Here is a 50242-nt window from a genome sequence, read left to right on the forward strand (position 1 = left end):
TAGTTATAAAATCATGTATTGATGCTTTTTTACAAGCCTCTATTACTTCTTCTTCAGTAGCATCTATTTTACCTATTTTTATATTATTTTCTATACTATCATTAAATAAGAATGTCTCTTGTGTAACCAAAGTTTGAGTTTTTCTTAAAGTCTTAGTTGGCACATTTTTTATATTCTTATTATCTATGTTTATTGATCCATTGTTTACATCCCAGAATCTCATCATAAGCTTAAGTAATGTACTCTTACCGCATCCACTTTCTCCAAGTATAGCTATTTTTTCACCTTTTCTTATATCTAGGTTTATATTATTTAATAATTTTTCATTTCTATCACCGTAGTTAAAGTCCATATTTTCTATAGACATTTCTGAAGTTTTAAGAGTTATTTCACCTTCTACTTCATCAACTGCTGGTACTTCATCTAATATATCAAATAATCTTTGAGCACAAGCAAAAGTATGTATTAAGTTATTTGATAAGTTACTTAAAGCTACAACTGGACCAAATGAACTAGATAATAGTACTATTGCTACTATTAACTCTCCTAAATTTAATACATTATTTTGCATTAAGTGTATACCAACAAATAAGAAAGTTAATATAGCTATCATTATAGTTACATCTGTACAAGCTCTTATTATACCTTCATGTTTTTTGATATCATCTAATTTAGCATTTAGTCTATCACTATTTTCATTTATTTTAGCTAATCTTTTTTCACCTTGATTAAATAATAATACTTCTTTTATACCTTTTAATGATTCTAATAAGAAACTATTTGTTTTAGCAAATTCTTCTCTATATTCTACTCCAGCCTTATTTCCATATTTAGAAGAGAAAACTGGTATTACATAACCTACTATTATATAGAATCCTGCTGATATTAATCCAAAGTATATATTAATACTTCCTAAAACTAACGCTATTATTATAGAAGTAATTATTGCTATAGCTATTGGAGCTACTGTATGAGCATAAAATACTTCTAATAATTCTATATCACTTGTTATTACTGAAATTAAATTTCCTTTTTCCTTAGATTCTAGCTTTGATGGTGCTAATTTTCTAAGTGCTTTATATACCTTATCTCTAAGTATTGCAAGTATCTTAAAGGCTATATAATGACCTGAATATTGTTCTATATATCTAAGTAATCCTCTAAGTACTGCACATACTATTATTACAGTTATACTTGTTTTAAATGTTACTGACATATCTATTCCAAGCTTTGTAGCAATAGCAACGCCTCCAAAAGTTGTTATTGCTATTGCAGCTAAAAATCCTAGTACTCCAAAGCTTATTGTTATCATCATAACTGGTGCTAGTGGCTTAAGTATTTTTATAAGCCTTGCCATAATTTTCATACCTGATTGTCTATTATTCACTTATAGCCACCTCCTTTTGTGTTAAGTTCTCATTGTATATACTTTCTAAGTTATTTTGATGATTTACTAACTGTGCATATTTTCCGTTATACATCATAAGGTCTTTATGACTTCCACTTTCTACTATATTACCTTTATCTAATACATAGATGTTATCTGCATTTTTAACATTGGCTAATCTATGAGATATTACTATAACAGTTTTATTTTTTGCTATTTCATATATAGCTTTCCATATTTTTTCTTCACTTTCAACATCTATATTTGAAGTTGCTTCATCGAATATATATATTTCAGGATTTGTTATTATAGTTCTAGCTAAAGCTAATCTTTGCTTTTGACCACCTGATAATAATGATCCACCTTCTCCAACATTTGTTTGTAATTTTTCTGGTAAGCTTTGTACAAAATCATATAAATTAGCTTTTTTAAGTGCTTCATTTATTTCTCTTTCATTTGCATCAAATTTACCCATTCTTAAGTTGTCTTCTATTGTTCCATTAAATATGTATGCACTATGGTTTATAAATCCAACCTTTTTAGTTAATACTTCAAATGGTATATAATTTAAATTTATTCCATTTAGTGTTATTTCACCACTATCTACTTTTTCTTGTTTTAATAGTAAGTTAGTTATAGTACTCTTACCACATCCACTTTCCCCAACTAAGGCAATCATTTTTCCTTTTGGTATAGTTACATTTACATTTTTAAGTACTTTTCTTTCTTTGTCATAACTAAAGTCTACATTTTTTATTTCTATATTTATATCTTTTAATAAATTCATTTCTTCTTTAGTTAAGTTTTCGATCTTTTCTATTTCTGCATCTAATAAATTAAATATTTTATCACTTGCAGCCATACCATTCATAGCTACGTGGAAATATGATCCTAATAGTCTAAGTGGTATAAAGAATTCTGATGAAAGTAATATTATTATAAGTACTTGACCTATAGTTATATTTCCTTGACTATATTGATTTATAGCTATTATTATACCTAGAGCTGACCCTCCAAAAGCAATAAGATCCATAATATTTATAGAGTTTAATTGCATTGATAATACTTTCATAGTTATATTTCTGAAGTTTTCAGCTTCTTTGTTCATTTCTTCATTTTTTTCTTCATCTAAGTCATATATTTTTAATGTTGTAAGTCCATGTAAGTTTTCTAAGAAAGAATCTCCTAGATTAGTATATATACCCCAGTACTTTCCTAATAACTTTTTAGCAAATTTCATTACAGCTACTATTGATAATGGTATTAAAGGTACACATATTAATAGTACTATAGCAGCTTTAAAGCTTATTGGTGCTACCACTACAAATAGTGTAAGTGGTGCTAATAAACTATAAAATAATTGAGGTAAATATCTACCAAAATATATTTCTAAGGCTTCTACTCCATCTACTGATATTTGTACAGTTGATGATGTTGATATTGTATCTTTATAGTTAACACCTAAATCTAATAACTTTTGGTATATTTTTGATCTTAAGCCCTTTCTAACTTCTGTTGAAGATTTAGAAGAAAACTTTGTTGATAAGAAATTACATACAAATCTAATTCCTAACATTGCTACTATAAATACTGCTGAACCTAAAATATTTATATTAAAATCATTATTATATAGTTTATCTATTACATTACCTATATAAACTACTATTGCAATATTACATATTATAGATATCCAGTTCATTAAAACTGTCATACCTATCCATTTTTTTGACTCATCACAAAGTGATAATAATCTTTTATTGACCATCATATGCCTCCCTATTTGTCTCAACTTTTATTGTCTTCATCCTTGTAAATACTATTACTTTTGCTAACCACATTATTATGATTATCATTCTCATCATTGTATTTTCTATAGTTATAAACATAAACAGTAGTAATAGTGATACTGGAACTGTTAAGCAAAGTTTTGCTTTTAAAGTCATTCCACCTTTTTCTACAAATGATTTTACATATTTTTCGTACATCTTAGTTTGCATAAACTTTTCATTTAATTTTTCACTACTTTTTAATAAACAAAATGATGTTAATAAAAATAATGGTGTTGTTGGTAGCAGTGGTAAAAATATTCCTATAAAACCTAGTACAAAGGCTATTAATCCAACTAATAAGTACATTGCCTTTTTTAATTTACTCATTCTACTCTCCTCCTAGCAAACTTTTCGTGGAATAAAATAAATTTCATCCTCATCTTTTCCTATAAATCCTTCTACCTGATAAACATCTTTTATAATATTTTCATTTATTATTTTAGATGGACTTCCTTCATTTACAATTGCTCCATTTTTCATAATTACTATATTATGACTATATTTTATAGCTTGATTTATATCATGAAGTACCATAACTATAGTTATGTTATGCTCTTCATTAAGCTTTTTAACAGCTTCTAGTATTTCTATTTGATGGTATATATCTAAATAAGTTGTTGGTTCATCAAGTAGTAAAACTTCCGTATTTTGTGCTAAAGACATAGCTATAAAAGCTCTTTGCCTTTGACCTCCTGATAAATCCATTACCTTTTTATGTCTTATTTCAGATAGATTTGTAGCCTTTATTGCAAAATCAATTAATCTTTTATCTTCCTTTGAATTTTTTTTATAAGGACTTCTACCATAACTTACTAAAGTTTCTACATCTATATCCTCTGGTGCACTATTATGCTGATGTACACAAGCTATATGTTTTGCTATTTCTTTATACTTTAATTTATTTAATTTTATATCATCTAAATATATATCACCTTTTTGTGGCTTATTAAAACAAGATAGAATACTAAGTAATGTTGACTTACCACTTCCATTTGGGCCAAGTATTGTAGTTACTTTTCCTTTTGGTATATCTATATTTAAATTTTTTATAAAAGTCTTATCTTTGCTATATGAAAAATCTATATTTTTTCCTTTTAACATTATCTTTTTCTCCTTTTAAGCAGATATATAAAGAATGGAGCACCTATAACTGACATTACAAGACCAACTGGTATTTCATAAGGTTTAAACATAGTTCTACCTAACGTATCTGCAAGTACTAGTAAAATACTTCCTAATGCAGCACTAAATGGTATTAGATAGTTGTGATTTGATCCTATTATAAATCTTGCTATATGAGGTACTATAAGACCTACAAAAGATATTACTCCACCTACACCAGTTGATGTACTTGCTAAAAATACTGCTATAGCTGATATAATTATAGTTTGCTTTGTAGTATCTACTCCTAAACTTTTAGAAGTTTTATCCCCTAAAGATAGTAAATTACAAGTTTTACCTGTCATTAACGCTAAGCTTATACCTAATATAGTACATATTGCTAATATATTTACATCACTTTTAGTTACTGTTGCTAGACTTCCACTTAACCACATATCTATACTATTTTGTACTCCACCATTAAACATAGTAACTATGGATGCCATAGATGTAAGTAATGCATTTATAGCAACCCCTGCTAAAACGATTCTTATAGGTGAAAATCCTTTATCATACGCTATTAGATATACCATTATACCAGCAACACTTCCACCTATAAATGAAACCACTGACTTAAATTCATTTAATTCTGGGAAAAATACCATAATTATTATAGCTACTAAGCTAGCTCCAGATGATATTCCCGTAATCCCTGGATCTGCTAGTGGATTTTTCATAACTGCTTGTAAAAGTGTTCCTGCTACACCTAAACTTGCACCAATTAATACTGCACATAATACTCTAGGTAGTCTTACATCTTTAATTATTCCAATATTACCATTATTATCATTTTTTAATAATCCTGTTATTAATTCATTAAAGCTTATTTCTATACTTCCTGTTTTCATTGAATAAAGAACTATAGTAGCCAAGGCTACTATAGATACTAATATATATATTATTTTTTTATTATTTTCTAAGTTAAGTACTTTACTGCTCATATAATATATCTCCTAACAAATCTAGTGCTTCTATCACCTTTAGATTTGCACTCATTCCAAAATATTCACTATCTAAATAAATTACCTTATTATTTTTTACTGCATTTATACTTTTCCAAGAATCCTTTGCAAGTTCCTCAGCTACCGTTTTTTTAGTTTCTTCTGGTAAAGCATGCATCGTTACAAGTATCTTATCTGGATTTGCCTTTATTATTTCTTCCATATTAACTTGTATATATGAAGAGTTTCCTTCACTAAATACGTTATTCCCTCCACAGATTTGAACTAAATTACCTGTATAAGATTTATCTGTTCCTATCATTACTGATCCTGGAGCTCCAAAAAGTATCATTACTTTTTCATCATTTTTTTCTTTATTATCTAAAGATGCTTCTTTATCTTCTAATTCTTTTAATATTTCATTTGCTTTATCATTTTTATCAAATCTTTCACCTAATGTTTTTATTGTTTCTTTTAAACCATCTACATTAGTCAAATTTACAAACTCACTTGGTATATTATTTTGTGTAAAAGTCTTTTTATAGTCTTCACCTAAAGTATCTACTGATACTACAACTGTTGGATTTAGTGATTTTATTATTTCCATATCTGGATTCATTGGACTTCCTACTTCTGTTGCATTCTTTACACTTTCTGGTAACTCATAAGAAGTAGTTGGAACACCACTTACTTTTACACCTAATTTATCTAATATTTCTGTAACCGCTACTGAAGTTGCAACTACAACTTCTTCACCTTGTTTTACTTCACTAGTTTGTATATCATTATTTTCACTGCTTGAACATCCTACAGTTAAAGCTAGTGATAATGTCATCATAACTATAGAAGTTATATATTTTTTAAGTTTCATAATGTCTCTCCTATTTATTATTTTTATCTTCAACTATTTCAGCTTTAACTATTAATCTGTCTTTACCTTTATTAGTACAAGTAACTATTGTCAGTTCTTTTATTTCATTGTCTTGGTCTAATACAAAGGTATCCTCAGGATTAACCTCAAAAATATCTTTTACTACATATGTAAATTCATTGTTTAAAGTTTTTATTATTATTTCATCATCTAAATTAATTTTATGAAGTTCATTAAATACTTCATTATATCTGTAACTACTATGACCTGCTAAAGAAAAGTTCCCATATTCTCCTGGCATAGCAGTATTTTCAAAGTGGCAAACATAATGATTTAAGTATTGCTTTTCAATACTTTCAACTACTACTGTGTTTAGTTTTATAGATGGTATATTTATAATTGCTATCTCATCTCCAGCTTTTACATTTGTAAAATCATCTTCTTTAGATTCTTTAGCATTTTTATCTATTTTTTCTTCAAAACTTTTAGTTGATTTATTTTCTAGATACTTTGAATAGCCCTTTATAGATAGTGAGCCTACACAAATTAATAGCCCCACTGTTATTAATATTTTAGAAATTTTAGATTTCATATATTATTTTTTAACCTTCATTATAAAAAATGCTGCTACTAAAACAACTACTACTCCTATACCTACATATAAGATAGTGTTATTATTATTTGTATCAGTTACTGCTTCAACTGTTGAATCTACTTCTTCCTCAACCACTTCTTCTTTAGGCTCTTCTATCTTTTCTATTAAATTCAAAGTATCTGTTTTAGTTATTATTCCAAACTCAACATCTCTACCCATAGCATCTACATACATACTAGCTTTCATATCTGGTTCTATTGTATCTGTTTCAAAACCTAATTCTATTGTATGGTTTTCATTATCTTCATTGATTATATCAAGATTTACATTTTCACCATTTATTGAAATTTTGTGGTCTTTCATATAATTTGCACCACTAAATTTAATGGTATAATATACTTTACCACCTTTAATCTCTAATTTCATAGTTGGATCTAAGTAACTTCTTGCCATACTCATTCCTATTTCACTTTCATGATTTACATCATTTTGTACTTCATAAATTCCACTTTCAACTTCACTTAATTCTAATGCACTCGAATTTATTCCAGATGTAATAATAAATACTGTAACTAGCATTACTGATAATATTGATTTTATATATTTCATATCTATCTCCCTCTTAATTATCTTAGTTATATTTGTATATTATCATCATTGATAATCATTGTCAATTAACATTTATTATTAATAATATTGACTTTTTTTATTTTTATGTTAATAATATATTGATAGTGATTTTCATTTATATTCAATATTTTATTTAATATACATTATTATTTCTTAAATATATTTGTTTTTTTATAAATATATTTGTATTAATTGAAATGGGGGTAAACTTTTTGAATACTATTTCTAATATATTAGAAGATTTTTTTCATTGCCTTAAATTACCAATAAAGGCTATTGATTCTAACTATAATTTAATTTATAAAATAGGAGTAAGTGACGAATTGGATGGTTTCATTTCTAGTTCTCTATTTATAGAAAAAATAAAAAGTAATAAAGAAAACTTTTCATTTTCTATAATTGATTTTGAAGATAATATAAACTTTCTACTAGTTCCTATATCTAAATTTGATAAAAATAAAGGTTTTTTTATTATTGGACCATTTAAATCTGTTGATAATACATATAACAATATACCTTACTTACCTAATACATGCATAAATTATGTATATAATTTATTAATAACAATAAGCGATGACAAATTCAGTAAGGGTAGAATCAATCTTCAGTTTAGCCCTTATGTAAAAAAAGCTGTTGAGTACTGTATAAAAAACTTTGATTCACATATATCTATTGATTTGATTTGTGATGAACTGAATATAAATAAAAGTTATTTTTGTAAAATTTTCAAATCTGAAACAGGATATACATTCACTAATTATTTAAATATATTTAGAGTTGAAAAAAGTAAAAATTTATTAAAAAATCCTAATATGAGTCTTTTAGATGTGGCTGTTAGTGTTGGTTTTAATAGTCAAAATTATTACTCTTCAGTTTTCAAGAAAATAACTAATAAAACTCCTCTTGAGTATAAGCAAGAAATTAAATTATAATTTTATTATCTGAAAATCCTTATATTATTTAATTAATAATGAAATAATATATATAATTAAATTAATATATAAGGAGATTTTAATATGCCTAATGATGATACTATAAAACTATTAAATGAATGTAATTCAGGAATAAAAATGGGAGTTCAAGGAATAAATGAAGTTATGGATAATGCAGAAGATAAACAACTTATAGATATTTTAAACAAATATTTAAAAGAACATGAAAGGCTAGGAAATAAAACACATGAATATCTAAATAAATTTCATGATACTGGTAAAGAACCAAGTACTATAGCTACTGCAATGAGTTGGGTAAAAATAAACTTCAAAATGATGCAAGGTAATCAAGATGAACAAATAGCTGATGTAATGACTGATGGTTGTAATATGGGTATTAAATCTATTGCCAAGTATTTAAATAAATATCCTACAGCTTTACCTGAAGTTAAAGAGTTAGCATCTGATGTTATAAAATTAGAAGAAAACTTTGCACTAGATTTAAGAAAATTCTTATAATAATAAAGGAGTTGATTATATCAACTCCTTTATTATTTCTTAATTATTTACTTTTTATCTTTATCATATTTATTCTTTTCTTCTTCAACATGTTCAAGGTAGTTTTGAACTTCATCATGTAATTCATTATTACAATTTTCAGACTTTACCTCTTCTACTTTAGCTTGTTCTATATTATCAGTAAAACCATCATATGTTTCATATTCCATAGTGTAAACTCTATCACAATATGGACAAGCTTCAAGTTCATAATCTTCCATTCCCCATATTTCTTCTTCTAGGTCATCTACTCTACTTTTTAAATTTTGGTATAATATATATCCTCCAATTCCTAAAAATCCAGCGGTAATAAACATAGCTCTTTTTTTAAAGCAATTCATAGTTATGTCTCTCCTTTCTAGCTAAAGTACTTTCTTATAAATAGTATTTGTATTATTTGTTTAAATAAACTATATATTATATTTTCTTAAAAACAAAATTCGCTTTGCTCAAAAACATTATTTTTATATTTATAAAATTATTGATATTACTTATATTCATAGGTTATGTACAAATATATTTATGATATAACTTCCTTACACGTAAAAAAACTGGATAAGGAATTAACCTTATCCAGTTTATATTAAACTATTTTAATGCATCTTTAACGTTATTTATCATAGTTTGAGTAGAATCTAATCCACCTGCAACTACATACCACGCTGCTGAATCTAAGTATACTATTTTATCATTTTTATATGCATCTGTTGATTTTATTAAATCATTATCAAATAAAGCTTTAGCTGTACCTTCTCCACCAATAGCACTTCCTTTATCTACAACGAATATGTACTCTGGGTTTTGTTCTGCTAAGTATTCAAAAGTAACTTGTTGACCATGATTAGATTCTTCTATTGTTTCATCTTTATTTGTAATTCCTAATTGATTATATATTAAACCAAATCTAGATTTATCAGAGAATACACTTAAGTTTCCTTCACTAACCATAGTAGTTAAAGCATTAACATTCTTTTCTTGTGCCATAGCCTTAACTTCATCCATTTGCTTTGTTAAGTTATCTAAGTTTTCTTTCACAAAGTCTTCTTTACCGAATATTTTACCTAATACATCTAAATTACGGCTAAAATCATTTAAATAATCACTTCCATCTACTGATAAGTATACAGTTGTAGCTATTTCAGCAAATTTGTCGTACATATCTGCTTGTCTTCCACTTATTATTATTAAATCTGGATTTAATTCATTAATTGCTTCAAAATCAGGCTCTTTTAATCCACCTAAGTCAGAATATTTATCTTCTTTATATTTTGATAAATATTGTGGTAAAGATCCCTTTGGAAGCCCAACAACATCAACTCCCATATTATCTAATATATCTAATATTCCATAGTCAAATGTAACTACTCTTTCAGGATTTTTTGTAACTTCAATAGTTCCATTTTCATCTTGAACTGCAACTATTTCAGTTCCTTTCACTTCTGTTTCTTGTGCTTTATCTTTACCACCTAATGTAAATGCACCTAATAATCCTACTATTGCAACCCCTGCAATAATTGCTGCTTTTTTATTCATAATAACTCCCTCCAAGTTTTTTATTTTTTTATATTAATTATCTTTATCGATGTAAAAAGATAATCATTATCATTAATAATATATACTTATTTTATTTCCATCAATTTCTTGAACATTAAAATCCATTTCATATATTTCTCTTAATATATCTTCATTTATAATCTCATCTACTGTCCCTTGTCTTGCTATTTTCCCATCTTTAAGTGCTACTATATAGTCTGAGTAACAAGCTGTAAAGTTTATATCATGCATTACAAGTATTATAGTTTTTCCTAGGTCATCACAAAGATTTCTAAGTACCTTCATCATAGATGAAGCATTTTTCATATCTAGGTTATTAAGAGGTTCATCTAAGAATATATATTCTGTTCCTTGAGCTATTACCATTGCTATAAAAGCTCTTTGTCTTTGTCCTCCACTTAATTCATCTAAGTATTTATTTTGTATATCAACTAAGTTCATATACTCTATAGCATCATCTACAAACTTTTCGTCTTCTTCAGTTAATCTTCCTTCACAATATGGGAATCTTCCAAAGCTAACTAATTCTCTTATAGTAAGCCTCATATTTAAGTTGTTTGATTGTTTAAGAATGGCTATCTTTTTTGACAACTCTTTTTTATCCCACTGGCTAATTTCTTTTCCTTCTATATAAACTTCTCCTAAGTCTCTTTTCATAAGTCTTGTTATTATAGATAAAAGAGTACTTTTACCAGCACCATTCGGTCCTATAAAAGAAGTTATCTTTCCTTTTTCTATATTTACAGATACATCATTGACTACTTTTTTATTATCGTATTTTTTTAATATATTTTTTACTGCAATCATATTCTACTCTCCTTTAATAATAAGTACATAAAGTATATTCCACCTATTAAGTTTATAATTACACTTACTGGTGTGCTAAAGTTAAATATTCTTTCTGCTAATAACTGTCCAGTTACTAATATAAATACACTTAATAATACAGACATTGATATTAAGTACTTATGTTTATAAGTTGTTATCATTTGTCTTGAAAGATTTACTACTAATAATCCTAAAAATGTGATTGGACCTACTAGTGCTGTTGATATTGATATGAATATTGATACTGTTACAAATAGTTTTCTAACTAATTTGTCATAATCTATACCTAAGTTTATAGCTTGGTCTCTGCCTAAATTTATAACATCTAAATATTTTAAATCATCACATACAAATGGAATTACTAGTATTATTAATATGATTGATATTAATAATATATCTACATTAACATTATTAAAACTTGCAAATAGTTTATTTTGTAGTACTAAATATTCATTTGGATCTATAACCATTTGCATGAAAGATGATAAACTACTAAATAATGTACCACCTATCATACCTACTAGTAATAGAAATAATATATTTGAATTTTCTTTTTTAAACATCATTTTATAAAGTAATGAAGATAATAATATCATACCTCCTACACATATTATAAAATTATATTTTTTGTTTACTATAAATACACTTGAACTCCCTAAGACAAATACTATTACTGTTTGTATTAATACATATAATGAATCAAGTCCCATAACATTAGGAGTTAATATTTTGTTTCCTGTTATAGTTTGGAATATTGTAGTTGAAATTGATATACATACTCCTGTTAATATTATAGATAATAGTTTTGGTATACGTTGAGATAAAGCATAATCCATATTGTTTGCATTTAACCCTATACTTAAAAACAAACCACTTACTATTAATATAAGTATACCTAAAATTAAAATTTTATTTTTAGCGTCACTTTCTTTATTATTTTTCTTATTTATATTTTTATTTTCTTCTTTTTCTCTATTTAATTTAGCATTTAGCTCCATATCCAGACCTCCTAAATATCATACCAAGGAATATTACACTTCCTAATACTCCAACTGTAAGACCAACTGATAACTCATATGGATATATAATTATTCTACTTAATATATCACATACTAAAACAAACAATGCTCCAAACAGTGCAGTATGACCTATATTTTCTCCAACATTATCTCCTTTATATAAAGAAACTATATTAGGAACGATAAGCCCTATATATGGTATATTACCAGCTGTTATTACAACTGATACTGTTACTAATGCTATTATAACTAATCCTAAATTAACAACTTTTTCATAATCCATTCCTAAATTCTTAGCAAAATCTTCCCCCATACCAGCTACAGTAAACTTATTAGCATATAAAATTGCTATTATTATAAGTGGTATGCTTATATAAATTAGCTCATAATTTCCTCTAAGTATCATTGAGAATTTCCCCTGCATCCAAGAACCTATATTTTGCATAAGTTCAAATCTATATCCTAAGAAACTAGTAATAGATCCTATTATATTTCCACACATTATCCCAACTAATGGAATAAAAATTGCATCTTTAAATTTTAATGTCCTTATAAATTTCATAAATATGTATGTTCCAGCCAATGCAAATGCAAATGATATTAAAGCTTTTTGTATTGGTGATGCATTTGGCATTAGTATCATTGCTACAACTATTCCAAGTTGTGCTGAATCTATTGTAGCTCCTGTAGTTGGAGATACAAATTTATTTTTACTAATCTGTTGCATTATAAGCCCACATATACTCATTCCCATTCCTGCAAGTATTATAGCTATAAGTCTTGGCAATCTACTTATTAACATTACATTTATGCTATCATTATTAAAGCTAATAAGATCTGAAATAGTAATATTCTTAGCCCCTATAAGTAAAGAAACCAAAGATAATATAATTAACATTATTGATAAATATCTTTTTTTCATTTTCTTCTCCCACCTTTTATAATTGCTTTTTATTTATTATTGATAATCTTTATTATAATATATTGATATTCATTTTCAGTTCATGTTAATTTTATACCACGATTTCTTTATTGTAAACATATTTTTCTATTTTTTGTAAAATATATTTATTTTTTATAAAATATTTTAATACTAATTAAATTGAATCAATTATTATAAATTTTATTTTTGATTTATTTTACATAATTTACAATCACCTATACAATACTTAACTTCTTTTATACAATTTTCAAATGCTACTTTTCCACTACTATGACTTCTAAGTATAGGTATATTTTGTCTTCTAGCCTCTTCTTCAGCTTTCATAGTCATTTTGTGCGAAACAGTTGATGTAAATATAATTATTGCATCTGGTTTTCCTATTGACTTACTCATCTTTCTAGACATTTTAGTGTAAATTTTAGTTTTATATCCAAAAGATTTTGCTATTGATTTATAGCAACTTTCCATTCTTTCGTTTCCCCCGATTACTACTATACTCATCTCTATTCTACTCCTTTATAACTTTATAAATAAATCTTTGTTAGTATAATTTTTACTTATTTAGAAAATAATTATTATATTAGTTATAATAATATTATTGAAAATAATTGTCAATTACTATTTTTTATCATTGATATCAATTATCATATATGCTATTATATAACTAACTGATAATAATTATCAATTTGGGAGGTAAATATGAGTATTTGTAATAGAAATTGTTGTGAAAATAAAATAAATTCATCTTATATAAAATGGTTAATTGAAGTTTTAGGTCCAGTAATTCTTGGTTCTAAGCCTGCTGAAATATTAAACTTATCATCTAAAGATATGAATAAAGAGTCTAAATTAAATGATATAAAATCATTTTTTAGTAATTGTAGTAAATTATCTTATAAAATAATAAACATACCTGATGGTGGTATACGTCTAGTATTTATAAATAAGGATGCCTTATCTATAACTTTAAATAATAAAAAGTGTTTAAATTTTTTAAAGTTTATAGGATATCCATCTAACTATGATTTAGATGAATACTTAAATATACTAATAGATAAACTTAATAGTGATAATTTCCCTCATGAAATAGGAATATTCTTAGGCTATCCACTAAAGGATGTTGTTGGATTTATGGGATATGGAAAATATAAATTCTGTAAAACTAGATATTGGAAAGTTTATGGAGATGAGTCAGTTTCTGATGAAGTGTACAATAAATTTATAAGTGATAGAGCTAAAATAAAAGTATTATTAGAAAATAATTCTCTGAGTGAACTTAGAAAAGTAATATAGGGTTATAAAAATAAAAGGAGCATATGCTCCTTTTTCTTTTTAGCAAATTATGAATGGTAGTTTTCTCATTTCTTTTACTGCTTCTAGATTTTCAGGTCTTTTACAGTGTGGTTGACCATGTTCTTTATGATGGTCTATGCATTCTTTACAGTTTCCGTGTATTTTGCATTTTAAATTTTTACAACTACACATAGTGTTTATTTTTTGTGACATAATATTCCTCCCAAATTAGTTATATTTGTATAAATGATACTATCATAATTCAATTATACAATATTAAGTATTTATATCTAAGTCCATTTTTTAGTCATTAAATAGGTATAAGTAATCCTCGTATCCATCATCTTTCATCCTATCCTTAGGTATAAACTTAAGTGATGCTGAATTTATACAATATCTAAGACCTCCAAATTCTTTAGGTCCATCATCAAATACATGACCTAAGTGAGAATTTGCCTTACTACTTCTTACCTCAGTTCTAAACATACCATGTGTAAAATCACTTTTTTCCATTATACTAGTTTCTTTTACTGGCTTTGTAAAACTTGGCCATCCACAACCAGAGTCAAATTTATCCTTAGATGAAAACAATACATCACCACTTACTATGTCAACATATATTCCTTCTTCTTTATTATCATAGTATTCATTTTTAAATGGTGGTTCTGTTTTATCATTTTGTGTTACTTCAAATTGTATTGGAGTAAGTTTTTCTTTTAATAACTCTCTATCCACGTTATTTCTATCCCAACTTTCTTTTGTAAAGAAGTACCTACCAGAACCAACATAATATCTATAATAGTGATTAGGATTTTTCTTATAATAGTCTTGATGGTAATCCTCTGCTTCATAAAATACTGTAGCTGGTAATATTTCTGTTACTATTGGTAGATTAAAAATTTTACTTTCTTCTAGTTCTCTTTTAGATTTGTAAGCTAGTTCTTTTTGTTCTTCATCATGATAAAATATCACAGTCTTATATTTATGACCTCTGTCATTAAATTGACCTCCACTATCAGTTGGATCTATTTGCTTCCAATATATATTTAAAAGTTCCTCATAGCTTATTACTTCATCATCAAATGTTATTTGTATAGCTTCTATATGACCAGTTGTATCACTGCAAACTTCTTCATATGTAGGATTTTCTGTATGTCCTCCAGTATATCCTGATACTACCTTTCTAACCCCTTCATATTGGTCAAAAGGTTTTACCATACACCAAAAACACCCTCCTGCAAATGTTGCTAATTTATTCATATTATCAACTCCTTAATATTTTTAGATTTAATAAACCTTCTATAGACTAAATAATTTATAGCCAATGTAAAATACTATATTTATATTTTGTATTAACAAAAATATAAATATATTTAAATAAAATATTTCCCAAATAATAGGTTAAAATAATTATAATTTTATATTTTATTTATTCCCTATTTTTATATACTTAACCTATTATATAGTTAATTTATGGTATAATATATTCGTAAATTATAACAAAGGATGGTAATAATATGTCTAAAAAAAATAAAAAAAGATTTTTAGCAAGCTTGCTTATAGGTACACTAGCTTTAGTTGGATGTTCATCTAAATCTACAGTTAATGATGAAGTTAGAACTCCTCCTAAGGAACTTCCTATCGCTACTATAGTCGTTAAAGATTTCGGAACTATTGAAGCTGAATTATATCCTCATATAGCACCAAATACAGTTAATAACTTTATATCTTTAGCTAATAGTGGTTTTTATGATGGATTAACTTTCCATAGAGTTATAAAAGATTTTATGATACAAGGTGGAGATCCTGAAGGTAACGGTACAGGTGGTCCTGGATATAGTATTGCTGGTGAGTTTACTAAGAATGGATTTAAAAATGATTTAGCTCATACAGAAGGTGTATTATCTATGGCTAGAAGTCAAAATAAAGATAGTGCTGGTAGTCAATTCTTTATAGTTACTAAAGATGCTCCTGATTTAGATGGACAGTATGCTTCTTTTGGTAAGGTTATAAAAGGTATGGATGTTGTTCATAAAATAGAAAACGTTGAAACAGATTCTAATGATAAACCTGTTAAAAGTGTTGTAATTGATTCTATAAAAGTAGATACTAAAGGTGAAGATTATAAGGATCCTGATAAAATGTAGCTAATATAAATAGGGTGTCGGTTTTTCCGACACCTTTATTCTTATATTATTTAAATATATCATATATTAACGTGTTAAAAAATGATGTTTCACTATATCCTAATTGAGGATTAATTGTATTCATTCTAAAGTTAATATATAACTCTTTATAGCTAAACTCTTTAGTTCTTGTTTTATCAGAAAAGATAACAGATTCATCATAAAACGTAGCATGTATTATATGATTGGTATGTCGTACATATGACTTACTAGATATTGATTTAAAGCCATGTCTTCCTAATGTAAATTCTAGTTTCATTCTAAACTTATTCATGTCTGCCTCACTTATATTATCAGTTAAATAATACTTATCATCCACAACACCACTCTCCTATTATTTCTAATAAAATATAACTCTTATCTAGATTATTAACAGTTATTAATACATATACATTCAGTTAATTAACTTACATGAGAATAACATCTATCATCTAATTCTAATTAAGTTATTCTTTTGTCCTGTAATGTACTATATATTTTATTATTATTCATAATACATATTATTATATAAATTTAATTAAATCATTGTGTTAATTAATTTTTAATAAAAAATAAAAAGATTAATATTTGGTTAAAATTTGCAAACACTAATATTTATAAATAGTTATTTTTTATAAAACAACTTACTTTATTTTATTAATCTAATCATCTATTGAAAGTACTCTGTCTAAGTAATACAACTTATATTAACTTCTTAAAAGGTTTTCATATTCATTTTTAATTTAACAATTATTATTTTTCACTTTCTTCATATATAAATCTAGATATTTTTCTTATAATATCTTCAAATTCTTGAATATTAGTTTCATTAGATGCAAACCCTATTATAAATGGATTTTTTGAATAAACAATACCTATATCATGAGTAATTCCATCAGCTTCACCTGTTTTATGAAGTATAGTTACATCTTCTGGTATATAATATGGTATTTTATGATTTATTTGTTGTTCTTTCATAATAGTTTTAATTTCTTTACTTACACTTTGCGATATAAGTGTTTCATTATGTATAGATTCTAGTATTATAGCCATATCAGATAAAGAAAAGTAATTTTCATTCCCCAACTTTTTACTTTCCATATCATACATTTTTCTACTTAATATAGTATTTTTTAATCCTAAATTTTTTATAGTTTTGTTAATTTCATCAATGCCTAATCTATCTATTAATACGTTGGTTGCTGTATTGTCACTTAATATAATCATTAAATTACACAAATCCCTTATAGTAACTTCGATTCCATCATGCATATATGTAAGTGCTCCACAACTTGGTACTTTCATATACTTAGTTATAGCTATTTTTTCTAAATCACTTATGTCTTTAGACTCTAATCTTCTTAGAGCTTCAATTAAAATAGGTAATTTTACTATGCTTGCTGCCATAAACTTAACATCTTCATTATATTTTATTTCATTTTGAGTATTTAAGTCTTTATAGTAAAAACCTATTTTTCCACTACACCCTTCTAGTAGCTTTATTATTTTCTCTTGCAAAATTTACACCCTCTTTTTATATTATATTTAATATAATAGCAAATAATTAAACATAATACGTATAACTTAATAATAAAAAAAATTACATCCGTTGTTTAAATATGTAATTTTTTATTATTAAATTATATAATTATACCCAAAATTTATATTAAAATCTTATTTTTCTAATTATTCTATTAAACTCTATATTAATCTTCTTAACCATTCCTTTGTACACTCATCAGCAAATGTAGCATTTACAGTATTTAAGTATATATCTATATACTCATCTTTATCTATATTAAATTTATCAGATATAAGTTTTATTTCATTGCTTAAATCTATATTTGAAACAGTTCTATTATCAGTGTTTATACTTACATTTATTCCATTTTTATAAAAATCATATAATGGATATTTTCTAAAATCTTCAACTGCCTTAGTTTGAATATTACTAGTTGGGCACATTTCTAAAACAACTTTAGTTTCTTTCACTAATTCATAAGCCTCTTTCATATCTTTTATTCGAACACCATGACCTATTCTTTGTGCTTTAGCTATATTTATAGCATCTATAACATTTTGACTACTTGCAGCTTCTCCTGCATGTATTGTTATATTATATCCATAGCTTCTTGCAAGTTCTATTGCTTTTTTATATTTTTTAACAAATCCTTCTTCTTCAGGCCCTGCTAAATCTATTGCTACTACACCTTTATTTAAAAATTTTTTCCCCTCTTCAACAACTAGTATAGCATCATCTTCACTCATAGTTCTCATACAGCATAGTATTATATTCCCTTTTATATCATATATTTTTTCTGCTTCATTGATTCCATCTATTGCACTTTGTATAACTTCTTCTATACTTAATCCTCCATTTAAATGTAATAACGGAGCAAATCTAACTTCTATATATTTTATATTTTCTTTTTGTGCATCTTCTAAAAGTTCAAATGTAACTCTTTTTATATTTTCTCTACTTTGTATAACCTTATTGGCTAAATCAAATCTTTTTAAATATTCATTTAAAGATGTACAATCATTAGGTACTTGAACCAATTTTTCAACATCACATTTTTCATATGACTCTAATTTTATATTTTCTTTTTTAGCTATATCTATAATAGTATCCACTCTAACACTTCCATCTAAATGACAATGTAATTCTATTTTTGGTAACTTATTTATCATGTTTATCCCCCTAATCTTATTTATATATATTATTATTATTTCATTTTTTTGTATAAAAAAATTCTTAATTACAAAGAAAAGCTATATTATAAATACAACTTTTCTTCGTAATCAAGAATTATAGGTTCTTGGTAGAAACTCCCAAACCTTATTATTGGGATTATACGAAATATTTATTTCTATATATTCTATTAGCATTTATAATTATTGTCAATTATTTTTATAAAAATTAACTTCACTCAAAGGATGTGGGAGCAAAATATTTCCTTAATATATAAAAGTAAATCCCCCGTCGTATTTTCCGACAGGGTATATTTTATTAGTTTTAACTATATTTTTACATTCTATCATAAGTTACATAAAATATAACCTAATAATATATATAAATTTTTTCTAAAGACCTTTATAATTATTCGTCTATTTTTTTATTATATCCATAATAGAGTGTGACACCATATAAGTATATGCTTCAAACATGTCTATTCCACTATATTCACAGCCTTTATCTACCCACAATTCGATAAATGATATCAATCCATTAGTATAATACCTTGCCATATTTTCTTTAGTTAAAACATTAGAATAATATAGTTCATTTAATTCATGCTTATCTATAATTCTTATAAATATGTTATATATTTTATAACCTAATATTTCTTTAAAAGAATTTTGTCCTTCTACTTTAAATGCTTTTTTTATAAACTCCCTATTTTTTTCTAATCTTATAAATATTATTTTTAAGGATTCATATTCCATATCACTATCTACCATCTCATATATATTTTTCATTATATCTTCGTCTACTATATATTCTAGTACTTCATACTTATCTTTAAAGTGATGATAAAATGTTGGTCTAATAACTTTACTCTTATCAGTAATCATCTTAATGGTTATATTTTTAAAAGGTATATCTAATATAAGTTCTTTAAAGCTATTAGCTAGCAGATTTTTGGTTATTTCTTTTTTACTTTCCATACATCTACTCACTTTCTAAAAGTATTCTAGAATAAATATATGAATAGGTTTTGTCTATATTGATATCTAATTTTTTCTATATATAAAAATTAGATTAAATGCTTTTTTGTAAAAATATTTATCTAAGTACAAATAATCTATAATTCTTTATTTTTATAAAAAATAGATCTTTTAACTTTCCTTAGAATTACATATAATCCTCCTACTAAAAAAGGTACTATAAAGCTTGAAAATCTGTATATAAGCATACTAGATACAGATTTTATACTGTTTGCTATAACTGAAAATAATAATGTATAAACAAACTCAACAGATGCAATTCCTGCTGGTGCTGGTATACTTCCTGCTAAAATCATTGCTAGTGAAGTTACAGTCAGTGCATCTATTATGCCTATATTTATATTCATTTCTCTTAATGCTATATATGAGCTTAAATATATAAGTAAAAATTTAACTAGGTTCATTAAAATTTCTATTACTATTATCATCTTATTTTTTAATAATACTATTGAGCTTTTTTTTATTCTCAATATTTCTGCTTCAATATAATTTATTTTCTCTTTGTATTTACTATTTATTTTTAGCTTATTACTAATGTATCTAATTATTAGTAGTAAAAATTTATGAAATTTATTTGATAAACATATAGATACTAAAAAAAATAATATTAATGTAGTGATTATATAAACAAACTTAATTATTCCTAAGTAATCGTAGAAATTTATTTTTATAAAATTATAATTTATAATTATACATATAATACTAAATAGTGCTATTGATAACCTATGAAATACATAATTAAGTGTACTAACACCAACTCCTTGTGATGGTAATATCCCTTTTTGTTGTAAATAATAAACAGAAGCGACGTAAGAGCCGCTTCCAAATGTTGCAGTTTTATAAAAACTAGTATAAAAAGAGCATCCTATCCCGTTTAAAATAGTAAATTTTCTACTAAATTGTTTTGCTAAAAGTGAAATGTTAAAACCTTCTACAAAACTATATCCTATAGATAAAATTAAAATACTTATGCATCCTTTTAAACTTAATTTCTTTAATTGTATATATATATCTACCATATAATTTTGAAATATATAAACTATAGCTGATACAATTATTATTAGAAATATAAATTTAAGTCTGTTATTCTGTTTATTTTTCAAGGATACCCTCCTTTATACTTATTTATCTTTTTTATTTTCCTCCCATAATTTATCTGCTACATCAGCCCAATTATGAGCATATAATGTACATTTATCACATAAATGATCAACTTCTTCAAGAGACTGTAAATCAGTTGATTTTGCATTACATTTTTTTACCATATTTCTTAAATATTCTGGATTTTCAAGCATTGGGCAAGGTCTTAAATGATTATTATTAAATGGTTGGTTATCTCTATATGCCATAAATAATGGTTGTTTTAAGGCTTCTAGTAATGTTACTTCTTTTATATTTGCACTAGAATAATGTATAAACACACAAGGTTCTACATCTCCATTTGGGTTTATGTGTAAGTAGTTTCTTCCACCAGCTATACATCCACCTACATATTCACCATCATTTTGGAAGTCTATTGCAAATATAGGCTTTCCACCTTCAAGCCCACGTATTTCTCTTACTCTATGATACATATATTCTCTTTGTTCTGGAGTTGGAAGTAAATCTATGGCTGCATCATTTCCAACTGGCATATAGTGGAAATACCATATGAATCGGCTTCCTTTTTCTATTAACATATCTAAAAAATCGTCACTAGTAACACTGTATACATTTTGACTTGTATAACATACTGATGTTCCAAATAATATACCATACTCTTTTAATTTTTCCATGCCTGTCATAATCTTATCATATACGCCTTCTCCACGTCTTTCATCGTTAACTTCTTTGCTACCATCTATACTAACAGACATAGTAAAGTTTCCTACATCAACAACTCGTTTACAAAATTCATCATCAATTAAAGTCCCATTAGTAAATGCATGAAATTCACAATCATTATGTTTTTCACATAACTTTAGTAAATCATCTTTTCTAGTTAGTGGCTCTCCTCCTGTGTATAAGTAAAAATAAATTCCAAGCTCTTTTCCTTGTGTAATAATATTGTCTAACTCATCGTAACTTAAGCTTAATTTATGTCCATACTCAGCTGCCCAACAACCTTTACATCTTAAATTACATGCACTAGTTGGGTCAATAAGTATTGCCCATGGTATATTACACTCATGTACTTCTCTCATTTTACGTATTTTTTTAGTACTATAAAGACCTGCTTCAAATCCAAGATTAAGTGCTGCTGTTTTAATTATATTAGGATGAATCTCATCTAATGCCTTATTTAAGTATTTCATCCATTTTCCATCAGGATCTTGTATTAAACTTCTAGCACCTTCATATGATTCTTTTGGATAATTATCTCCCATAAAACGTTCTGATAAATCTACTAATTTCATTAAGCTTTTCTCTCTATCTTTGTTTACATATTTTATAGTAGAATTTATTAAAGCGCTAAATGCAACTCTTGAAGCTTCATGTGTTAAACCCATAAAAAGTCCCCCCTATCTAAAATCTAAAAATTGTATATATTCCACTCAGAATTAATATAGTACCTCCAACTAGATAAGATTTTACTTTATGTTCATAACCTATAAATTATCCTAAGTAAACTCCTAGTATTACAGATAATGTACTTATTGAAATTAAAATTGATGATATCATTAATATATTAGCTTTAAGTATTAAAAACCCAATACTAATAAAAAATACCTTTAAACTAAATAATAATGATGTTGATACTATGTCTTTATACATTGTACCTATACCTGAAAGTCTTTCTTCTATAAATTCGTTATTAAAACCTTTTTTTAGTAAATTAATACCAATTACAATAAATATAATCCCTGCGAAACCTTTCCCTAATTCATTAAGTTCATGTTTTAATATAGGAATATTTATAGCTAAGTTCCCAAGTATAATTGCTATAGATTGAAATATTACAAATATAATACCCATCTTCATTAGTTTATTTATATTTACTTTATTTATTATTGAGCCCTTACAAAGCATTACACTAAATATATCTAATGAAATAGCTATTGAAATTAGTATTACTTCTATTACTCTCACACTTATGACCTCATTTCATAAAATCTCTGAGTAATGGCTTTTTAGTTGTATAATCTAATCTATGAATAAATAAAAAAAACTTACATATTCAATGCTTTTATTTTGTAAAAGCTATATATACAAATTTATAAATTTGTAATGTTTATAATACAAATTAACAAATTTGTATAGCTCTAATTTTTTCATAGATATTAAATCTTTAGGCTATGTTAGCCCTCTTCGTGATAAATATGGCATAAAAACAACCACACCTTAGACTTTTCAATACATTGAATTCTAAGATGTGGTTACTTCTATAACTTACTATAAATTGTTCGTAATATATTAATAATACGGACTAAAAATAACAATATACGCATTTTAAATAGACGTTGTATATTGCCATTTTTATTAATAAAATTACCTTTACACCTCAAAAGTAAACCGTTATTTTTAGAATCCATTTATTTAATTTTAAGCTATTTAAAAGAAGATTCTAAAAGGCAAACTAATTATATAACCAATATAGAAAAATAACTCTCGAAAGAAAAGGGAACTTGTCTGTTCAATGTTTTATATACAGAGTTTTGCGTAGGAGAGGCATATGATTCCATTCCAATAGTTTTTGCTTCTTTTACTTAAAGTATGTAATATATTAATAAAATGTAGTTATGATATATTTTCTATTTCAATATATTAAGTGTATCATTATTAAAACTCTGTACTTCTCTTGGTGTATTTATATGATAAATAGAAGTTCTAAAAGTAATTTCTGTTACATATGGATTAAACTCAAAACTATAAGTTAGTCTAGTTGTATCTTGCTCAATAGTTAGGTTATCTACTATTATGCATTGGACTACGTTATTATAGTCAATAAATATACTAATAGTAGAGTCATTATAATCAAAAGTGTAAAGCTTTGTATCTACATTGTTAACTTCTCTTTCTTCTGAATATACAGATTCTTTATTTAAAATATTTTCTATATCATTTAAAGATAGTTTAGGATTATCTGTAAGTGATTTTACTAATTTTTTATATTCTGAAAGTGAATAACTATTAATTTCATTATCAACTAGATTTATGAATTCTTCTTGCTTTTTAAAATAAATCGACGTATCCCTAACTCTTAAAGAGTTCGAATCTTTATAAGTTGATACGATTTCTTCAATATTTTTATTTGTTATGTATTGAATATATACATTAGAATTATCAGTTTTATTTTCATTTTCAACTGCTATTATGTTTTCCTTTTCAAAAAATATAGTTATGGCCCCTTCTTTATCTGAAAAACTATACGCAGAATAATTTTCTATATTTTCAACATTAAGTTGTGGTATTTTACTTAAAGTTATGTCTTTATATTGTAAATTTTCAAATTTATTTTTTAATATATCAATGTTTAAATTATTAATTTTATTAACATCTTCTGTTAAGTAATTGTATGCATCAGTCGTATTATAAATATTAGTTTTTGTGCATCCAGATAATAAAAATGTTGCTATTAGTAAAGATATTATTGTTATATTTTTCATTACTTACCTTCTTTCTATAAAAATATATATAATACCTGAATTGTATAATTAAATCAGACAAATATATAAACAAAAAAAGACACTTATGATATACTTAGTTAACCTACTAAAATCAACAAAAGGAGTACCAAAAATGTCTTTTAATCATATTAACATAAATCAGCTAACAAATCTAGAAGCAAATTACTATTTAGGCGTGAAAGCAAGAGCTTGCGCTCAAAGAATGAAAATTGGAAAAGATAAAGTTTACAGATATTACAAGCTATTTATGCAAGGACTTACTGTTCAAGAAATATATAATCAATACCTAATAAATAAATCTAGATGTGGAAGAAAGCCCATTGTATTAAGCAAAGAAAAATTAGATGATATCAATAATAAGCTAGAAAATGATTGGTCTTTAGATGCTATCGCAGGAAGAGATAAAATAGATGGAAAAGATGAAAAAATATCAACAAAAACATTATACAAATTAGCAAAACAAGGTGTAATAGATATAAATAAGTTGAGACGTAAGGGTAAAAATAACCCGAAGGGTCATAACGAAACAAGAGGTAAAATTAATACATGTAAAACAATTCATGAAAGAGATGAAAAGTATCCTAATGCTAAAACTAGTATAGAATATGGCCATTTTGAGGGAGATACTATTGTAGGAAAAGCTAGAAAATCAGCTATAGTTACTTTAGTAGAAAAGTATTCAAAATATATTGTATTACTTAAAGCAAGTAGAAAGAGTGAGGATGTTAAAGAAGCAATTTGCAAATGGCTATCATCTTTACATAAGTCGTGTATATCTACTATTACATTTGATAGAGGTAAAGAGTTTTCAAAATGGTCAGACATAGAAAAAGATAGTTCAGTTAATATTGAAATCTACTTTGGAGACCCTGGATCACCAGGTCAAAGAGGGCTAAATGAGAATTCAAATGGAATAGTTAGAAAAGATTTACCTAAGTCTACAGATTTATCTGCATATTCTCAAGAAGAATTAAATATGATTGCGTATAAATGGAATTCTATACCTAGAAAATCACTAGACTATAAAACACCAAATGAGGTTATAAAAGAAGCAACTGGATTTGAAAGCTTACTTACATTTGCTTAGTGATTCATAAGTAATTTGTCTGATTTAAATTGACAATTCAGGATTTATAAAAATATAAGTGTATATTAACATAAAAAAGTTGCCATAAATATTAGATATAAAATGGCAACTTTTTGCTATAATATGTACTATTTTTATATTTCTATTAATTCATATTCTTTATTTCCTAACCCTAACTTAACAGCATGGTCTATACATACTTCCCAATTAGTTTCTGGATGAGTATTTATAAAGTGATCACTTGTATGTTGTTCTTTTTCTCCTAAATAACTATCTCTTATAACAACTTGTTTATTAGCTGCATCAACACAGGCCATATCAAGTGCAACTGGGTCAAATGATGCAAACATTCCCACATCTGGAATAATTGCCGCATCATTTTCTGCATGACAATCACAGTTTGGTGATACATTAACTACAAAACTTATATGAAAATGTTCTTTGCCACTAAGTACTGCTTTTGAGTACTCTGCTATTTTTTTATTTAATATATCATTTGCAGAATATTCAAGGTTTTCTATTGCATCAAAATTACAAGTTCCTATACAACGTCCACATCCTACACATTTATCATGATTTATATTTGCTTTTTTATTTTCGTTAAAACTAATGGCACCATGAGCACACATTTTCCTACAAGCTCCACAAGATACACATTTATTTTGATTTACAACTGGTTTTCCACTACAATGCATTTCCATTTTACCTGCACGAGAACCACATCCCATACCTATATTTTTTAATGCCCCACCAAATCCAGTTGATTCATGACCTTTAAAGTGATTCATACTTATAAATATATCTGCATCTGCTATAGATTGACCAATTTTAGCTTCTTTAACATATTCTCCACCTTCAACTGGTATGATTGCTTCATCAGTTCCCTTAAGACCATCAGCTATTATAACATGACATCCTGTAGCAAATGGATTATATCCATTTTCATAAGCTGCATCCATATGCTCTATTGCGTTTTTTCTTCTTCCTACATAAAGAGTGTTACAATCTGTTAAAAATGGCTTTCCATTTTTAGACTTTATTAAATCTACTATTACTTTAGAATAATTTGGTCTTAAATATGCTAAGTTTCCTGGTTCTCCAAAATGAATTTTAATTGCTACAAATTTTTCATTAAAATCAATATTTTCTATCCCTGCTTTTTTAACTAATCTGTCTAACTTTTGTAGTAATGTCATATTAGAATTAGTTCTTAAATTAGTAAAGTACACCTTAGATTTATTCATCTCTATTTCCTCCTATTGTATCACTTCTATATTATTATAGTATAAAAAATTATATATAACTATTTTATATAACGCTTATTTTGTAAATAATATATATTTATATAGTAGTTTATAATTTTATATACATAAATAAACCTTTGTACTAAAATATATTATATATTTATATCTAGGAGGGATATTATGGACAAAGTAGGGTTGATTTTAGAAGGCGGTGGTATGAGAGGAATTTATACTGCTGGTGTTTTAGATTTCTTTATCGATAAAAATATAGAAGTTGATTTAGTTGTCGGTGTTTCTGCAGGAGGATGCCATGCAGCTTCATATTTATCAAAACAATATAATAGAGCCTTTAGAACTAATATTGACTATTTGCATGATAAAGAATATCTTAGTTTTAGAAATTTAATAAAAACTGGTTCTATATTTGGTATGGATTTAATGTTTAATAAAATTCCTAATGAATTATACCCTTATGATTATGAAACATTTAATAAATCTAAAAGTAAATTTACCGTAGTTGCTACAAACTGTGAGACAGGAGAAGCTGAGTATTTTCAGCTAAAAGATATGAAAAAAGATATAATGTATCTACAAGCATCTTGTTCTATACCTATGTTTGCAAATATCGTTGAAGTTGATGGCTATAAACTAGTAGATGGAGGGGTATCTGATTCTATTCCCATAGAGTATGCCTTAAAACAAGGATGTAATAAAAATATAGTAGTGCTTACTAGAGATAGAACTTACAGAAAAAGTAAAGTAAAGTTCATGTCTGCTATAAAAAGAAAGTATAAAAAATATCCCAAATTAGTGAAATCTATTGAAAATAGACATCTAAACTATAATAAAAGTTTAGATTTAATAAAATCTTTAGAAGAAAAAGAGGAAGTTTTTGTTATACGACCTAAATCTCCAGTTAAAGTTAGCCAGGTTGAAAAAAATAAAGATAAATTAATAGCATTATATAATGATGGTTATAATGATGCTAAAGACTCATATGAAAAAATTATAGAATTTATAAATAAGTAAATAAAAAATTCGCTACGCTCATGTCGCCAACGATATGACACTCGCTACCGCTTTGAGCAACGTGTTGGCGAAGCATTTCGGTCACATCCGTTGCTCAAAATGTCATTTTTACGTTTCTGAAGTTATTTATATTATTTATATTTATAAGTTATCCACAAAAAATTTTATATCATAATTTCATTGTACGTAAAAAATGCTTAACTTGATAAATTTGAAATATTTAAATTATATTTATCAAGTTAAGCATTTTTATTAATATTAAGCTACTATACTAATAATATCAATGTCCCAATTACAATCATAATAAGTCCTATAAATGACTTCTTGTTTAACTTTTCCTTTAAAAATACATATGAAAACGCAACTGTAACCAATATACTTAATTTATCTATAGGAACTACAACACTAGCCTCTCCATCTTGAAGTGCTTTATAATAACATAACCAAGAAAGTCCTGTTGTTATACCAGATAAACCTATAAATACCCAGCTCTTTTTATCTATATTCTTTATATCTCCTTGTTTTTTAGTTACAAACACAACTATCCAAGCCATAATAAGAACTACTATTGTACGAATTGCTGTTCCAAGATTTGATTCAATACCTGATATACCTATTTTTCCAAGAATGGAAGTTAAGCTAGCAAATACTGCTGATAGTATTGCATAAAACATCCATTTGTTACTTTCTATAGATTTTTCATCTTCCTCTTTTCTTATAATCATCATATATGTACCTATACCAATAGCTATCATTCCAAGTATTTTTGTAAATTTAAGACTTTCTCCTAGTATTATAAATGCAAGTATCATCGTTAGTACTGTACTTGATTTATCTATAGGTGTTACTTTATTTACATCTCCAAGTTGAAGTGCTTTAAAATAACATAACCATGATCCTCCTGTTGCCAATCCAGATAAGATTAAAAATATCAATGTTTTATTACTTATATCTGATATAGTGTTAAAAGATCCAACTATAAAAACCATCAACCATGAAAAAATTAATATAATAATAGTTCGTATTGCTGTTGCCACATTTGAATCAACATTTTTAATTCCTATTTTAGCTAAAATTGCTGTTAATCCCGCAAATAATGCAGCACCAAATGCAAATAATATCCACATTAAATCTTCCTCCTTCTTACCTAATTTATACAATATAATATTAAATAATTATACTGCGTCTAGTTATTTGTATATTTAATACTATTCTACTTTAAATGATAATTATTTTCAAATACTTTTTGCAATTATATGATAAATAAAAAAATATGCATTAATTTAATTAATGCATCAGAGCGTAGACAAAGTCTACGCTCTTTTATTTTTGTCAATACTCTTTATGAGGTGATAAATATGTTAACTATAAGAAAAGAAAATTTTAGAGATGATGAAATAAATGTTATATTAGATGGATTGGTTCCTGAAAACCATTTAGTAAGAAAAATAGAAAATGCAATAGATTTTAGTTTTATTTATGATAAAGTAAAAGATTTATACTCTCCGTTAGGAGCTCCAAGTATAGATCCTGTTGTTTTAATAAAAATAGTTTTAATTCAATATTTATTTGGCATACCTTCAATGAGGCAAACAATTAGAGAAATAGAAGTAAATGTAGCGTATAGATGGTTTTTAGGTTACTCATTAACTGAAAAAATTCCTCATTTCTCAACTTTTAATAAAAACTATGAAAGACGATTTAAAAATACAGATTTATTTGAATCAATATTTAAAGAAATTTTAGCGAGAGCTACAAAATGTGGATTTGTAGATTCTTCTAATATCTATATAGATTCAACACATATAAAAGCTAGTGCTAATAAGAAAAAATATACTAAAGTAGAGGTAGATATTCAAGCTAAGCATTATCAAGAAAAACTAGAAAAAGAGATAAATGAAGATAGATTAAAACATGGAAAAAGTCCATTATGTGAAGTGAAAAATGAAGAGGTAAAAAAAAAGGAAAAAATAGAGAGTAATACAGATAAGGATAGTGGCATGTTCTTCAAAAATGAAAAAGAAAAATGCTTCGCATATCTAGCGCATACAGCTTGTGATAACAATAATTTCATATTAGATTTTCATATTACATCTGGTAACATACATGATAGCGTAGCTTTTTCCGATTTATATCAAAAGATAAAAAATAATAGTAAACAACATACAACAGCGATAGCTATAGATGCTGGATATATAACTCCTTATATTTGTAAAACTATTTTAGATGATGGTATAATTCCTGCTATTCCATATAAAAGACCTATGACTAAAAAAGGATTTTTTAAGAAATATGAATATGTATATGATGAGTATTATGACTGTTATATTTGTCCTAATAATAAAATTTTAAAATATTCAACTACCAATAGAGATGGGTATAGAGAGTATAAATCTAATCCAAGTGATTGCAAATCTTGTGAACACTTAAATATTTGCACTAATAGTAAAAATAAACAAAAGTTAGTTACAAGGCATATATGGCAAAATTATTTAGAAGAAGCTGATCATCTTAGACATAAGCCATATGTAAAAAAAGTTTACAGTAAACGTAAAGAAACAATTGAACGAGTTTTTGCAGATGCAAAAGAGAAACATGGTATGAGATATACAAAATTAAGAGGCTTGTCGAAAATTGAGATGGAGGTGAGTCTTATTTTCTCATGCATGAATCTAAAAAAATTAGCTAATTGGATGTGGAAAGATACATCCAATAATCTAAGGCTCACGCCTATTTTTAGTATATTATCACTAAAAATCTTTATAAAAAAGAAAATAGCCATTTTATATAAGTTAAAAATGGCTATTTTGTCTACAATCTGATGCATTAATTTAATTAATGCATATTTTTTATTTATTTTATGAAAGTGTTTTAAATTCATATCCATTGTCTTTAAAATATTTTATTATACTTGGTAAAGCCTTAGCTGTTTCTTCTTTACCATAAGTATCATGCATCAAAAGAACTACCATTTCTTTACCTTTTGATGTTTTTATTGCATAATCTACAAGTTGTTGAGCACTTTTTTTCCCACCTTCAGCATCTGCATTTAATGCATTCCAATCTATAGATGCTTTATTATTTTCATCTAAATAAGCATCTAACTCATCCATACCTTTCCAAGACATATATCCCCCAGGACATCTTAATACCCTTGTTGAAAAGTATTTTCCTAAAATGTCTGTTAACATTTTATCTGTTTTTTCAAAATCAGCTTTAAATGCTTCTAAATCTAATGTTCTACCTGGATATAGTAATTTATAATTATGGCTATAGGAATGATTAGCTATAGCATGCCCTTCATTAAACTCTTGCTTTATAAGTTCCTTTGCCTTCTCTCCGCCTCTTTCTATATTTTGCCCAGTTAAAAAGAAAGTTGCTTTTACATTTTCATCCTTTAAGGTCTTTAATATTTTAGGAGTAACTGTTGTAGACGTTCCATCATCAAAAGTTAAAAATACTACTTTTTCTCCATTATTTGAATAGTCATATTTACTAAGTTTCTCAGAAACAATTTTTGCATCATAAGAGTACTTTTTAGCTTCATGACTTACTCCAACCATATATTTTTTCTTTTCTTCTTCTGCTTTTCTTTTTTCTTCTGCTAGCCTTTCTTGCTCTGCTTTTATTTTTATTTGCTCATCTACATAAGCCCAAGTTCTATTTATTACTCCTAAAATAGTTATACCTAGCAGTATCATAATTAATGCCTTTTTTTTATTTACTCTTCTATTTTTAACTTTTATATCATTCATATTACTCACCTATCAATTGTTGTCTATTATCTTCATCTTCTGCTTTTATGAGTTATATATTTAGAATCAAACTTTTTATACTCAGATTTATTTTATCTTTAGTTCATTAATTCATCATTTTCCATAATTATTGGCTTTGCAGCTCCATTACCAGATGTATCTACATCCAATCTATCCATTAAATATTCTTTTAATTCTGCTTTGTCTTTAAATTTTGATACTTGATATGGTAAAGAGAATCCATATTTCTCAATAAATAATAAACCATCTTTAGTTTTTACTGATATACCACTGTGTCCAACAAATAAAATTTCATCTTCCGGATCATGTAAAAATACATTTATCATAGATACATTTTTATTTTTTATAAATGATATTTTTCTATTTTTCCACTCTTTTTTTATTTCATCTACATGCTTTTGTATATCTTGTGTATTTTCTGCTTTAATAGCTCCATATAAATTTATAAATTTATCTTTATCTTCCTTTGTAAATTCACTAAGAGGATTATTTTCTATTGCATCTATATCAAATATTAAAGTTGTATCATCTCCACTAAACTTGCTATTTGATTTAATATAATCTTTAAATAAAGTAAAAGCGGTTATCCTACAGTTAAAGTCCATATAGTTTATATTATTCTTATAGTCCCATTTTTCATTTAATTCAGCTTCATCATATGGTACTTGTTGTACATTTATAGATGTAAATCCATTATTTGATGTATATAAATTTTTTATCTCAGATTTTTCATTATAAGCTCTAACTAATTTAATAAAATAATCAGATGTTTTCTTATCTATTTTATTTTCTATTAGAATATTTTTTATATCATTTTGAGTTTTATCATCTATCAAATTTGAATAAGTAAGCTTTATATTTTCTTTTTCACTATTTTGATTTATATTACTATTTGAACATCCTGTAAATAGTAGTGTAGTAGATAATAATATTGGTATAATTTTTTTTAGCATGTCAAATCTCCCTTCGCTGTCAACTTTCTTTACTTCATAAGCTTTGATGTTATTTCTTTTGGTATTACAAATTCAGCTAATCCAGTAGATCCTGGTCCAACTTCATATTTATCAAAGCATATAACAAGTTCATTATTATCATTTATATAAAATCCTTGATCTTTATTTATCTTTGTGAAGTTAAGTCCTTCCATATCTTCATCTAACCAATAATGTTCATTTGGATTTTCCTTCATTTTTTCTCTCATTTGATCTTTTATGTTTTCACTTATTATATTTACATAATCAGTTCCTGCAAACATACCTTCTAAAGTCAAAACTGTTTGATCTTTCTTGTTTATATTATAGAATTTTCTAGTTGTGTTTGATGAACCTTGTACATAGTGATTAAATACTACTAATGATAAAATATCATCGTTGTCAGTTTTAACTTCATACCAAGATTTTACTAGTTCTCTTCCTTCAACACCTTCTGATTTTAGAGTTTCCATCTCCTTTAAATACTCTTGGTATAATCTTTTGCCATCTTCCTCAAAATCTTTATTTAATCTATATTCTAAATCTTTATTTTTTAGACCTTCTATTTTAGGTATATCTATAGAAACATCAAATCCATTTTCATCTATGCTATAGTTTCTAAAATTTATTATCTTTATTACATTTCCTATAACAGGAATTTCTTCTAGTGTATTTGCAAAAGCTGGACTTAAGTTAATAGCACCTACAACTAAACATACTGATGCTGATACAGAAGACCATTTACTTATTGTTTTCCTTTTAGTTTTTATAGATTTACTATTTAATGCATCATTTACAACTTTGTCTAAGTTATCTGGTATTTCTATATTCATATAATTATCTTTTAAAATTTTAAATTCTTTATTATTATTCAAAGTTTTCACTCCTCGTCATCTCTAAGCTTTAATTTTAATTTATCTAAGGCCTTATATAGTCTAGTTTTTATAGTATTTGTATTTTCATCTAGTACTTGAGCTATCTCGGATATTTTCATATCTTCAAAATATCGTAATATAACTATTGTTTTATACTTTTCTGGCAATTCATCTAAAGCTTTTTGTAAATCTATATTCTCATATGTATCATAACTTATTGAGTCATCTAGATCTAAATCATTATTTATTACATATTTTTTATTTTTTCTTATATAGTCTATTGCGCAATTTGATATTATTTTGTAAATCCATGGTTTTATATTACCTATATCTTTGAGAGTGTCTATCTTAGTTAGGGACTTACATATAGAATCATGTACTATATCAAGTGCGTCATCTTGATTTTTTACGTAACTATATGCAAATCTATATAAGGACTCTTTATTATCAACTATATATTTTTTTAATTCTTTTTCTTTTTTTCGTTCTCCTAAGCTTAGTAATTTCATCTTATCTATCCACCTCTCATATACTAGACGAGTTATACATAGAAAAAAGTTTTGCTTTTTTATTTTTTATTTTTTATTTTTAACATTTAATATTTATAAATAATATAAATTATTAATTATTTTGCATATACACTGGTTATTATATAAATATATCTTTTACTTCCTAGTGAAAAATTTATCTAATCGTGTTATAGTTTAAGTAGGAAGGTTTTAGGAGGAATAATATGAACTTTATAACAAAAGAAGAACTAGAAAAAAAAGATATTATATCTAAATTTTCTATTAACAGTGGGAACTTAGTATTATCAGAAGATTGCGAGTATAAATCTACATTTGATGTAGGAGATATCGTAACTTATAAAGATAATACTGATAGAATTGGAGTAATCTATTTTATTGAAGATGATGAATTTAGTATAAACTGGAATAATGGTACTGAGAGCACTGAAACTTCATCTAACTTAGTAGTTGTACCTCCTACAATAGGACTAGAGCTATTAAATAATAGTGATATTTTAAATCTGTGGGAAAATTTATCAAATGGAAAAAGTGAGAGTTTTGACTTAAAGTGTATTTATTTAGACAATAAAGTCGTAAACGAAGTACCTTTTATTAAAGCTTTTAAAAATACTAATAGTATTATTGATAAAAAGTTTAAAAGAACTTTTACACTTTATAGAAAGTTTGGAAATAGTCAAATTTTCAGAACTAATTTATATACTATTTCTAATGGTAAAATAATATTTGATACATCAAGATATGTATACTATTTACTAGAAAACAATGTAATTTATTATTTAGGTATAGATTTAAATGAAAAAGATTTAACTACTTACCTATTTAAAAAATAAGTGTATATACTATATAAGTATTTAATAAGTTATTTAATAAAAAATCGGAACCTAATAAGATTTATTAAGTTCCGATTTTTTCAATTTATATATTATTAAACATAAATAAAGCTTGTGCTAGATAATTATCATTAGTATCTTCATATACTAAGTATACACTATATATACCCTTATCAAAGTTTGTAGTATTAAAAGATACTATTCCATTTTCATCTAAACACTCATCAACATTCAAGTCAGTTTCCTGTGATGTTTTATTATTTCTTACTATAATTTTTGTTGGTAATAGTTTTTCACCTTTTCTGTTAATAATATCATAATCAATAATAATTTTATTATCTTTTTTATTAAGCATTCCTGCAGATATTATTTGATTATTTGCATTTAAATTAGTTAATTTTTTAAGGTCTTTAAGTGGAGATAAATTTTTTATTTCATTATACTCTATATTTAAAGATTCTAAGTTTTTAGCGTATTGTAATCCATCTAAACTTTCAGCACCTTGAACATCTAATTTAGTAAGCTTTTTCATATCACCAACAGTTATATTATCATTTGATAATTTAAGTTCTGATTTTATACTTGCCTTAAGATATTTATCTTTTATATTAACTATATTATTTAATTCTAAATCTAATTCTAAATTTTCTATAGCTTTATTTAGCTCTTCAAGTATTTGATTTACTTCTAATTGAGAGCTGATTCTATCTTCTAGTATAGCATTTGCTTTATTTAAAACTTCTTCAAGTACTTCAAAAGATTCAAATGTATATAAGTATTTATCATACTCATTAACACTTAAAACTAGTTCTTCTAAGCTTGTATAATCAGCATCTTCATCCTTGATAGTATAAAGCTTAGCATCACCAAATGAAGCATGGTCTGCAGCATTTCCATCTCTACCATCAGTTGCTACTAACTTTAATTCTTTGGCACCGTTTATATCAAGTTCAATATATTTTTGTGCATCTGTTGATTTCATTAAACCACTTTCATATTTAAGCTCTCCATCAACATAAACTTTAAATTCTAGAGAAGCTACTGTTGAGTTATACATTTCTCTATCTACACCTACATAAGATGTAAAGTATGAATAATCTTTATCAGTTAAATCGTAAACAATTGTTGATGTTGAATGAGTTCCTATTCCTTTTTCGTACTCTACCATATTTCCTTCTTCATCTGTAAGTCTTAAAGGATTTTCCTCTATAGACTTATCCTTTTGAATAGTTCTCCATCCATAATTTGCATTCTTCCATTCAATATCTGATAAATAAGTATAGTCTTCCATATTAACTACTGATATAGTTCTAGCTTTTTCAACTGTATTACCATCATTGTCAGTTATAGTATAAGTTACGTTATATCTTCCAGCTTTATTAAAGTTTACATCTCCACTTAATACTACATTAGAGGTTATATCTCCATCTTCTGCATCTATAGCATATACACCTTCTGTTAAGTTAAGTGTTTCACCAACCTTTATTATTTGTGAAGCTGGTATAGTTAATTTTGGTCTTGAGTTTATAGAGTAAACCTTAGTATCTGCCCAAGATGCAAAGTCTCCAAGACCTCCATTACCTGCTTCATCTGATACTAATTTAAGTTCTTTTACTCCAGTTACATCTAAGCTAACAAAATCAGCTTTAGAATCTTTTCTCATTACATCAGAAGTATATACTTCTTCTCCATCTGCAAATATTTTAAACTTTACACTAGTACTGTTATGGTCATAGTTTTTATCTGTTCCTACATATGTAGTAAAGTAAGTATACTCTCCATCTAAGTTATAAACTATTTCTGAATTTTGAGCAGCTCCTAAACCTTTATCAAACTCTTTTATAGTACCGTCTATATTAAGTTTTATTTTACTAGTTGTATTTACTGCACTATCTTTGTTTACAGTTTTCCATCCTGATTCAGCTGACTCCCAATCTAAGTCAGATATATAATCATATTTACTATAAACTATAACTGTTCTTGTTTTTGTTGCAGTATTTCCGTCATTGTCAGTTACACTATAAACTACGTTATATTTACCGCTTTTATTTATAGAGAATCCATCACTTTCTACTTGAACCTTTGAAATTAAGTTTTCATCTTCTATGTCATTTGCAACTACACCATCCATTAAATTAAATTCACTATTTAATTTAACTAAAGTAGTTTCTTCAACACTTAAAGTTGGTTTAGCATTATTAGTTGTTAACTTAGGATTAGCTATAAGACCATGGTCTGCTGTATTTCCATTTCCACCATCATTAACTTCTATTTCTAATGTTTTAACACCTTTAATTGGCACATTTATAGAAACCATATCATCTGCATATTTTATAACATTTGTAGTAGCTAAAGTTTTTCCATCCCCTATTACCTTAAATGTTATACTAGAGTTATTATTTTGCCCTATAGATCCATAGTTAACTCCAACTAAAGCTTCAAAGTTGTCATAATCTTTACCACTTAAATCATAAGTTACCTTTCCATTAGCGTGTATACTGATACCTTTATTAAATGTATTTACCGTTCCATTTACTTTCCCTTGTATATTAGTATTTGTTGATGGAGTTCCCCATTGAGTCTGTACAGATTGCCACTGGCTATCTGATAAATAATCATAATCACTAACAACATTTACAGTTAACATTTCTTTAGTAGTTATACCTTCATCTGTAACAACATACTCTACTTGATAGATACCTTTTTCTGATGAATTAACACCATTGTTTATTATAATTTCAGATGTTATTTCTTCACCATTGTAGTTATATGCTCTCACTAAAGTACTTGGATTAAACTCTTCATTAAGTTTAATATTTATTTCATTTTGTTGTAGTTTTATAGAAGGTGCATATGAATTTGTTTCATAACCCTTGCTTTCATTTAATCTCTTATCAAATGCTACAACCTTATATACAACATTTTCATCAAAATTAGCTTCTGTATCTACAAAACTATTTGTTGATGTAAATCCTATTAATTCATCATTTTTGTATATTTCATATCCCATTAAATCTGATTTTGATTTTTTGTCTATATTAATATTTAATTTTAGATTTTCACCTTCTTTAGAAGTTGTAACCTTTATAGTTGGTTCAGTAGTAAATCCTTCTCCATCATATTCTATATAATCATAGTTTGCGTACCATATTTTCTTATCTGGCTTATTATATCTCTTAGCAAACTCTTTAGTTTCATCAGATACCCAGAATCCATGTCTTTCAAAGTATTCTGTCAAGTCAAGCTCTAAAGCTATACTCGAATAATATGCTAATTTATTTAACTTATCGTTATATTCATTTCCTTCTTCTAAAGTAACATTATTTTCTCTATATAAACTATTTAATTTAGCCCAGTATCCTGGATATATCATTTCTAATTGCCAAAATACAGCTAAGTTTTCAGCAAGTTCACCATCAGCATATTTATTACTATTTGTAGATATTACATTTTTATATACATGACTTTCAAAAGGAATTCTTTTATTTAGTTTATTATAATAATAAGATGATTGTTGAGGTAACATATTATTAGTTACTTCTCCAATTGTTCTTACACCTATATCCATTTTATGTCCAATTTCATGGTCAATTCCCCATCCACCTACATTAGTTAATATACTTGACATAACATCACGTTGTACTCCTATATGTCCGATGGCAGCATACATATAACCATATGGTTGTGCAAGTCTTATGTTCTCTCTAGTATACTTTATATCATTTTTTTCATTTCTTCCATCTATACCTTGATATTCAAATAGCATATTCATATGGTCATTATGCATTTTTAAACTATCTAGAGGTTTAAATCCTTGATTTACATAAGCATCGTATGCACCAGATACAGTACCAGTTATTACTACATTATCTGCTACTAACTCAAATGTATCTATTACTTTTCTATCCATAACATCTGGATTAGCTTCTATATCTTCATCTATTCTTTTTTTGTATTCTTTTAAAAATTTTATAAATTCAACTTCATTAGTATTTTTATCAATTGTAGGGAATTCTTCTACACCTTTAGCAAATCTTATAACAGGAGCTTTACCTTGTTCTTCTGCTGTATAAGGATTTACTATATATACTGGTCCCCCTGGTGTAACACTATGATGATACCAACCATCTTCTTGAGTAACCTTTGGAACTGTTATTACATTCTTTCCTGGATATAATGATACTGTTCTTCCCCAGTTAGCAAAGCTTCCTTCTTGTTGAGAGAACATAAGTTGCGGAAGTGGCTTCCCTTCTTCAACATCAACATATACAGTTATAGTTTCTCCTGGCCTAGCAACTATACCTGTTGGTTGATTGTTATTACCAAATCCGAATTTTAAATTTTTATTATTATGTGCATTTCTATCACCATGTTGTTCTGCAACTACAGTTTTTATATTTTCTATTTTTCCTTGTACTATATTTTTAGCATCTTCTACATCCTCTTTAAATAAATTATATAATGGATGGCCTTTTACTTCTTTTTCTAATTCTTCTAACTTTTTAATATCATTAAACTCTTCACTTACAGTATCCATAACTAAGTTAGAGAATAATCTACTCATTTTTTCAGAAGTTTCATCTTGCTTATATAATCTTAAATCTCCTATTGAAGCCCAATCTTGATTAGCCTTGTCAAATACAAACTTAACCCTCTTTGCTTTTGTTGGATTAAAACTTATTTCTAGCATATCATTTGTACTTGTATAGCTACCTTCGCTTACTTTTTGGAAGTTATTTCCTGAACTAACAGGTGAAATATATATACTAAAGTTATTCGCAAAACCTTTGCATCCATTTCTAGACTTATAAGTTAAACGATTTATAACTTGTGCTTCTTTTAAAGTTAATGTTACCTCATTTTTGAATGTAGAACTATTTGGATTTCCTGTTTCCCAATGAGTATTAACATCTTCATCTATTGCATATTTTAATTGAGAGTTTGGATAGTGGCCACCATTATTTTCGATTTTTTCTATATTACTATTTGGTACTCTAAATCTTTCATCATATGCATCTATATTGTCACTGTAAAATGCATTAAACTTCTTTATATTGGCACTATTAGACTGTATCTTTCCAAATTCTAATAGTTCTTTTGCTATATCTAATTTTTCTTTAAACTCATTTTCTAAAGGATGACCTTTAGTTTCTTCAATTAAATTATCTATAGCTGCTGTTGTAGAAAACTCTGCATTTACCTCAGACATATTTGAATCTATAAATAATCTGTCTATCTTATCTTTTACAGTATCTTCTTTATATAATCCAATTTCATAAGCAACAGCCCAATCTTCATGAGTTTCTTTAAATACAAGTTTAATTCTTCTTAATTCTGTTGGCTTGAACTTTATTTCTAAAGTATCTGTAGTTATACTATGACTTCCTGAACTTATCTTTTCAAATGTTTCTCCAGAAGTTGTTTTTGATGCATAAATATCAAAAGATTTTGCAAAACCTCTAGAAACCTTATCTAAATAAGTTACTCTATCTATCGTTGTAAGTTTATCTAATGTTATAATAACTTCATTAGTAAAACTTGAATTATTCTTATTATTAGAATGCCATTGAGTATTAGGGTCTCCATCTATTGCTCTATCTACTGAGTTAGTAGAATATTGACCACCATTTGTAGTTATACTAGTTATATTTTCTCTTTTAATTTTAAATTCTTCATTATATTGATTTAATACATCATCACTAACTGATATAAACTTTGATACATTAGCATCAACATACTCTAGTTTACTACTTTCTAATAGTATTCTTGCATTTTCTAAATCTTCTTTCATATCATCATAAAGAGGATGAGATTGTGCAGCAACTTCTAAGTCCTCTAAAGCTTGTGATGACATAAATTCTTCACTTAATTTATTTTTCTTATCATTTGTATATAGTCTATTCATTCTTTCTCTTACAGGATCTTCTTTATAAAACATAAATTCTGAAGCACTTGGTAAACCTTTTTCCAATCCATTAGTATTAGTAGACTTAAATACAAACTTTATCCTTTTAAAATCTGTTGGTTTAAATTTAATTTCTACAAATTCTTTTGATAAATCTGAACTTCCTGTTGATACTAATTTAAAATCATTTCCTTCATTAGTTAATGATGTATATATTTCAAATTCCTTTGCAAATCCTAAGCCTTTATGACCATCTTGTCTTGCTCCATAAACTATTCTGTCTAAGTTTGTAACTTCATCTAATTTAAATACTACTTCATTTGTGAAATCATCACTATTGTATGTCCCAGATTCCCAGTGAGTTTTTAAATCTCCATCTGTAGCTTTAGATAATTCATATTGCCAATAGTGTTTACCATTATTTGTAACTTCTATTATTTTAGAATTGTCTAATTTGAAAGACTTGTCGTACTCTTCTAATTTTTTATTATTAAGTAAATCAAACTTTTTTATAGTTGCAATATTTGGTTCCTCAATAACATTTTGTTCTATTGCTGTGCTGTTATTTTTTACTTCATCAGCTAAAACTTCTAGTGTTGTAGCTGAAAAATTAGAAATTATTATTGCCATTGTCATAACTGCAATTTTTTTCTTATGCATATTTCTACCTCCTGATTTATTTTTTATCCCTCAGAAGTACATTAATTTTAGTATTTAATTAATAAATAAAAAAAGCTACTCAAAAAGAGTAGCTTTGTAAGCTTAATAACTAAATATTTACATTAATATAAGTAAATACAATAATAAACTTAAAACAAAAAGTATAATGTACTCTTTGGCAACTGGCTGACATAGTATATACCTTAGTCCCTATAGCTTTGCGTCCCTAAGTTTCCTTAGGTTTGCCTATTAAATTTTACGATTTTAACCTTAACACATTTTACCAAATTTTACAATACTTTTCTATTTTTATGTAATATTTTTATATTCTATTATTATTTTTTGTCAATATTTGATGTAAATAATGAAAGTTATAGCTAATATTTATATGATAAATTCATGGTAAACTATTATTTTAAGTTACTACTTAAATATTTGAATTATTTTTATATAACTAAGTGTTATAATTTGTAATATTTAGTAAACTTGATTTTAAATCACATAAATTTTATGGTACAATTGTCATTATTATATTTATATACAGGAGGTTTATACTTGAATAAAGTTAATTTACTTAAAATAATAAAGTTATCGCTAGGAGCTTCACTTGCTATATTTATTGCCTGGTTATTAAAATTAGAATATTCAATGGTTGCTGGCGTTATTGTGTTACTTACAATAAAAAATACTAAAAAAGAAACTCTTAAAGGTATTATTGGAAAAATTTATGGTTTTATTTTATGTACTATCTTTTCCTACTTATGTTTTAATATTTTAGGTTATCATTTAACTTCTTTTTCAATATTTATATTTGTAATTATATATCTTTGTTTCTTACTAGAAATTCAAGATGTTATTGCTATGTGTGTAGTTATTTCATCTCATTACTTCTTACAAGGAGAAATATCTTTTAAATGGATTTTAAATGAAGCTGGCATATTTACAATAGGAGCTGGAATAGGTGTTATAATAAATATGTATATTCCTACAAACATAAATAAAATCTATGAAGGCCAAAAGAAACTACAAAAAGAGGTAAGCACTGTACTTATAGACATTGCAGATTTTATTGTAAATCCTAATAATAAAGATATGTATAATAAGGACCTTAATACATTAAATGCACTTATTGATAGTAGTATTTCTGAAGCTTATAATAATATTAATAATAACTTATTAAGCGATACTAGATTTTTCTTAGATCATATGGAAATTATAAAACATCAAAGAGATATACTAGAAAATCTATATAGCTATGTGTCACAATTAAGTTCTACTCCACCACAAGCTCATATTATTTCTGCCTTTATACATAAAATAGGTTACTCTGATTTTGATATAGAAACTGGGAATCTACTTCTTGATGAATTAAATAGACTAATGCTAAGTATGAAAAATCAACCTCTTCCTATAGATAGAGTGGAATTTGAAAATAGAGCTATATTATTCTTATGCTTAACTGAACTAAAAAAGTTTTTAGTTAATCGTAAACATGCCCAAATGCTTAGAGATAATAATTTCTATAAGTAACTTTATTAGTTTTTAATAATATTATTCTATAATACTAAGAATTTTATAATAATTTAATTTTATACTATATCTTTAACTCAATTATTCTTTTTGCAATTTTTATTATTTTTATACTATCAAATAAAAAGCTGTTATACTACTTTTTACTAGTATAACAGCTTTTTACTATTATTCAAAAGAATCAGCCTTATCTTGACTAAAGTTTTTCTCTATAATTTTTGCAATTTCCTTTTCTACTTTGGTAAATCCATCATCTCCAAATTTATAATTATTTCCATTTAACATCATAATATATCCAAATTTACGATTCTCATCATAAAACATATTACTTAAAAGGCCATAAGCTTCTCCTGTATGACCTATTAGCCTTGAACCTTCAATTAAATCATCTGTAATATGAAGACCTAATCCTTTGCATTTATATAATCCATTAAGAGCATCTCCATACCAATGAATTTGCTCCATTAACTCAACAGTGTCTTTCTTTAATACTCTAGTGCCATTATATAATCCTTTATTTGATAACATTATCATAAATTTAGCTAATTCATTTGGAGAAGTTCTAAGACCTCCCGTTGGAGAATACTTAAATGCATTACCTAAAGGTATTTTACCATCTTTATCTCTAACAGTAGATGATATAACTATATTATCTTCTATTCTCTTTTTATCATTTAGTCTTTCATAATAGTTTCCATCTTCATCTATACCGTATAATACAGCTATATTATCTACATCCTCAAATTTATTAGGATTAAATGAGGCCTTCATATTTAACGGTTTGAATATATTTTCTTGTACAAAATCTTCAAAATCTTGGTTCGAAATTTGCTCGATTAATGTTGCTAATAAATTATAACCATAATTTGAGTATTCAAATTGATCTCCTGGTTTATAATCTCCAAAATCTTGTATGTCATAAATAGTGCTATATGTATCACCATCTATAATGCTTGAGGTATGTGTAAGTAGCATTCTAAATGTTATTTTCTCATCAGGGAAATTTGGATTTCTAACTTCAAATCCATTTAGGTAATCATTTATATCATCATCTAGTTTAAATTTACCTTCTTCATATAGCTTCATAATTGCTGATGCAGTGATAGATTTTGATATCGATGCTATTCTATATATTGTATTTGTATCTGTTTTTATGTTTTTATCTATATCGGCGTAACCAAATCCTTGTGAATAAGAATTTTTATTATTTTCGATAACAGAAATAGATAGTCCTACTACATTAAGTTTATCTACAGTTTCATGTATTTCTGTTTCTAAATTTTTAAATTCATTTTCTTTTCTCTCTAACTTAGTANGTTACTACTTAAATATTTGAATTATTTTTATATAACTAAGTGTTATAATTTGTAATATTTAGTAAACTTGATTTTAAATCACATAAATTTTATGGTACAATTGTCATTATTATATTTATATACAGGAGGTTTATACTTGAATAAAGTTAATTTACTTAAAATAATAAAGTTATCGCTAGGAGCTTCACTTGCTATATTTATTGCCTGGTTATTAAAATTAGAATATTCAATGGTTGCTGGCGTTATTGTGTTACTTACAATAAAAAATACTAAAAAAGAAACTCTTAAAGGTATTATTGGAAAAATTTATGGTTTTATTTTATGTACTATCTTTTCCTACTTATGTTTTAATATTTTAGGTTATCATTTAACTTCTTTTTCAATATTTATATTTGTAATTATATATCTTTGTTTCTTACTAGAAATTCAAGATGTTATTGCTATGTGTGTAGTTATTTCATCTCATTACTTCTTACAAGGAGAAATATCTTTTAAATGGATTTTAAATGAAGCTGGCATATTTACAATAGGAGCTGGAATAGGTGTTATAATAAATATGTATATTCCTACAAACATAAATAAAATCTATGAAGGCCAAAAGAAACTACAAAAAGAGGTAAGCACTGTACTTATAGACATTGCAGATTTTATTGTAAATCCTAATAATAAAGATATGTATAATAAGGACCTTAATACATTAAATGCACTTATTGATAGTAGTATTTCTGAAGCTTATAATAATATTAATAATAACTTATTAAGCGATACTAGATTTTTCTTAGATCATATGGAAATTATAAAACATCAAAGAGATATACTAGAAAATCTATATAGCTATGTGTCACAATTAAGTTCTACTCCACCACAAGCTCATATTATTTCTGCCTTTATACATAAAATAGGTTACTCTGATTTTGATATAGAAACTGGGAATCTACTTCTTGATGAATTAAATAGACTAATGCTAAGTATGAAAAATCAACCTCTTCCTATAGATAGAGTGGAATTTGAAAATAGAGCTATATTATTCTTATGCTTAACTGAACTAAAAAAGTTTTTAGTTAATCGTAAACATGCCCAAATGCTTAGAGATAATAATTTCTATAAGTAACTTTATTAGTTTTTAATAATATTATTCTATAATACTAAGAATTTTATAATAATTTAATTTTATACTATATCTTTAACTCAATTATTCTTTTTGCAATTTTTATTATTTTTATACTATCAAATAAAAAGCTGTTATACTACTTTTTACTAGTATAACAGCTTTTTACTATTATTCAAAAGAATCAGCCTTATCTTGACTAAAGTTTTTCTCTATAATTTTTGCAATTTCCTTTTCTACTTTGGTAAATCCATCATCTCCAAATTTATAATTATTTCCATTTAACATCATAATATATCCAAATTTACGATTCTCATCATAAAACATATTACTTAAAAGGCCATAAGCTTCTCCTGTATGACCTATTAGCCTTGAACCTTCAATTAAATCATCTGTAATATGAAGACCTAATCCTTTGCATTTATATAATCCATTAAGAGCATCTCCATACCAATGAATTTGCTCCATTAACTCAACAGTGTCTTTCTTTAATACTCTAGTGCCATTATATAATCCTTTATTTGATAACATTATCATAAATTTAGCTAATTCATTTGGAGAAGTTCTAAGACCTCCCGTTGGAGAATACTTAAATGCATTACCTAAAGGTATTTTACCATCTTTATCTCTAACAGTAGATGATATAACTATATTATCTTCTATTCTCTTTTTATCATTTAGTCTTTCATAATAGTTTCCATCTTCATCTATACCGTATAATACAGCTATATTATCTACATCCTCAAATTTATTAGGATTAAATGAGGCCTTCATATTTAACGGTTTGAATATATTTTCTTGTACAAAATCTTCAAAATCTTGGTTCGAAATTTGCTCGATTAATGTTGCTAATAAATTATAACCATAATTTGAGTATTCAAATTGATCTCCTGGTTTATAATCTCCAAAATCTTGTATGTCATAAATAGTGCTATATGTATCACCATCTATAATGCTTGAGGTATGTGTAAGTAGCATTCTAAATGTTATTTTCTCATCAGGGAAATTTGGATTTCTAACTTCAAATCCATTTAGGTAATCATTTATATCATCATCTAGTTTAAATTTACCTTCTTCATATAGCTTCATAATTGCTGATGCAGTGATAGATTTTGATATCGATGCTATTCTATATATTGTATTTGTATCTGTTTTTATGTTTTTATCTATATCGGCGTAACCAAATCCTTGTGAATAAGAATTTTTATTATTTTCGATAACAGAAATAGATAGTCCTACTACATTAAGTTTATCTACAGTTTCATGTATTTCTGTTTCTAAATTTTTAAATTCATTTTCTTTTCTCTCTAACTTAGTAAATATTCCTAAATTCAAAGCAAATACACCTTTTTCTATTATAATATATGATGATATCAAGGATATACTTAGCATAGCTAATATCGTTTTTTTTGTATTTTTATTAATATGATCACCCCCTAAAAATACATACATTTTCATGTACCTATTAATAGTAATGATTATGAAATTTTAAATTTTAAAATGCTTAATTTAAAATATTATTTATATCTATTTTTTATCCATTTCTTTAAATTTTCATTGAATTTTTATAAAAATTTAGTTGATTACTATTCTAAACAAATTTAATACCTTTTATTATATTTTTTATTTTTTAATATATGTGTATCAATTTATACAAAGCTTTAATATATATATCATATCGTATAAAAATTATAAATATTTATTTTATTATTGCCCACAAATACAAACAATGTTATCCTGATTAGATGAATATATTTCAAGAATATAAAAGGAGGTACTTATGACCAAAGATATGACTACAGGAAGTCCGGTAAAATTGATTTTATTTTTCTCTATACCCTTATTAATTGGCAATATTTTTCAACAATTTTATAGTATGGTTGATACTATAATAGTTGGAAGATTTCTTGGAGTAAAAGCTCTTGCAGCGGTTGGCTCAACTGGTTCTATGTCATTTTTAATACTAGGATTTGTTCTTGGACTTTGTTCTGGTTTTTCTGTATTAATTTCTCAGAAATTTGGTGCTAATGATGATGAAGGTTTAAGAGAGGCTGTAGCTAGCTCAATTATTTTATCAGTAATAATGGCTATTATAATTACTATTATAAGTATATTTACAGCAAAGCCTTTGCTTAATTTAATGAATACACCAAATGATATAATAAATGATTCATACTCATATATTGTTGTAATATACGCAGGAACTACTGCAGCATTTTTCTACAATATGGTATCAAGTATATTAAGAGCTCTTGGAGATAGTAAAACACCATTATATTTCTTAATTGTATCATCTATTTTAAATATAATATTAGACTTAGTATTTATCATTAATTTTAAAATGGGAGTTGCTGGTGCAGCTTATGCTACAGTTATCGCTCAAGGAGTTGCTGGTTTGTTATGCTTAATATATACTTCTAAAAAATTTCCAATGCTTAAACTTGAAAAAAAACATTTTATAGCTGGAACTAAACATTTTGTAAACCATTTAAAAATAGGTATACCTATGGCATTACAATTTTCAATAACTGCTCTGGGTGTAATAATACTTCAAGCAGCAATTAACTCTTTCGGTTCTAATGTTGTTGCTGCTCATACAGCTGCCTCTAAGGTTGAACAACTTGTAATGCAACCTAGTATTACATTTGGTGTAACTATGGCAACATATTGTGCTCAAAACCTCGGTGCTGGAAATATTGAACGTATTAAAGAAGGGGTAAAGAAATGCACTATGATAAATATAGCCATAGGTCTTATTTCTGGTTCTATACTTATTTTATTTGGTGAATTCTTTATAAAAATGTTCGTTTCAAATGCTGATAAAAGTGTTATAGACACTGCTAAGTTATATTTAACTACAGTATCAATATTCTTTATACCTCTTAGTTTAATATTTGTTTATCGAAATACACTTCAAGGAATGGGTTATACATTTGTTCCTATGATGGCTGGTGTTTATGAACTTTTAGCTAGAACAGTTGTTGCTTTCACACTACCTGCATTTATAGGATATTTAGGTATATGTATAGCAAGCCCAGTTGCTTGGTTTAGCGCTTCAATTCCATTAGCTTTTGATTATAAACGAAAGATTAATACTTTATTAAACAATAAAGAATTAGTTAAATGCTATTCAATTAATACCTCTGAGTAATAAAAACCTCTAAGAATATAAAATTTATATTCTTAGAGGTTTTTGATAATTATAATAGCTATAATCGTACACAATATTTAATTAACTCGTTGTGCTAGTTAATTTTTTCAATAATAAAACTCCAACAAATATAGCAACCTAAGATTATCAATACTAATTTAAAGGAGGTTTACTATATGATGTTGGAGCTTAATAATTATTATATCCAGGAGTTAGAAAATTTAACAGATTTGTTTACAAATATTTTTGTAATTATAGATGATATATACAATGAAATTATACCTATTGGTATAATGAATAGACGTAATATTAAGGATAGCAAACTTTCAGATAGTGAGATAATTACTATTAGTATAGTTGGAGAACTTTTAACTATTGACTCAGAGAAATCATTTTTTAGTTTATTAAAAAGAGAATATAAAGAACTATTTCCAAGATTAGGAGATAGAACTAGATTTAATAGAACTAAAAGAAATTTACATTTAGTAATATCTAAAATAAGAGGATATATATCTGAATTTATGCAACTTTACTCTAACAATATAAGAGTTATAGATAGTATGCCTATTCCTGTATGTGAGTTTGGAAGAGCTCATTTTAGTAAATGTTTCAAAGGCGAAGCCTCCTATGGAATATGCGCTTCTAAAAAAGAAACTTATTTCGGATTTAAATTTCATGCACTTACTACTGTAGATGGATTTTTAACTGATTATGTTATAACTCCAGCAAACATATATGATAGAAATGTGGTATAGGATTTATGCGATAAATATAGATCTATCTCTATAATCGGAGATAAAGGATATATTAACAAAAGGCTAACGCCTGAATTAAAAAGTGAAAGAGATATAGATTTACTATTCTTAAAAAGGGAAAATAGTAGAGATAACTATCCAAAAGAAGTAAGACAACTATTATTCAAAGTTAGAAGAAGGATAGAAACTAGTTTTTCTCAATTAACAGAGTAATTAAATTTAAATAAGGTTAAAAGTAAATCAATGCTAGGATTTATTACTAGAACCTCAATAAAAGTTTTGGCTCATAATATTTCATTTCTAATAAATAAATTGATGAAAAATGATGATTCTATGGCTAAGATAAAAAGATTAGTATTTGGTTAATATTTACAAATACTAATCTTTATTGGATATTATTTTTTGAAAAAAGCAATTTACTTTATTTGAAAAA

The 50242-nt window shown here is 26.1% G+C and carries 44 protein-coding genes, 1 pseudogene and 2 riboswitches; of the genes and pseudogenes, 12 read left to right on the plus strand and 33 right to left on the minus strand.

What is annotated here, in order from left to right; all coding sequences use genetic code 11:
• From BN7997_RS10360 to BN7997_RS10395, 8 genes are all read right to left on the minus strand, one after another.
• Positions 1–1387: ABC transporter ATP-binding protein (locus BN7997_RS10360; protein WP_071120710.1), on the minus strand; the 1387-nt coding region annotated here is incomplete at its 3' end.
• Positions 1380–3152 (minus strand): ABC transporter ATP-binding protein/permease, encoded by a 1773-nt coding sequence (locus BN7997_RS10365; protein WP_071120711.1) that lies wholly within the window; start codon positions 3150–3152, stop codon positions 1380–1382. The genes BN7997_RS10365 and BN7997_RS10360, both read right to left, overlap by 8 nt.
• Entirely contained in the window at positions 3142–3543 is a 402-nt protein-coding gene (locus BN7997_RS10370; protein WP_071120712.1) for a YbaN family protein, read from the minus strand. The genes BN7997_RS10365 and BN7997_RS10370 overlap by 11 nt, the downstream gene beginning before the upstream one ends.
• Positions 3544–3555: 12 nt before the next feature.
• Entirely contained in the window at positions 3556–4317 is a 762-nt protein-coding gene (locus BN7997_RS10375) for an ABC transporter ATP-binding protein (protein WP_071120713.1), read from the minus strand.
• Positions 4317–5318, minus strand: a complete 1002-nt coding sequence (locus BN7997_RS10380) for a FecCD family ABC transporter permease (protein WP_071120714.1) — start codon at positions 5316–5318, stop codon at positions 4317–4319. The genes BN7997_RS10375 and BN7997_RS10380 overlap by 1 nt, the downstream gene beginning before the upstream one ends.
• Entirely contained in the window at positions 5308–6189 is an 882-nt protein-coding gene (gene isdE / locus BN7997_RS10385) for a heme ABC transporter substrate-binding protein IsdE (protein ID WP_071120715.1), read from the minus strand. The genes BN7997_RS10380 and isdE overlap by 11 nt, the downstream gene beginning before the upstream one ends.
• 10 nt (positions 6190–6199) lie before the next feature.
• On the minus strand, positions 6200–6781 hold the full coding sequence (locus BN7997_RS10390; protein ID WP_071120716.1) for a class D sortase: 582 nt from the start codon (positions 6779–6781) through the stop codon (positions 6200–6202).
• A gap of 3 nt (positions 6782–6784) precedes the next feature.
• A complete protein-coding gene (locus BN7997_RS10395; protein WP_071120717.1) occupies positions 6785–7393 on the minus strand; it encodes an NEAT domain-containing protein in 609 nt (202 codons plus the stop codon).
• Between the two features lie 233 nt (positions 7394–7626).
• On the opposite strand from BN7997_RS10395, the gene BN7997_RS10400 reads away from it, so the two are divergent.
• Both BN7997_RS10400 and BN7997_RS10405 read left to right on the plus strand, forming a co-directional pair.
• Positions 7627–8346 (plus strand): helix-turn-helix domain-containing protein, encoded by a 720-nt coding sequence (locus tag BN7997_RS10400; protein ID WP_195906816.1) that lies wholly within the window; start codon positions 7627–7629, stop codon positions 8344–8346.
• An 84-nt stretch (positions 8347–8430) separates the two neighbouring features.
• Complete coding sequence (locus tag BN7997_RS10405) at positions 8431–8865, plus strand: DUF2383 domain-containing protein (protein ID WP_071120719.1); 435 nt, start codon at positions 8431–8433, stop codon at positions 8863–8865.
• Between the two features lie 47 nt (positions 8866–8912).
• Here BN7997_RS10405 and BN7997_RS10410 read toward each other — a convergent pair whose 3' ends face one another.
• The 6 genes from BN7997_RS10410 to BN7997_RS10435 form a co-directional block, all read right to left on the minus strand.
• Complete coding sequence (locus BN7997_RS10410) at positions 8913–9245, minus strand: hypothetical protein (protein WP_071120720.1); 333 nt, start codon at positions 9243–9245, stop codon at positions 8913–8915.
• Positions 9246–9492: 247 nt separating this feature from the next.
• Complete coding sequence (locus BN7997_RS10415; protein WP_071120721.1) at positions 9493–10437, minus strand: siderophore ABC transporter substrate-binding protein; 945 nt, start codon at positions 10435–10437, stop codon at positions 9493–9495.
• A gap of 72 nt (positions 10438–10509) precedes the next feature.
• Complete coding sequence (locus BN7997_RS10420; protein WP_071120722.1) at positions 10510–11265, minus strand: iron ABC transporter ATP-binding protein; 756 nt, start codon at positions 11263–11265, stop codon at positions 10510–10512.
• Complete coding sequence (locus BN7997_RS10425; RefSeq protein WP_071120723.1) at positions 11262–12284, minus strand: iron chelate uptake ABC transporter family permease subunit; 1023 nt, start codon at positions 12282–12284, stop codon at positions 11262–11264. Before BN7997_RS10425 ends, BN7997_RS10420 begins: the two co-directional genes overlap by 4 nt.
• Entirely contained in the window at positions 12268–13227 is a 960-nt protein-coding gene (locus BN7997_RS10430; RefSeq protein ID WP_071120724.1) for an ABC transporter permease, read from the minus strand. The genes BN7997_RS10425 and BN7997_RS10430 overlap by 17 nt, the downstream gene beginning before the upstream one ends.
• Positions 13228–13428: 201 nt before the next feature.
• Positions 13429–13749 (minus strand): DUF2325 domain-containing protein, encoded by a 321-nt coding sequence (locus BN7997_RS10435; protein ID WP_071120725.1) that lies wholly within the window; start codon positions 13747–13749, stop codon positions 13429–13431.
• Between the two features lie 198 nt (positions 13750–13947).
• Between BN7997_RS10435 and BN7997_RS10440 the strand changes: the two genes are divergently transcribed.
• Positions 13948–14541, plus strand: a complete 594-nt coding sequence (locus tag BN7997_RS10440) for a DUF3793 family protein (RefSeq protein ID WP_071120726.1) — start codon at positions 13948–13950, stop codon at positions 14539–14541.
• A gap of 39 nt (positions 14542–14580) precedes the next feature.
• Here BN7997_RS10440 and BN7997_RS15810 read toward each other — a convergent pair whose 3' ends face one another.
• Together BN7997_RS15810 and msrA are read right to left on the minus strand one after the other, a co-directional pair.
• The gene (locus BN7997_RS15810; protein WP_195906817.1) at positions 14581–14754 is read right to left on the minus strand and encodes a hypothetical protein; all 174 of its coding nucleotides are present in this window, start codon (positions 14752–14754) and stop codon (positions 14581–14583) included.
• 90 nt (positions 14755–14844) lie between these two features.
• Positions 14845–15801 (minus strand): peptide-methionine (S)-S-oxide reductase MsrA, encoded by a 957-nt coding sequence (gene msrA / locus BN7997_RS10445; protein ID WP_071120727.1) that lies wholly within the window; start codon positions 15799–15801, stop codon positions 14845–14847.
• A gap of 257 nt (positions 15802–16058) precedes the next feature.
• On the opposite strand from msrA, the gene BN7997_RS10450 reads away from it, so the two are divergent.
• Complete coding sequence (locus BN7997_RS10450; RefSeq protein WP_071120728.1) at positions 16059–16688, plus strand: peptidylprolyl isomerase; 630 nt, start codon at positions 16059–16061, stop codon at positions 16686–16688.
• A 46-nt stretch (positions 16689–16734) separates the two neighbouring features.
• On the opposite strand, the gene BN7997_RS10455 is transcribed toward BN7997_RS10450, so the two are convergent.
• From BN7997_RS10455 to BN7997_RS10490, 8 genes are all read right to left on the minus strand, one after another.
• Positions 16735–17046, minus strand: a complete 312-nt coding sequence (locus BN7997_RS10455) for a hypothetical protein (RefSeq protein ID WP_071120729.1) — start codon at positions 17044–17046, stop codon at positions 16735–16737.
• A gap of 413 nt (positions 17047–17459) precedes the next feature.
• Complete coding sequence (locus tag BN7997_RS10460) at positions 17460–18224, minus strand: serine hydrolase (protein WP_071120730.1); 765 nt, start codon at positions 18222–18224, stop codon at positions 17460–17462.
• A 183-nt stretch (positions 18225–18407) separates the two neighbouring features.
• Complete coding sequence (add, locus tag BN7997_RS10465; RefSeq protein WP_071120731.1) at positions 18408–19397, minus strand: adenosine deaminase; 990 nt, start codon at positions 19395–19397, stop codon at positions 18408–18410.
• An 88-nt stretch (positions 19398–19485) separates the two neighbouring features.
• Positions 19486–19585: riboswitch (purine riboswitch) on the minus strand.
• A gap of 229 nt (positions 19586–19814) precedes the next feature.
• Entirely contained in the window at positions 19815–20375 is a 561-nt protein-coding gene (locus BN7997_RS10470) for a TetR/AcrR family transcriptional regulator C-terminal domain-containing protein (RefSeq protein WP_071120732.1), read from the minus strand.
• 137 nt (positions 20376–20512) lie between these two features.
• Positions 20513–21538, minus strand: coding sequence for a lysylphosphatidylglycerol synthase transmembrane domain-containing protein (locus BN7997_RS10475; RefSeq protein WP_071120733.1), 1026 nt, complete (start codon positions 21536–21538; stop codon positions 20513–20515).
• Between the two features lie 18 nt (positions 21539–21556).
• Positions 21557–22924 carry a radical SAM protein gene (locus BN7997_RS10480; RefSeq protein WP_071120734.1) on the minus strand — a complete coding sequence of 456 codons (1368 nt, stop codon included), beginning with the start codon at positions 22922–22924 and terminating at the stop codon, positions 21557–21559.
• Positions 22925–23030: 106 nt separating this feature from the next.
• A complete protein-coding gene (locus BN7997_RS10485) occupies positions 23031–23504 on the minus strand; it encodes a manganese efflux pump (protein ID WP_071120735.1) in 474 nt (157 codons plus the stop codon).
• A gap of 662 nt (positions 23505–24166) precedes the next feature.
• A complete protein-coding gene (locus BN7997_RS10490; protein WP_071120736.1) occupies positions 24167–25021 on the minus strand; it encodes a hypothetical protein in 855 nt (284 codons plus the stop codon).
• 133 nt (positions 25022–25154) lie between these two features.
• Here BN7997_RS10490 and BN7997_RS10495 point away from each other — a divergent pair, with 133 nt between their 5' ends.
• A complete protein-coding gene (locus tag BN7997_RS10495; protein WP_071119190.1) occupies positions 25155–26129 on the plus strand; it encodes an IS30 family transposase in 975 nt (324 codons plus the stop codon).
• 134 nt (positions 26130–26263) lie between these two features.
• Here the strand turns inward: BN7997_RS10495 and BN7997_RS10500 are convergent, their stop codons facing one another.
• Complete coding sequence (locus BN7997_RS10500; RefSeq protein WP_071120737.1) at positions 26264–27373, minus strand: DUF362 domain-containing protein; 1110 nt, start codon at positions 27371–27373, stop codon at positions 26264–26266.
• Positions 27374–27553: 180 nt separating this feature from the next.
• On the opposite strand from BN7997_RS10500, the gene BN7997_RS10505 reads away from it, so the two are divergent.
• Complete coding sequence (locus BN7997_RS10505) at positions 27554–28402, plus strand: patatin-like phospholipase family protein (RefSeq protein ID WP_071120738.1); 849 nt, start codon at positions 27554–27556, stop codon at positions 28400–28402.
• Between the two features lie 266 nt (positions 28403–28668).
• On the opposite strand, the gene BN7997_RS10510 is transcribed toward BN7997_RS10505, so the two are convergent.
• Entirely contained in the window at positions 28669–29529 is an 861-nt protein-coding gene (locus tag BN7997_RS10510) for an EamA family transporter (protein WP_071120739.1), read from the minus strand.
• A gap of 231 nt (positions 29530–29760) precedes the next feature.
• On the opposite strand from BN7997_RS10510, the gene BN7997_RS10515 reads away from it, so the two are divergent.
• Complete coding sequence (locus BN7997_RS10515; protein ID WP_071119372.1) at positions 29761–31224, plus strand: IS1182 family transposase; 1464 nt, start codon at positions 29761–29763, stop codon at positions 31222–31224.
• A 36-nt stretch (positions 31225–31260) separates the two neighbouring features.
• On the opposite strand, the gene BN7997_RS10520 is transcribed toward BN7997_RS10515, so the two are convergent.
• The 4 genes from BN7997_RS10520 to BN7997_RS10535 form a co-directional block, all read right to left on the minus strand.
• Entirely contained in the window at positions 31261–32157 is an 897-nt protein-coding gene (locus BN7997_RS10520) for a polysaccharide deacetylase family protein (protein WP_071120740.1), read from the minus strand.
• Positions 32158–32255: 98 nt separating this feature from the next.
• The gene (locus BN7997_RS10525; RefSeq protein WP_071120741.1) at positions 32256–33131 is read right to left on the minus strand and encodes a DUF4300 family protein; all 876 of its coding nucleotides are present in this window, start codon (positions 33129–33131) and stop codon (positions 32256–32258) included.
• Between the two features lie 29 nt (positions 33132–33160).
• A complete protein-coding gene (locus BN7997_RS10530) occupies positions 33161–34024 on the minus strand; it encodes an anti-sigma-V factor RsiV (RefSeq protein WP_143023198.1) in 864 nt (287 codons plus the stop codon).
• Positions 34025–34029: 5 nt separating this feature from the next.
• Positions 34030–34533, minus strand: coding sequence for an RNA polymerase sigma factor (locus tag BN7997_RS10535; RefSeq protein ID WP_071120742.1), 504 nt, complete (start codon positions 34531–34533; stop codon positions 34030–34032).
• A 224-nt stretch (positions 34534–34757) separates the two neighbouring features.
• Here BN7997_RS10535 and BN7997_RS10540 point away from each other — a divergent pair, with 224 nt between their 5' ends.
• Positions 34758–35384 carry a hypothetical protein gene (locus BN7997_RS10540; RefSeq protein ID WP_071120743.1) on the plus strand — a complete coding sequence of 209 codons (627 nt, stop codon included), beginning with the start codon at positions 34758–34760 and terminating at the stop codon, positions 35382–35384.
• A gap of 85 nt (positions 35385–35469) precedes the next feature.
• On the opposite strand, the gene BN7997_RS10545 is transcribed toward BN7997_RS10540, so the two are convergent.
• The gene (locus BN7997_RS10545) at positions 35470–41949 is read right to left on the minus strand and encodes an NPCBM/NEW2 domain-containing protein (RefSeq protein WP_071120744.1); all 6480 of its coding nucleotides are present in this window, start codon (positions 41947–41949) and stop codon (positions 35470–35472) included.
• Between the two features lie 174 nt (positions 41950–42123).
• Positions 42124–42206, minus strand: a riboswitch (cyclic di-GMP riboswitch).
• 298 nt (positions 42207–42504) lie between these two features.
• Between BN7997_RS10545 and BN7997_RS10550 the strand changes: the two genes are divergently transcribed.
• A complete protein-coding gene (locus BN7997_RS10550; RefSeq protein ID WP_071120745.1) occupies positions 42505–43479 on the plus strand; it encodes an aromatic acid exporter family protein in 975 nt (324 codons plus the stop codon).
• A gap of 168 nt (positions 43480–43647) precedes the next feature.
• Here the strand turns inward: BN7997_RS10550 and BN7997_RS10555 are convergent, their stop codons facing one another.
• Positions 43648–44745 (minus strand): serine hydrolase domain-containing protein, encoded by a 1098-nt coding sequence (locus BN7997_RS10555; protein WP_083335092.1) that lies wholly within the window; start codon positions 44743–44745, stop codon positions 43648–43650.
• 186 nt (positions 44746–44931) lie between these two features.
• On the opposite strand from BN7997_RS10555, the gene BN7997_RS10560 reads away from it, so the two are divergent.
• On the plus strand, positions 44932–45906 hold the full coding sequence (locus tag BN7997_RS10560) for an aromatic acid exporter family protein (protein ID WP_071120745.1): 975 nt from the start codon (positions 44932–44934) through the stop codon (positions 45904–45906).
• 168 nt (positions 45907–46074) lie between these two features.
• Here the strand turns inward: BN7997_RS10560 and BN7997_RS10565 are convergent, their stop codons facing one another.
• Entirely contained in the window at positions 46075–47238 is a 1164-nt protein-coding gene (locus BN7997_RS10565; RefSeq protein WP_195906819.1) for a serine hydrolase domain-containing protein, read from the minus strand.
• A 445-nt stretch (positions 47239–47683) separates the two neighbouring features.
• Here BN7997_RS10565 and BN7997_RS10570 point away from each other — a divergent pair, with 445 nt between their 5' ends.
• Both BN7997_RS10570 and BN7997_RS10575 read left to right on the plus strand, forming a co-directional pair.
• Positions 47684–49054 (plus strand): MATE family efflux transporter, encoded by a 1371-nt coding sequence (locus tag BN7997_RS10570; RefSeq protein ID WP_071120748.1) that lies wholly within the window; start codon positions 47684–47686, stop codon positions 49052–49054.
• Positions 49055–49233: 179 nt separating this feature from the next.
• Positions 49234–50175, plus strand: a pseudogene (locus BN7997_RS10575) (IS982 family transposase).
• Positions 50176–50242: the final 67 nt, after the last annotated feature.

Origin of the sequence: Romboutsia timonensis (genome assembly GCF_900106845.1) — a bacterium.
Classification (GTDB): domain Bacteria; phylum Bacillota; class Clostridia; order Peptostreptococcales; family Peptostreptococcaceae; genus Romboutsia; species Romboutsia timonensis.

Bases quoted from the DNA above. Each gene is read 5' to 3' on its own strand.
- BN7997_RS10365 (WP_071120711.1), bottom strand. From the start codon at position 3,152: ATGGTCAATAAAAGATTATTATCACTTTGTGATGAGTCAAAAAAATGG.
- BN7997_RS10370 (WP_071120712.1), bottom strand. From the start codon at position 3,543: ATGAGTAAATTAAAAAAGGCAATGTACTTATTAGTTGGATTAATAGCC.
- BN7997_RS10375 (WP_071120713.1), bottom strand. From the start codon at position 4,317: ATGTTAAAAGGAAAAAATATAGATTTTTCATATAGCAAAGATAAGACT.
- BN7997_RS10380 (WP_071120714.1), bottom strand. From the start codon at position 5,318: ATGAGCAGTAAAGTACTTAACTTAGAAAATAATAAAAAAATAATATAT.
- isdE (WP_071120715.1), bottom strand. From the start codon at position 6,189: ATGAAACTTAAAAAATATATAACTTCTATAGTTATGATGACATTATCA.
- BN7997_RS10390 (WP_071120716.1), bottom strand. From the start codon at position 6,781: ATGAAATCTAAAATTTCTAAAATATTAATAACAGTGGGGCTATTAATT.
- BN7997_RS10395 (WP_071120717.1), bottom strand. From the start codon at position 7,393: ATGAAATATATAAAATCAATATTATCAGTAATGCTAGTTACAGTATTT.
- BN7997_RS10405 (WP_071120719.1), top strand. From the start codon at position 8,431: ATGCCTAATGATGATACTATAAAACTATTAAATGAATGTAATTCAGGA.
- BN7997_RS10410 (WP_071120720.1), bottom strand. From the start codon at position 9,245: ATGAATTGCTTTAAAAAAAGAGCTATGTTTATTACCGCTGGATTTTTA.
- BN7997_RS10415 (WP_071120721.1), bottom strand. From the start codon at position 10,437: ATGAATAAAAAAGCAGCAATTATTGCAGGGGTTGCAATAGTAGGATTA.
- BN7997_RS10420 (WP_071120722.1), bottom strand. From the start codon at position 11,265: ATGATTGCAGTAAAAAATATATTAAAAAAATACGATAATAAAAAAGTA.
- BN7997_RS10425 (WP_071120723.1), bottom strand. From the start codon at position 12,284: ATGGAGCTAAATGCTAAATTAAATAGAGAAAAAGAAGAAAATAAAAAT.
- BN7997_RS10430 (WP_071120724.1), bottom strand. From the start codon at position 13,227: ATGAAAAAAAGATATTTATCAATAATGTTAATTATATTATCTTTGGTT.
- BN7997_RS10435 (WP_071120725.1), bottom strand. From the start codon at position 13,749: ATGAGTATAGTAGTAATCGGGGGAAACGAAAGAATGGAAAGTTGCTAT.
- BN7997_RS10440 (WP_071120726.1), top strand. From the start codon at position 13,948: ATGAGTATTTGTAATAGAAATTGTTGTGAAAATAAAATAAATTCATCT.
- BN7997_RS15810 (WP_195906817.1), bottom strand. From the start codon at position 14,754: ATGTCACAAAAAATAAACACTATGTGTAGTTGTAAAAATTTAAAATGC.
- msrA (WP_071120727.1), bottom strand. From the start codon at position 15,801: ATGAATAAATTAGCAACATTTGCAGGAGGGTGTTTTTGGTGTATGGTA.
- BN7997_RS10450 (WP_071120728.1), top strand. From the start codon at position 16,059: ATGTCTAAAAAAAATAAAAAAAGATTTTTAGCAAGCTTGCTTATAGGT.
- add (WP_071120731.1), bottom strand. From the start codon at position 19,397: ATGATAAATAAGTTACCAAAAATAGAATTACATTGTCATTTAGATGGA.
- BN7997_RS10470 (WP_071120732.1), bottom strand. From the start codon at position 20,375: ATGGAAAGTAAAAAAGAAATAACCAAAAATCTGCTAGCTAATAGCTTT.
- BN7997_RS10480 (WP_071120734.1), bottom strand. From the start codon at position 22,924: ATGGGTTTAACACATGAAGCTTCAAGAGTTGCATTTAGCGCTTTAATA.
- BN7997_RS10490 (WP_071120736.1), bottom strand. From the start codon at position 25,021: ATGAAAAATATAACAATAATATCTTTACTAATAGCAACATTTTTATTA.
- BN7997_RS10495 (WP_071119190.1), top strand. From the start codon at position 25,155: ATGTCTTTTAATCATATTAACATAAATCAGCTAACAAATCTAGAAGCA.
- BN7997_RS10500 (WP_071120737.1), bottom strand. From the start codon at position 27,373: ATGAATAAATCTAAGGTGTACTTTACTAATTTAAGAACTAATTCTAAT.
- BN7997_RS10505 (WP_071120738.1), top strand. From the start codon at position 27,554: ATGGACAAAGTAGGGTTGATTTTAGAAGGCGGTGGTATGAGAGGAATT.
- BN7997_RS10510 (WP_071120739.1), bottom strand. From the start codon at position 29,529: ATGTGGATATTATTTGCATTTGGTGCTGCATTATTTGCGGGATTAACA.
- BN7997_RS10515 (WP_071119372.1), top strand. From the start codon at position 29,761: ATGTTAACTATAAGAAAAGAAAATTTTAGAGATGATGAAATAAATGTT.
- BN7997_RS10520 (WP_071120740.1), bottom strand. From the start codon at position 32,157: ATGAATGATATAAAAGTTAAAAATAGAAGAGTAAATAAAAAAAAGGCA.
- BN7997_RS10525 (WP_071120741.1), bottom strand. From the start codon at position 33,131: ATGCTAAAAAAAATTATACCAATATTATTATCTACTACACTACTATTT.
- BN7997_RS10535 (WP_071120742.1), bottom strand. From the start codon at position 34,533: ATGAAATTACTAAGCTTAGGAGAACGAAAAAAAGAAAAAGAATTAAAA.
- BN7997_RS10540 (WP_071120743.1), top strand. From the start codon at position 34,758: ATGAACTTTATAACAAAAGAAGAACTAGAAAAAAAAGATATTATATCT.
- BN7997_RS10545 (WP_071120744.1), bottom strand. From the start codon at position 41,949: ATGCATAAGAAAAAAATTGCAGTTATGACAATGGCAATAATAATTTCT.
- BN7997_RS10570 (WP_071120748.1), top strand. From the start codon at position 47,684: ATGACCAAAGATATGACTACAGGAAGTCCGGTAAAATTGATTTTATTT.